At 60.3% G+C, this 57,671-nt stretch carries 43 protein-coding genes, 1 tRNA gene and 1 pseudogene (2 of these 45 running past the window's edge); 25 read left to right on the top strand and 20 right to left on the bottom strand.

The genetic code is table 11. The features are described 5' to 3' along the window. Positions 1-1,137 carry the 3' portion of a hypothetical protein gene (locus IPM54_38975; GenBank protein ID MBK9265759.1) on the top strand. The gene continues 1,077 nt to the left of window position 1, outside the view, so 1,137 of the gene's 2,214 nt are visible here — the last part of the coding sequence; its start codon lies beyond the left edge, outside the window; the stop codon is at positions 1,135-1,137. 164 nt (positions 1,138-1,301) lie between these two features. Further along, positions 1,302-4,046: a hypothetical protein gene (locus IPM54_38970; protein ID MBK9265758.1), complete on the top strand. Its 2,745-nt coding sequence runs from the start codon at positions 1,302-1,304 to the stop codon at positions 4,044-4,046. Between the two features lie 42 nt (positions 4,047-4,088). On the opposite strand, the gene IPM54_38965 is transcribed toward IPM54_38970, so the two are convergent. Further along, positions 4,089-5,462 (bottom strand): sigma-54-dependent Fis family transcriptional regulator, encoded by a 1,374-nt coding sequence (locus IPM54_38965; protein MBK9265757.1) that lies wholly within the window; start codon positions 5,460-5,462, stop codon positions 4,089-4,091. Beyond that, complete coding sequence (locus tag IPM54_38960) at positions 5,449-7,014, bottom strand: hypothetical protein (GenBank protein ID MBK9265756.1); 1,566 nt, start codon at positions 7,012-7,014, stop codon at positions 5,449-5,451. Before IPM54_38960 ends, IPM54_38965 begins: the two co-directional genes overlap by 14 nt. Positions 7,015-7,326: 312 nt before the next feature. On the opposite strand from IPM54_38960, the gene IPM54_38955 reads away from it, so the two are divergent. The 3 genes from IPM54_38955 to IPM54_38945 are packed head-to-tail and all read left to right on the top strand — an operon-like array spanning position 7,327 to position 12,898. Beyond that, a complete protein-coding gene (locus IPM54_38955) occupies positions 7,327-8,634 on the top strand; it encodes a TolC family protein (GenBank protein ID MBK9265755.1) in 1,308 nt (435 codons plus the stop codon). Beyond that, the gene (locus IPM54_38950) at positions 8,631-9,791 is read left to right on the top strand and encodes an efflux RND transporter periplasmic adaptor subunit (protein MBK9265754.1); all 1,161 of its coding nucleotides are present in this window, start codon (positions 8,631-8,633) and stop codon (positions 9,789-9,791) included. Before IPM54_38955 ends, IPM54_38950 begins: the two co-directional genes overlap by 4 nt. Further along, positions 9,788-12,898: an efflux RND transporter permease subunit gene (locus tag IPM54_38945; GenBank protein ID MBK9265753.1), complete on the top strand. Its 3,111-nt coding sequence runs from the start codon at positions 9,788-9,790 to the stop codon at positions 12,896-12,898. Before IPM54_38950 ends, IPM54_38945 begins: the two co-directional genes overlap by 4 nt. Before the next feature lie 61 nt (positions 12,899-12,959). On the opposite strand, the gene IPM54_38940 is transcribed toward IPM54_38945, so the two are convergent. After that, positions 12,960-13,949: a hypothetical protein gene (locus IPM54_38940; GenBank protein MBK9265752.1), complete on the bottom strand. Its 990-nt coding sequence runs from the start codon at positions 13,947-13,949 to the stop codon at positions 12,960-12,962. A gap of 3 nt (positions 13,950-13,952) precedes the next feature. Next, positions 13,953-15,605 carry a DNA mismatch repair protein gene (locus tag IPM54_38935; protein MBK9265751.1) on the bottom strand — a complete coding sequence of 551 codons (1,653 nt, stop codon included), beginning with the start codon at positions 15,603-15,605 and terminating at the stop codon, positions 13,953-13,955. Between the two features lie 293 nt (positions 15,606-15,898). Here IPM54_38935 and IPM54_38930 point away from each other — a divergent pair, with 293 nt between their 5' ends. Together IPM54_38930 and IPM54_38925 are read left to right on the top strand one after the other, a co-directional pair. Continuing rightward, on the top strand, positions 15,899-16,819 hold the full coding sequence (locus tag IPM54_38930; GenBank protein MBK9265750.1) for a DUF4351 domain-containing protein: 921 nt from the start codon (positions 15,899-15,901) through the stop codon (positions 16,817-16,819). A gap of 108 nt (positions 16,820-16,927) precedes the next feature. Beyond that, on the top strand, positions 16,928-18,925 hold the full coding sequence (locus IPM54_38925; GenBank protein MBK9265749.1) for a hypothetical protein: 1,998 nt from the start codon (positions 16,928-16,930) through the stop codon (positions 18,923-18,925). A 12-nt stretch (positions 18,926-18,937) separates the two neighbouring features. Here IPM54_38925 and IPM54_38920 read toward each other — a convergent pair whose 3' ends face one another. The 6 genes from IPM54_38920 to IPM54_38895 form a co-directional block, all read right to left on the bottom strand. Next, positions 18,938-20,686 (bottom strand): cation:proton antiporter, encoded by a 1,749-nt coding sequence (locus IPM54_38920; protein MBK9265748.1) that lies wholly within the window; start codon positions 20,684-20,686, stop codon positions 18,938-18,940. 74 nt (positions 20,687-20,760) lie between these two features. Then, a complete protein-coding gene (locus tag IPM54_38915; protein MBK9265747.1) occupies positions 20,761-21,138 on the bottom strand; it encodes a hypothetical protein in 378 nt (125 codons plus the stop codon). Then, positions 21,122-21,490, bottom strand: coding sequence for a hypothetical protein (locus IPM54_38910; GenBank protein MBK9265746.1), 369 nt, complete (start codon positions 21,488-21,490; stop codon positions 21,122-21,124). The genes IPM54_38915 and IPM54_38910 overlap by 17 nt, the downstream gene beginning before the upstream one ends. Before the next feature lie 467 nt (positions 21,491-21,957). After that, positions 21,958-22,194, bottom strand: coding sequence for a hypothetical protein (locus IPM54_38905; protein ID MBK9265745.1), 237 nt, complete (start codon positions 22,192-22,194; stop codon positions 21,958-21,960). Positions 22,195-22,295: 101 nt separating this feature from the next. Continuing rightward, the gene (gene ettA / locus IPM54_38900; protein MBK9265744.1) at positions 22,296-23,966 is read right to left on the bottom strand and encodes an energy-dependent translational throttle protein EttA; all 1,671 of its coding nucleotides are present in this window, start codon (positions 23,964-23,966) and stop codon (positions 22,296-22,298) included. Between the two features lie 111 nt (positions 23,967-24,077). Continuing rightward, a complete protein-coding gene (locus IPM54_38895) occupies positions 24,078-25,655 on the bottom strand; it encodes an oligosaccharide flippase family protein (GenBank protein MBK9265743.1) in 1,578 nt (525 codons plus the stop codon). Positions 25,656-25,749: 94 nt separating this feature from the next. Between IPM54_38895 and IPM54_38890 the strand changes: the two genes are divergently transcribed. From IPM54_38890 to IPM54_38880, 3 genes are all read left to right on the top strand, one after another. Next, positions 25,750-25,825: transfer RNA gene (locus IPM54_38890), tRNA-Asn, on the top strand. Between the two features lie 345 nt (positions 25,826-26,170). Then, the gene (locus tag IPM54_38885) at positions 26,171-26,404 is read left to right on the top strand and encodes a helix-turn-helix transcriptional regulator (protein MBK9265742.1); all 234 of its coding nucleotides are present in this window, start codon (positions 26,171-26,173) and stop codon (positions 26,402-26,404) included. Between the two features lie 5 nt (positions 26,405-26,409). Next, entirely contained in the window at positions 26,410-27,321 is a 912-nt protein-coding gene (locus IPM54_38880; protein MBK9265741.1) for a hypothetical protein, read from the top strand. Positions 27,322-27,378: 57 nt separating this feature from the next. Here IPM54_38880 and lexA read toward each other — a convergent pair whose 3' ends face one another. Then, positions 27,379-29,175 carry a repressor LexA gene (gene lexA / locus IPM54_38875; GenBank protein MBK9265740.1) on the bottom strand — a complete coding sequence of 599 codons (1,797 nt, stop codon included), beginning with the start codon at positions 29,173-29,175 and terminating at the stop codon, positions 27,379-27,381. Positions 29,176-29,594: 419 nt separating this feature from the next. After that, positions 29,595-30,668 (bottom strand): virulence RhuM family protein, encoded by a 1,074-nt coding sequence (locus IPM54_38870; protein MBK9265739.1) that lies wholly within the window; start codon positions 30,666-30,668, stop codon positions 29,595-29,597. Positions 30,669-30,991: 323 nt separating this feature from the next. On the opposite strand from IPM54_38870, the gene IPM54_38865 reads away from it, so the two are divergent. From IPM54_38865 to IPM54_38845, 5 genes and pseudogenes are all read left to right on the top strand, one after another. After that, complete coding sequence (locus IPM54_38865) at positions 30,992-31,321, top strand: winged helix-turn-helix transcriptional regulator (GenBank protein MBK9265738.1); 330 nt, start codon at positions 30,992-30,994, stop codon at positions 31,319-31,321. Further along, on the top strand, positions 31,318-31,758 hold the full coding sequence (locus IPM54_38860; GenBank protein ID MBK9265737.1) for an SRPBCC domain-containing protein: 441 nt from the start codon (positions 31,318-31,320) through the stop codon (positions 31,756-31,758). Before IPM54_38865 ends, IPM54_38860 begins: the two co-directional genes overlap by 4 nt. Next, positions 31,755-34,161, top strand: a pseudogene (locus IPM54_38855) (excinuclease ABC subunit UvrA). Before IPM54_38860 ends, IPM54_38855 begins: the two are co-directional and overlap by 4 nt. Before the next feature lie 94 nt (positions 34,162-34,255). After that, positions 34,256-34,768 carry a hemerythrin domain-containing protein gene (locus IPM54_38850; GenBank protein MBK9265736.1) on the top strand — a complete coding sequence of 171 codons (513 nt, stop codon included), beginning with the start codon at positions 34,256-34,258 and terminating at the stop codon, positions 34,766-34,768. A 134-nt stretch (positions 34,769-34,902) separates the two neighbouring features. Next, a complete protein-coding gene (locus IPM54_38845) occupies positions 34,903-36,324 on the top strand; it encodes a HAMP domain-containing histidine kinase (protein ID MBK9265735.1) in 1,422 nt (473 codons plus the stop codon). 27 nt (positions 36,325-36,351) lie between these two features. Here the strand turns inward: IPM54_38845 and IPM54_38840 are convergent, their stop codons facing one another. After that, complete coding sequence (locus IPM54_38840; protein ID MBK9265734.1) at positions 36,352-37,125, bottom strand: YdcF family protein; 774 nt, start codon at positions 37,123-37,125, stop codon at positions 36,352-36,354. 123 nt (positions 37,126-37,248) lie between these two features. On the opposite strand from IPM54_38840, the gene IPM54_38835 reads away from it, so the two are divergent. From IPM54_38835 to IPM54_38810, 6 genes are all read left to right on the top strand, one after another. Further along, a complete protein-coding gene (locus IPM54_38835) occupies positions 37,249-39,201 on the top strand; it encodes a serine/threonine protein kinase (GenBank protein ID MBK9265733.1) in 1,953 nt (650 codons plus the stop codon). A 28-nt stretch (positions 39,202-39,229) separates the two neighbouring features. Beyond that, a complete protein-coding gene (locus tag IPM54_38830) occupies positions 39,230-40,456 on the top strand; it encodes a hypothetical protein (GenBank protein MBK9265732.1) in 1,227 nt (408 codons plus the stop codon). Between the two features lie 69 nt (positions 40,457-40,525). Continuing rightward, positions 40,526-42,187, top strand: coding sequence for a WGR domain-containing protein (locus tag IPM54_38825; GenBank protein ID MBK9265731.1), 1,662 nt, complete (start codon positions 40,526-40,528; stop codon positions 42,185-42,187). Between the two features lie 14 nt (positions 42,188-42,201). Next, entirely contained in the window at positions 42,202-43,563 is a 1,362-nt protein-coding gene (locus IPM54_38820) for a cytochrome P450 (GenBank protein ID MBK9265730.1), read from the top strand. Positions 43,564-43,777: 214 nt separating this feature from the next. Further along, positions 43,778-46,009, top strand: coding sequence for a DUF3160 domain-containing protein (locus tag IPM54_38815; protein MBK9265729.1), 2,232 nt, complete (start codon positions 43,778-43,780; stop codon positions 46,007-46,009). 105 nt (positions 46,010-46,114) lie between these two features. Then, positions 46,115-47,110: a nitronate monooxygenase gene (locus IPM54_38810; protein ID MBK9265728.1), complete on the top strand. Its 996-nt coding sequence runs from the start codon at positions 46,115-46,117 to the stop codon at positions 47,108-47,110. Between the two features lie 599 nt (positions 47,111-47,709). On the opposite strand, the gene IPM54_38805 is transcribed toward IPM54_38810, so the two are convergent. After that, positions 47,710-49,212: a hypothetical protein gene (locus IPM54_38805; GenBank protein ID MBK9265727.1), complete on the bottom strand. Its 1,503-nt coding sequence runs from the start codon at positions 49,210-49,212 to the stop codon at positions 47,710-47,712. 131 nt (positions 49,213-49,343) lie between these two features. Between IPM54_38805 and msrB the strand changes: the two genes are divergently transcribed. After that, entirely contained in the window at positions 49,344-49,748 is a 405-nt protein-coding gene (msrB, locus tag IPM54_38800; protein MBK9265726.1) for a peptide-methionine (R)-S-oxide reductase MsrB, read from the top strand. 12 nt (positions 49,749-49,760) lie between these two features. Here msrB and IPM54_38795 read toward each other — a convergent pair whose 3' ends face one another. From IPM54_38795 to IPM54_38775, 5 genes are all read right to left on the bottom strand, one after another. Beyond that, positions 49,761-50,123 (bottom strand): cupin domain-containing protein, encoded by a 363-nt coding sequence (locus IPM54_38795; GenBank protein ID MBK9265725.1) that lies wholly within the window; start codon positions 50,121-50,123, stop codon positions 49,761-49,763. Positions 50,124-50,173: 50 nt separating this feature from the next. Further along, entirely contained in the window at positions 50,174-52,369 is a 2,196-nt protein-coding gene (locus IPM54_38790; GenBank protein MBK9265724.1) for a hypothetical protein, read from the bottom strand. A 17-nt stretch (positions 52,370-52,386) separates the two neighbouring features. Continuing rightward, the gene (locus IPM54_38785; protein MBK9265723.1) at positions 52,387-53,190 is read right to left on the bottom strand and encodes a restriction endonuclease; all 804 of its coding nucleotides are present in this window, start codon (positions 53,188-53,190) and stop codon (positions 52,387-52,389) included. Between the two features lie 119 nt (positions 53,191-53,309). Then, a complete protein-coding gene (locus IPM54_38780) occupies positions 53,310-53,510 on the bottom strand; it encodes a YgiT-type zinc finger protein (protein ID MBK9265722.1) in 201 nt (66 codons plus the stop codon). 2 nt (positions 53,511-53,512) lie between these two features. Continuing rightward, a complete protein-coding gene (locus tag IPM54_38775; GenBank protein MBK9265721.1) occupies positions 53,513-53,830 on the bottom strand; it encodes a DUF4258 domain-containing protein in 318 nt (105 codons plus the stop codon). 169 nt (positions 53,831-53,999) lie between these two features. Between IPM54_38775 and IPM54_38770 the strand changes: the two genes are divergently transcribed. Further along, on the top strand, positions 54,000-54,458 hold the full coding sequence (locus tag IPM54_38770; GenBank protein MBK9265720.1) for a hypothetical protein: 459 nt from the start codon (positions 54,000-54,002) through the stop codon (positions 54,456-54,458). Here the strand turns inward: IPM54_38770 and IPM54_38765 are convergent. After that, positions 54,438-55,538, bottom strand: coding sequence for a hypothetical protein (locus tag IPM54_38765; protein MBK9265719.1), 1,101 nt, complete (start codon positions 55,536-55,538; stop codon positions 54,438-54,440). The genes IPM54_38770 and IPM54_38765 overlap by 21 nt on opposite strands. Positions 55,539-55,781: 243 nt before the next feature. Here IPM54_38765 and IPM54_38760 point away from each other — a divergent pair, with 243 nt between their 5' ends. After that, positions 55,782-57,041, top strand: a complete 1,260-nt coding sequence (locus IPM54_38760; GenBank protein MBK9265718.1) for a ferredoxin--NADP reductase — start codon at positions 55,782-55,784, stop codon at positions 57,039-57,041. Beyond that, positions 56,996-57,671, top strand: partial view of a MerR family transcriptional regulator gene (locus IPM54_38755; protein MBK9265717.1) — the 5' portion only. Its footprint extends 131 nt past the window's final position; only the first 676 of its 807 coding nucleotides appear in the window; its start codon is at positions 56,996-56,998; its stop codon lies beyond the right edge, outside the window. The genes IPM54_38760 and IPM54_38755 overlap by 46 nt, the downstream gene beginning before the upstream one ends.

Here is a 57,671-nt window from a genome sequence, read left to right as displayed (position 1 = left end):
CTGAACTGTTCGGCAGGAGCCTTGCAGTGCGTGCCGAGCGCGATGCCGCTGCCGGAGGTGTGCGACGGGCAAGACAACGATTGCGACGGCATGGCCGACGATGGCAATCCCGGCGGCGGTCAGGCGTGCATGACGGGGCAACCCGGCGTGTGCGCGTTTGGCACGTCGACGTGCATGAATGGCATGATTTCGTGCGTGCAGACGACGATGCCTTCGACCGAAGTATGCGACGGCGTCGATAACAATTGCAACGGCGCGACGGACGAAGGGACGAGCGGAGCGGCTTGCATGGTGCCCAATAAGGTCGGAGCGTGTGCGCAGAGCACGGCTCAATGCACGAATGGGTCACTCCTTTGTCCTCAAACGGTTTTTCCGGCGACGGAAATCTGCAACAACGTCGACGACAACTGCAATGGTCAAACGGACGAGGGCAATCCGGGAGGCGGCGCGGCGTGTACGGTACAAGGGCAGCAGGGCCCTTGTGCCGCGGGCACACTTACTTGCACCAATGGAGCGCTGAGCTGCGCGCAGACGGTCTTCGCCACGTCTGAAAATTGCAGCGACAACGTGGACAACGATTGCGACGGCGCGGTCAACGACGGTTGTTGCCCGCATAGCGTGTGTGAATCGGGGGCGGCGTTGCCGAGTGGTTGTGGCGGGAATACGTGTACCACGTCCGTCTGCAACTACTCTGGCGGAGTCTTGTCGTACTGCTGCACCAGCACTTGGGACAATCTTTGCACCGCTGCGGCTGATTTGGCGTGCGGGAACAACACCTGCTGCGCACACGGAGTTTGTAATCAAGGCGTAGCGCTGTCGCCAACGTGCAGTTCTTGCGTTGCGGCCATTTGCAACGAAAAACCGTCTTGCTGCACGACAGGCTGGAATGAGGTGTGTCTCGATAGGGTTCCGACGCACTGCAGCGGAATGGGCGTTACCCTCTCATGCGGCAGCGGCGGCGGTTGTCCGCACAGCGTCTGCGTGACGGGCGCGGCACTCGGAAGCACCTGCAACACCTGCACCACCGCGATCTGCAATGCAATGCCCTCGTGCTGCGGATCCGGCGGCGGAACGTGGACGCAGGCGTGTGTGAACCTGGTTGCAACGCAGTGTAGCAGCGGCTTCTCGTGCAACTGAGCGGCTGACTCACCCATCCCTCGTTCGAAGCCCGCTCCATCCATTGAATCGCTTCATCAGGTCCACGAAGCGATGGCCTCTTCTTTACAACGTCTGGCAAACCGTGAGATGCTCGGGGTGCAAACCACTTTCTTGCGGTTTGTCCTTACCAGGAAGGCCCGGCCATGCGCAAGAGCTTTACTCGTGCATCGTTTTTCGCCAGCACTCTGTCGCTTTTCTTGAGTGCCGCCATTGGAGGTTGTGGAGGCGACGCGTCCACGACCACCGGTTCGGGCGGCAATGCAACAGGAGCATCCGGTGGCATGGGAGGAGCCGGCGGGGAAGGCGGGATCGCCGGGCAAGGTGGAACGGCGGGCCAGGGGGGCAGCACTGGGTGCACGGATGGCGCGACCCAGTCGTGTTATTCGGGGCCAGCAGGTACCGAAAATACGGGTCAATGCAAATCCGGTACGTCAACGTGCGCTGGAGGTGTATGGGGCGCGTGCGCTGGTGAAGTGCTCCCCGGTATCGAAGCCTGCAATGGCATCGATGACGATTGCAACGGACAAACCGACGATGGTTTTCCAAGCATCACGTGTGGCGAAGGCGCTTGTCAGGTCATGATCGAGGGGTGCATCGACGGAATGGTTCCAACGTGCGAACCCGGCGAGCCCATGCCAGAAACGTGCGACGGCACCGACGAGAATTGCGACGGCGTGATTGATGACGGCATCAATTGCCCGTGCACCGTCGAAGGAGAAATGCGGTCGTGTTATTCCGGCAGCATGTCCACGAAGGACGTGGGCCAATGCAAGGCAGGCGTGCAAACGTGCATCAGCGGCGCGTGGGGTACATGCGATAACGAAGTGCTACCAAAGCCGGAGGCTTGCGACAGCCTCGACAATGATTGCGACGGCGAATCCGACGAGAACCTCGGGCAAATCACGTGCGGTGCTGGGGCTTGTCTGGTCAGCGTCACGGCATGCGTCAATGGTGTGCCGCAGACGTGTACGCCGCTTCAGCCACAAACCGAAACGTGCAACGGCATCGACGACGATTGCAACCTCTTCATCGACGACAATCTCGGATCGGTCACGTGCGGCGTGGGCGCTTGTCAAGCAACGGTACCTGCTTGTTCAGGCGGGCAGATGCAAACGTGCACGCCCGGCATGCCGTCACCTGAAATCTGCGACGGCATTGACAACAATTGTAATGGTGCGGCCGACGAGAACAATCCTGGGGGAGGCGGCAATTGCATTACCGGTCAGCCCGGCATCTGTTCGGCCGGGACGCAGGTTTGTTCCGGTGGAGCACTGCAATGCGTCGCCAACATGATGCCGTCGCCCGAAATATGCGATAGCAAAGACAACAACTGTAACGGACAGACGGATGAAGGTAATCCCGGTGGCGGGATGGCCTGCATGACAGGACAACTCGGCGTTTGCGCCGCCGGCACGACGAATTGCAGCGGCGGCAATATCGTTTGCACGCAAAATACGCAATCGTCCCCCGAGGTTTGCGACGGTCTCGACAACAATTGCAACGGCGCATCGGACGAAGGCAATCCTGGGGGCGGCAGCACGTGCACGGTGGCGGGCAAGGTCGGACCTTGCGCTCAGGGGACGCTCAACTGCCAGAATGGTTCGCCCACGTGCGTGCAAACGGTTTTTCCGACGACCGAAAGCTGCAACAACATCGATGACAATTGCAACGGAATGGTCGACGAAGGCAATCCGCAAAGCGGCGGTACATGCACGACGGCGCTGCCTGGAGTCTGCTCTGCTGGAACGTTCCAATGTCAAAGCGGCGCGCTCGTTTGTGTTCAAAGCATGCAGCCGTCGAACGAGATTTGCGACAACAAGGACAACGATTGCGACGGCTCGATCGACGAAGGCAATCCGGGCAGCGGCCAATCATGCAATACCGGCGGACTCGGAATTTGTGCTCTCGGCACGACGGCGTGCTCGGCGGGTATGATCGTTTGTAATCAAACGAGTCTCCCTACGAACGAAGCCTGCGACGGCCTCGACAACGATTGCGACGGCTCTACGGACGAAGGCAATCCCGGCGGCGGCGGCGCATGCACCACGGGCCAACCGGGCATTTGCAGCGCAGGTACCCTGGCTTGCTCGAACGGGGCCCTCGTATGCAATCAGAATCAACAGCCGCAAACCGAAGTCTGCGACGGCCTCGATAACAACTGCAATGGACAAGTCAACGAGGGCAATCCGGGCGGCGGGCAAAGCTGCTCGGTACCGGGTCAATCTGGTCCCTGCGCTGCAGGAACGACGGCATGTACGAGCGGCGCGATCGTTTGTAATCAAACGACATTCCCCACGGGAGAAGCGTGCGACAACGTCGATAACGATTGCGATGGCACCGTCGACGAGGGCAATCCGGGCGGCGGCGCGTCGTGCACGGTCAGCGGACAGGTAGGACCATGTGCCAATGGCACGATCACGTGCTCGAGCGGTGCGCTCGGTTGCGCGCAGACGGTTTTTCCGGTCACCGAAGTATGCGGTGATGGCAATGATAACGATTGCAATGGTACCGTCGACAACGGCTGCGGGTGCGCGCACGACAAGTGCACCACTGGCGTGGCGATGCAGAGCGGTTGCGACCCGTGCGTGACGCAAATCTGCGCTGCCGATCCCTACTGCTGCAACAACAGTTGGGACAGCGCGTGCGTGCAAGAAGTCCGGACGATTTGCAACTCGCTCGTTTGTCTCGAGGCTGCTGGAACGTGCGCCCACTCGCCATGTACCGTCGGACCCAATACGACGACGCCTCTCACGAATGGCTGCGATTCCGCGCAGGCCAATTGTGTCGCGCTCGTTTGTGCGCAAGATTCGTATTGCTGCACGACGGATTGGGATAGCTACTGCGTCAGCGAAGTCGAGACCTATTGTCCGCCCTACACCTGCAATTGATGTCATTCGTCGGAGTCGAGCGTGACCATTTCTTGGCCGCGCTCATTCCGACAAGTCGCTCGAAAGATACTTGGCGAGCGTCTTGACGTCGATCTCCAAGCGCTCCGCCGTGCGTGATTTGTTCCCCCCACATTCGGAAAGCGCCCATCGAGCATAACGTTGCTGTACTTCACGCATCGGTTGCACAGGGCCTGCAAAGTTGAAAACGCTCGAGCCGCCACCAGCCAACCGAGGTAATGCAGCGTCGGCGAATTGAGCTTCCGGCGAGCGCCCGAGCAAGACGAGACGCTCGACCGCATGCCGGAGCTCACGAACATTGCCTGGCCATGGGTATTCGAGCATTTCGAGCATGCATTCACGCGAAACGCGCGCGACGCAGGAGGAAGGGTGGCGAGTTCTCGCTTCCAACAAGAATTTGTCGACGAGCTCGGGAATGTCGTCCCGACGCTCGCGCAAGGCTGGAACGGCGACCGGTACGACATCCAGACGATACAAGAGATCCTCGCGAAAGAGTCCCTCCGCGACGCGGCGGCGGAGATCTCGATGCGTGGCCGATATGATACGCACGTCGACGGGCAATTCTTTCGTAACGCCCACGGGGCGCACGACGCGGCGCTCGATGACGTCGAGCAATTTCACTTGCAATGCGGGCGCCATTTCGCCAATTTCATCCAAAAACAAAGTGCCTCCGGAAGCTTCCGTGAAAAGTCCCGGATGGCTCGTGCTCGCACCCGTAAAGGCACCCCGGGCATGCCCGAAAAGCTCGCTTTCGAGAAGCGGTTCGGGTAGCGCTGCGCAGTTGACCGTGACAAACGGTCCATTGGCTCGGCTGCTTTCGGCGTGCAGATGTCGCGCCAATAGCCCCTTGCCGCAGCCCGTGGGCCCCGTGAGCAATACGGGAACGTCACTCGCTGCAACGCGGCCCAGCACGTCGAGCACGGAGCGCATTGACGGACTGCCAGCGACGATTCCCGCGCGGAGCGCTTTGTCGCTCAAGGAGCGTCGTAACGTGCGCGCTTCGCGGCGCACGGAGGCTTCGTCGAACGCTCGGTCGAGATAAATGACGAGCTCGTCGATTTTGAAGGGTTTGGTGACGTAATGGTAAGCGCCGCGGCGGATGGATTCGATGGCCGTTTCTACGGCGCCATATGCCGTCATGACGATCACGGGCAAGTCCGGCACGATGCGATGTGCCGCCATGAGCAGCTCGATGCCGTCCATGTCCGGCATGCGAAGGTCCGTCACCAAAGCGTCGACCGCTTCGTTCTCGATATGGGAAATGGCAAGCTTGCCCCCGGGGACGGCGATTGTGGAGAAACCAGCATCGGAGAGACCGTCCGCAATGGTTTCCGCCATTTCGAGTTTGTCGTCGGCGACGACGACATTGTAAATGCGCGAGCGTTTATTGAACGGCATCCTTGTCCTCGCAGGCAGGTAGGCGAATGCGAACGCGGCTACCGCCGCCTTCGCGCGGTTCGATCACGAGCGTACCGCGGTGGATGTTGACGATTTCGTTGGCGATTGCCAATCCGAGCCCCGAACCTTCGGGCTTGGTCGTGAAAAATGGTTCGGTTGCACGCGTGATGTTTTCGTGACCAATACCGACGCCTCGGTCTTCCACGATGAAGTCGACATTGGAATTTTCGGCGCGCACCCACACGTCCACGGTGGTATCGGGGGAGCTCGCTTCGCAAGCATTTAGTAATAAATTGATGATCGCATGCTCGAGGAGGAGATTGACACCGGCAAGCGCAGGCAATGGTTCGTCCAAACGTACCTCGAGCTTGACTTGGGCCGCGAGAAATCGATGTTCGACGAGGCGAACGGCGCTACGAATGACATTGGCAGGCTCGATGGGAAGCAACGCGGGGAAATTGCCACGTGCCAGATCGAGAAACCCACGGACGACTTGGCTGATTTCCGCTGCTTGCTCGGCAATCGCTCGCACTGCCCGCGCGGCTTTCGGATCGCTGCCAACGCGCGCTTCGAGCTGCTCGGCGCGCCCAATGATGATCCCGAGCGGCGTCGAAATCTCGTGGGCGATGCCCATTGCCAAAGTTCCCGTCGTCGCGGCGCGACTCGCCCTTGCAAGGCGCGTATCGCTCTCTCGCACCAGGTCTGCAACGGCGAGCTGCTTTTCGAGCGCCAATTCGCGCCGCTGTCGCCTGAGCGCGGCCCACCCGAATGCAATGATGAGCGCACATGGGACGAGCACGCCGAGAAAGATTCGACTCCGCGCTCGGTCCCAACGGTCCCGCTCGTGCGATGCACTCGCAACGACCGCCGTCGCCCACGACCCGAACGATGCAACATCGGCCGTGGCAATGGCAACAACCGCGCGACGAGCCGGTAGACCGAGGTTGACGGCCTCGTCGCGTTCGAGCAGCACCGTATCGTCGCCGCTCGCCACGGAGCGCGTGAGCGCCTCGCCGGCCACCTGCCGTCCATCCACCGTTTGCCATGACGAATCACCCGCAGGTTTTACCAGAACAACCAGATCATCCGGGCTTTCAATGCGGCTCGATGGGCTCACGAGCCACGCTACCGGAACCGTCAGCTCAATCGTTCGGCCTTCGGTCGACGCGGATCGCACCGTCAACATACGTGGTTCTGTGCGGCTCGCCGCTGCCTGCGATTCCGTCAGCACCTCGATGCGGGGATATGCATTTCGCATTCCTTCCGAGGGGCCACGCCCTTCCGAGACGTCTGCCGCGACGAGCAACGCATCACGATGCACCGCGGAAAGCCGCGCCGACAGTTCGTCCGATAAAACGAGCGCGAGCATCCGCTGCTGCCGCGCCAGCGTTTCGAGTGCTCCTTCGAACTCCCGCTGCTCTTCGTGCAAGGCCACGCCAATGACTGCAAAAACGCCGAGCAGCACGGCCCATACCAGCCAGTCGCGTATCATCGAATGAGCGATACGCACGGCAAATGCCGGCCAGCGAATCGACGTCTTGCCCGAGGTCATACGAGCCTTTCAATGTGACGACAACGCAGCAGAGTACGTGCCAACCGCAAATCCTCCGCATCTTGCACCGACGTCGCTCCTCGAGCAGGGATTTTTTCCCTAGCGGCAGGGAATTTTTCCCTGGTAGATTTCGTTCCTAGCACAATCGTCCGCATTTCTAGGCGCTCTTTCGCTTGGCATCGTTGGTGCTAATACGATGTTTCGATGTCGAGCTTGTGTTGCGTCGCACGACGGATCTGCGCCGCTCTGGTTGTTGTCAGTGCTCTTTCCGTTTCGGGCGTTTCGTTTGCGGACGAACCAAATGATGCGCAATTGCAAGCTTTTACGCTCGAGCAGGCCATTGCTCATGCGAAAAGTCACAGTCCCGACATAGCTGTCGCAAATGCACGAATTCAGGCCGCGCGTGCATTCGCTGCGGTGCCTCGCGCACAGTGGCGCCCGACGTTTGGAGCTGTTGCAGAAATCGTCGGCTCGAGTGTCAATAACTCGACGGCGACCATTCTGTCGAATCCACGTGTGGATTTGCCTCGCATTGGAGCGACTCGTTTGTCCACGCAGCCGGATTTCACCCCGTATGCGACGACCCTCGTCGCAGCAGGAATGCGGCAGGAGCTATTCGATTTCGGGCGCATTGCGGCCGAGGCGGCAGCGCTCGATGCGCAAGTGGACCTCGAGCGAAAGCGGGCCGAAGGTGCGACATTCGATGTCGTTCTGCACGTCGTGGAAGCGTTTTACGCGGTACGAGCGGCCAAAGCGGTTGCCAAAGCTGCCGAGGATGCATCGAATCGAGCGACGGTGTATCGGGATGCGACGCGCGCGGCCGTGGGGGCAGGCATGCGTACGCCGGTCGATCTCGCGCGGGCCGAAGCAGAGGTCGCGAAATTCGACGTGGGGAAAGTCCGAGCAAAAGGCGCTCTCGATGCGGCGCGCGCCGTATTCGCGGCCGTCGTGGGGCTCGACCAGGCAGGGCTGGATGCGATCGATGCCTCGACGAATGACGAATTGGGTGAATTGCCATCGATGGAGCAGCTCATCGAGCAGGCGCGGCGCGACAGCATAGAGGTGCGCCAAGCGGAGGCCAGGGTCGGTCTTGCACAGGCCGAGACGAATGCGGCTGCGGCGCAACTTCGGCCGAACCTCTTTCTCACGGCATCGGTATCGGGGCGTGCGGGCGGCGCGCCGACGCAAGCTGGCGACGTTGCACTGGGTCATGGCTTCTTGCCGCTCGTGCCGAATTGGAACGTAGGCGCAGTGCTCAGCGTGCCGCTCTACGACCCGACGCTCACGGCGCGAAGGAACGCATTGCACGAGGTCGAGCGAGCGCGCTCGGCGGAGCTCGAAGTCGCGCGCGTTGCGCAGGTTGCGGCCGTGCGACGAGCGTATGTGGATGCCATTGCGGTACGAAACGAACTCGTCGCGCTTGAACGAGCAGAAGCTGCTGCAAAGGCAAGTCACGCGCAGGCCGAAGCGAGGTTCAAGGCAGGGCTTGGCACCATACTCGACTTGGTCGACGCCGAGTCATTGCGTGTGGAAGCCGAGGTTGGGCGTGCCGTGGGGGCATTTCATGTTGCAAGAGCGCGCGCGATTCTCGAGCGCGTCGTGGCAGGAGCACATCGATGAGCAATCGAACCAAGACGCGCGTTTTTGCGATAATCGGGGGTGTCGTTTGTCTTGGTCTACTCGGTGGAGTAGCCCTGGTCGCGCAGGCCACGTCGACGGAGCCGACGCCGCTGTCTGCGCAGCCCAAAGGCGTGACCGTCATTCCCGCGCGTGAGGCAAAGTATCGCCCCACGCGCCGATTTCTCGGAACGTTGCGTCCGTGGCAAGAAGCCAAAATCGGTCCGCAGCTCGTTTCGGCCTATGTCGAAACGGTGCTCGTGAGACCTGGTGACATTGCAGAGCAAGGGCAAGTGCTCGCAACGCTCGATTGCCGGAACACGGCGGCCGTGAAAAGCAGCGTTGCAGCAAAGGCGCGTGCGCTCGACGAGCAGCAGCGAGCGATCGCGAGCGAAGCGGCGAGGACGCAGGTGCTCGTCGAGGATGGGTTTGTCTCGCAAAACGAAGCGGAACAAAAGGCTGCGCGAAGCGCGGCGGCAGAGGCGCAGCTTCAAGCGATGCGCGCCGAGCTCGCAAGCAAAGCGCTTCAAGTCAACGATTGCGTTCTCAAGGCGCCCTTTCGTGGCGAAATCGCGCACCGCTTCATCGATCCTGGTACATTCGTCAAACCGGGCGCGACGCTCGTGTCCATCATTGATCGGGCCATCGTTCGAGTCACTTTCGACGTTCCAGAAGTCGATTATCAAGCCGTCTCGCCCGGGACCGAGGCGAAAGTAAAAATGCTCGCCACGGGACGCGAAATCCTTGCCAAAATCGCGCGGCGTTCTCCCAGCGCGAATCCCGCGACGCGTACGGTGCGCGTGGACATCGACGTGCAAGATACGGAGCGCGCGCTTCCCGTGGGGACGACCGCCGAAGTTTTCATTGATGTCGGAGCTCCACAAGACGCAATCGAGTTGCCATTGCGGGCTGCAACCATTCGCGGCAAAAAAGCGACGCTCTTCGTCATCGATGGCGATGTGGCGAAATCGATGAGTGCTCGTGTGCTCGGCGAATCGGTCAAGAGTGTATTTCTCGAGCGATTCATCAGTGCGGGGACCCCGGTGGTGCTCGAAGGCAGATCGCAGCTCCGAAATGGGGATGTCGTACGCACGCGTGTCGAAGGCGCGGCGGCGCCCGTACCTACAAGCTCGATGATGCCTGCGGGAGTCAAGCCATGACGCGATTGGCACTGCGCAATCCGCTTGCCGTGCTGATGGTCAGTATCGCGCTGATGGTATTTTCCGCGGTCGTTACGCCGCGCATGGCGGTTGATACGTTTCCCGAGCTATCGCCGCCGGTGCTCATCGTCGGCACGCTCGCTTCAGGGCTTGGACCGAAAGACGTCGAAAAGACGATTACCTGGCGGCTCGAAAAGGTCATTGCCGCAACGCCCGGCGTCGATCACATTCGCAGCAAATCGCGCACCAGTTTGAGCATCGTTTATGTTTGGCTCAAATGGGGAACCGACTTGAATGCCGCGCAAGCGCTCGTGCAGCAGCAGGTCGCATTTGCGATGTCCTCGGTTCCCAAAACGCTCGGTGTCTTGCCGCCGTTTGTCTTGCAATACGATCCATCGGATGCGCCGGTTTTGCAAGTCGCGGTCCATGGGGGAGGGCTCAGCGGCCCGCAACTGTATGATTTTGCTGTCAATTCGGTCGAGCCCATCATCGAGGGGATTTCTGGTGTCGCGAGTGCATCGCCGAATGGGGGACGCGAACGGAGAATCAATATCGTCGTCGATCCCGTTCGAGCGCTCGCGCGCGGGGTGACGTCTCGCGAAATCTCGGCCGCGGTGGACAAGGCCAATGCGCTCATGCCTTCCGGGCGCCTCATGACGACGGGGTCCGAATCGAACGTGTACACGAATGCGGTTGCGGCGCGCGTATCGGACATTGGTGACGCCGTCGTAAAAGAGGTGGATGGTCAGGCCGTGCTGATCCGGGATGTCGCACTCGTGGAAGATGGCGGTTCGGCGCCGTCGCAGTTTGTCGCTGTCGATGGCAATCCGGCGGTTTACCTCAACGTGTTGCGAATTCCGGGAGCCAATACGGTACAGGTGGTGGAATCGATTCGGGAGGCGCTTGCCAATCTGAAGGGGCTGCCTCCGGGGATCGTCGTGCAGCCCATTTTCGATCAAGCCACGTTCGTCCGTGGCGCGATCCACGGACTCCAGCGAGAGATCGTACAAGCGCTCTTCTTGGTGGCCGCCGTGATTTTGCTGTTCCTCCAAAGCGCGCGTTCGGTGCTCATCGCAGCCATTTCCGTGCCGCTCAGCTTCGCCACCATTCTGCTCGTCCTTTATGCGACCGACCAGTCGCTCAATGCATTCACCCTTGGCGGCTTGACGCTCGCCATGGGACCGCTCGTCGATATTTCCGTCGTCGTTTTGGAATCGATTCACCAGCGGCGAATGGCTGGTGACGATGCAGTGACCGCTGCTTTGCGGGGAGCAAAGCTCGTGGCGGCACCCGCGCTTGCGGCATCGCTCTGCACGATTGCCGTTCTTTTGCCTGTCGTGCTTCTCACGGGACTTGCGCAAAAGCTTTTTTCTCCGCTTGCGCTCACCGTGGCGACGGCAATGCTTGCGGGCTATTTCGTCAGCATGCTGATCACGCCCGTGGCGTGTCGGTATCTCTTGGGCCAGCACCACGAGCCCGGAAAGCTTGCGTCGGCGGTATCTGGCTTCATCGATCGCGTCGTGAATGCATACACGAATGCTCTTCGCGCAGCACTCGACCGCCGAATTGCGTTGACAATGGCAATTTTTGCGCTGGTGGGGGCAAGTGTTTATGCGGCATCGTGGCTGCCGGCTGCATTTTTCCCGGAAGTCGACGAATCGATGGAGCGAGTCTACGTGCGTCTTGCGCCCGGCACGTCGCTCGACGACTCGACGCGTATCTTCCAAGAAATTGGACAAACCTTACGGCAAGAATTGCCGAAAAACGAGGTCGAGCTCGTCCTCATGAACATTGGCGCGCCCAGCAAAGCGCGCTCGAAAATGAACAGCCCCAATGCCGGGCCGCACATGGGCTTCATTCGCGTCGCGCTCGCGCCACCCGAAAAGCGAAAGCGATCGCAGCGTGAGATTGCCGATGCCATGCGTGCCATTCTCACGAAACGTTTTCCTGGCATCGATTTCCTCCAGAAGCCCGGGGGGCTCGTCGCCAGCGTTTTTTCCAATGGCTACAGGGCACCCCTCACGGTCGAGGTGCATGGCAACGATCTCGACCAGTTGGATGCTCGTGTCAAAGCCGTCTCGGATGTGGCGCGAGACGTTCCCGGCGTGCGGGACATTTACACGACACTGGATCTCGAATACCCCGAGCTACGCATTACGACGGACCGGCAGGAAGCGGGTCTCGTCGGCGTGACAGCGCGAGACACGGCGCAAACGACGCTCGATGCGACCGTTGGCAACATCAACGCGCCTGCCGTGTGGATCGATGGAAACAATGGTCAATCGTATTATGTCGTCACGGCGTACGACCCTCGGATCATCGAGGATGCCGAACGTTTGCGCGAAGTTCCGATTCGAGCCACGCAATCGGGCGCGGTTACGCTTGGTAGCTATGCGACGATCGAACGCTCGACCGGACCCATTGAAATCGAGCGCAATCACTTGCAGCGCGTCGCGATCGTTTACATGCAGACCGAGGGTCGGGATCTCGGCAGCGCTGCCACGGAGCTCGAAAAGCGCCTGCACGGCGATCCGCGCACGCGCGACGTGCACTTCAACCTCGTGGGCCAAGTCGACCTGATGCGCTCGACGTTCTCCGGGCTAGGCGTCGCGCTCGGTCTTGCCATCATGGTCGTTTTCGTCGTCATGACCATTCAATTCAAATCGATGCGCCTGCCGCTCATCATGCTGTTCACGATTCCTGCGTGCGTCGTAGGCATCGTGGCCGCGCTTTTTGCGGCCGGTGAAGGGTTTTCGGTTCCCACGATGATGGGCATCCTCATGGTCGTCGGCATTGCGGTGTCGAACGGTATTCTCCTCGTCGACCATGCGAACAAAGAATTTACCGCAGGAAAAGAAGCGCTCGATGCCGTGATCGAAGCGGGACGCGCGCGTTTTCGTCCCATCGCCATGACGAGCCTCGCGACGATCATCAGCCTTCTCCCAACGGCCCTGGGGCTCGAGCACGGCACGGAGTCGAACCGCCCGCTCGCGCTCGCGGTTACGGGCGGACTTGCGTCGTCCACCCTGCTGGCGCTGTTCCTCGTCCCGATGATGTTTGTTTTTCTTGCCAAACGGCCCAAGGAAAATTTCGTGCCGGAAGCATGAAAGGCGCTTCGCAGACGCCATCGCCAAGGTCGACGACGCACAGAATCGAATTCGCGCTCCTCTACTGCCGTGCTGGTACGACCGATCCAGTCATTGCGGCGCGAACCTCCATGCCAAGCTCGCACGAATTGATTCCGTTCGCATGCTCGCTGCGTCGATTGGTCGGAATCCAGGCAGGATCCACCAGCTTACGCTGGCGCAAAAGGACCTCGTTCGTTTCGAGATCGAGCAGCACGACGCGGACGTAATGCCGATTCGCGCCGTCGATTTCCGTCGGACCATTGCCGTCTTTCGGCTCGTCCATCACCACGAGAAAGAGCCGCGCTTTCAGCGCTCGCACGGTGTCCTCGAGGTTTACGCGTTTAAGCCGATTCCGCAGCTCCGCAAGCGCGCGGCTGTCATCGACCGTCCGCACGCGCTCTTCCCATTGAGGCATCAAAAATGGCAGGCCCGCGCGTGCCGTATGAAAACGCTCCACGTGCGCGGCGACTTTGATACGCTCGCCGTCCGACAGAACCGCGCGCGCTGCTTCGCGGAGCGTTTTCTCCGTTGCCTTCGCGGGCGGATCGAAGAGGCACAGCACGAATGCATCGCGGAAGGTCGTCTGACCCATGTCCGCAAGCCCTTGCAAGCTTTTGAAGCCGCCAATCGGCCCACGCAAATATAGAATCGGCCGAGCCAGCGTAGCCGTCATACCCTCGCCACGAAGCGACTCATCGACGATATCGCCCTCGTAATCTCCCGAATGCTCGCCTACCCATGCTTCGATACGCGGCAGGAGCGCCTTGTCGGCGGCCGTGACATGCGCTGTGGATTCGTGAAGCTGCGAAAGCAATGCATTGCGATCAGCCTCCAGCGCATCCACGGCGCGGCGCCGCTCCACGACGAGCAAGGCAACGATACCGACGACCGCTGCGATACCTACAAAGCGTAGGACCGCGACGACCGTCGGGGACATTTTGGCCCGACCTGCGGGTCGGCCGGCGACCGACGCCTCGACGCGCTCGGTGAGCTCCGGGGACATTTTCGGGGTCGTCAAGAACGTCGGCACGAGTCAATCTCCCGGCGGCAAGAGAGCCCTGTGTTTCCGCAGGTTTTGCTCGACCAACTGCAAGAGCTGATCCCCGGTGACCCCGAGTCGCTCCGCGGTTGCCTCGGCCAGCGAGCTTTGCGCCACGCCAATTTTGAATTGGTATGTCGCGCGTCGATCGGGCCCTAGCTCGACCTGCAGAAAACGGAGCCCCGGCACCTTGTTTTCCCGTTCGAGGCGCTGCGCGAACGCAAGAAAGTGCGTCGTGACGAACGCCTGCGGCCGGAGCTTGTGGAACATGCCCAGTACGAGCTCGACGATACGCTCGCCTTCCGATGGATTGGTCCCCGAGCACAGTTCGTCCAGAAGCACCATTGAATGTGGTGGGAGCCGTTCGAATAGGCTACGAATGCGCATCATCTCCATGCCCAGCCGCCCTTCGGCCTGATCGACCTTCGTCCCCTCGATGAGCGACGTGACGAGCCCCGTTGCCAGCACGAGCCGCGCGCTCTTCGCGGGAACGAACAGCCCATTTTGGGCGAGGAGCTGCGCAATACCCAGCGATTGGAGCAGTCGCGTTTTGCCTCCCGAATTCGGGCCTGTGATCAGAATGGAGGTGGTCGTGGGGTCGATCTCCAGATTGCAGGGAACGGGCGTGATACCATTGAGAAAGAGGAGCACGTTGAAAAGACCATGGAGTTCGCGGGGCTTTTCGGGTTCGACCAGTTCCGCAAGGCAAACCGAGAGCCCGGCTGCCAGCGCCTTGTCGCGGAATCCCAACGCTCCGAGGTAAAACTCGACGTCACCGATGAGCTGGACGAGCAAGACGAGCTGGCTGTCGATGCCCGTGAAAACCGCGTCGATGAGGCGCGAGAGCACTTCGCTTCGGCTGAATTTGTAGCCGCGGACGAATAACTCGATGACCGCGAGCCAGCGACGCCAAAACGGATTGACGAACGGATTTTGCGCGGCTTCCTCGATGGACAGGACATTGAATGAACGAATTTCCCCGTCGGCGCCCACGCTGATTTTGAGATTCAAGGTTGCGAGCTGCTGGTCGTAGCTCAAAAGATCGCGAAGGGACCCATAGGGCTCACTGGCCAGAATGGCCGCGCCAAACTCTCCCAGCCGCCGCAAACCCGATTGCGCCGTCGAGAAGTCCGCTGCAAGATGATCGAAGAGCCGTTTTACGGTGGTGAGCGTATCGAGCTTGTGCCGGTTCAGGTCCATGCGACGAGCCGCTCCGCCCGCCCCCGTGCTCTCGAGCTGTCCGCGTAGCCGAACCAGGTCGCGGTACACGTTTTCGAGCGCCTTACGCAGCTCTGGCTGATTCGACAGTTCATGGAGGATATCCCGGCGAAATGCGATTTCTGCAGGATCCGACGGGGGGTTGGCCATGAGTCGGAGCAAGAACGTTGCGGATGTCAGCGTGGCTTCGGCGTTACCCGCGCGAATGGAGAAATACTTCGCGACGATTTGCTGCAGAAACAGATCCGCCGCGAAACCGTTCGGATCCCAGGTCGAAGCAGGGGTTGCGGTACGCTCGAGCGCCTCGGCGAACATGCCCCCAGACGTGCTTCCCGCAAAGGCGAGCGTGACGGCGAACTTCGTTGCATCGACGTCAATCCGAACAGCAGCCTTCGACTGGAGAAGATCGGGGATGGGTATTTCGTTCACGCGTGTAGCCTCCCGCGTCGCGTTCCCAGTGGACCGTATCAGAAAACTCGGAAGGAAGAAATTTCTTTGAATGCGTATCGCGAAGCCGACTTGTCACGGCGCTGTGCGCCATGCCATGGGGCCCAGCCTCGACCCAGATGGTGCTTGGCCTCGAGCTGGCAATGGTTCGGCACGTGCGCACCGCCCCTTGACAAACCGTTTGTCCCGGATTAAGCAGGCGGCCTCGACGTAGGGGCCCGCGATGTGCTTTTTGGCTAGCCCGCTTTTCCATTCTTCTGCTATCATGGATGCTCATGGATCCCAAGAGCAGCGCAGGGCCCATCTATCTCGCGCCAGCCGCTCATGGCGGCGTGGAATCTCGGTCGACTGTTCGCGCCGAACGCCGCCCAACTTCGCCATTGCGTCCAGCAGTCGACGAACACGTCGTGCAGCCCGAAGCGGAGGGGCGTTACGAGATGATTCGAGGCCGTAAGGTTTCGGCGATGGTCGCGCTGCTTCCTCATGCCAAAGCGCAGTGTCGCCTTGCGTTTCTGATCGCCCCGCACGTAAGGCTCGGATGGTCCACGTCGACCGAGCTGCTCACGCGTGCATCGGAGGCATCCGACTTCGGAACGGACGTGTGCGTGTGCCAAGACGGCACGGATCCAGCGACGGGTTCACGTTACCTGGAAGAGATATCGTTCGAGGTGGTGAACGAGCAGCGGCTGCGTGACGTGACGGACAAGGCCGAAGATCTGATTCAGCGCGGAGTTCGTCGGGTGTTCGCCATTTTCGTGAAAACGAACATCGTGAGCGAGTGGTCAAGGGACGAAGGAAAGTTCGTCCGGCTGAACGAAGACGGCGTGATCGAGGATAAACTCTTCATTCGTCCCATTGCCGTGCGCGCATTGATCGACTTTGCCGAGGGGGAAAACGAAGTCGCACGGGCGCTCATTACGAAGGGCAATGCGGAGATCGTCAAGCTGAAAGAAAATGCCCACAAGAAGGGGCTGGACGAAGGGCACAAGAAGGGGCTGGACGAAGGGCACAAGAAGGGGCTGGACGAAGGCCACAAGAAGGGCGTGCAAGACACGTTTTGCCGCCTGTTGCGTATGCGCTTCGGAGATGTGCCGGACGCGGTGCAGCAACGCATCAGCGTTGCGAGTATCGAACAGCTCGAGCAATGGACCGAGCGCTTGTTCGTGGCGACGTCACTCGACGACGTATTCCTCTAGTCGGCTCACCCGTCCCACAATCCCAACCCACCAACTCGTGTCATCGCGAAACGGTGCGCATGCGCATGACCACACGTGGTATCGTCTCCGATTCCGGAGGACAGATTCATGCGCACACGTTCCCTCGTAGCTTCATTCTTCCTTACGTCCCTCGCAGGACTCGCGTCGATCGGGTGCAGCGGCGAAAGTGGCTCGTCGACCCTCGCACCGCTTGCAATTCCCGAGGGTTGCAACCCAATCGCTTTCGAACACGATTGCATGTTGCCTTACCCGTCGGACTTTTACCTGGTCGACGACGCTTCGATGCCCACGGGCAAGCGTGTCGAGCTGACGGAAGCGGCGAAGCCCAAAACAGCGGCGGAAGCCTCTTTCGACCTGATGGCCAACGATCCTGTGGATGGTTTTTCCACGCATCAACCCATCATGGCGTATTTCTCCACCGGCGTGACCGCCGAGGGCGTCCTCTTTCATACCGACGAGCCTGAAAAGAGCTTGTCGGCCGATAGCAAAGTGCTCCTCATCGATGCCGAAACGGGCAAAACGGTCCCCGCGTGGGGCGAAATCGACATGAATCCGCCCACGCCTGCCGAACGGGCCATCATCGTGCGGCCTTTCTCGCAGCTTCAATACCAAAAGCGTTACATCGTTGCGCTTCAGGGCCTTCTCGAAGCGAAAGAAGACGGTTCGTCCGGGCCGCTTGCGAAGGCTCCGCAAGGCTTTGCGCGTATCCGAGACAAACAAGCCGATTCGGATCCCGCGCTGAAACCGATTGCAGATCGATACGAAAAGGAAATCTTCCCGCAGCTCGAAACGCTCGGCGTGAGCCGCGACAAACTGCAGCTCGTCTGGGACTTCACGACGGGCAGCGAAGAACACATCACCCGCGATTTGCTCTTCATGCGCGACGACGTGATCGCCAAGATGGAAGCCGCGCCGCCCGTCGTGACCGTGACGAAAGCCGTCGAAAATACGGTAATGGAAAACGAAAACATTTGGCTGCGTATCGAAGGGACCATCCGCGTGCCGCTGTATCTCGAAAGCGCCGAGCTTGGTGCGAGGATCCATCGCGATGCCAGCGGCAAAGTGGCGCAAAATGGCGAAACCGAAGTCCCATTCTTGCTTCAAGTGCCCCATAGCGCCAACCCGGCCGATGCCAACTTCGAGCCGATGCGCATTCTGGAATATGGGCACGGTGCATTCGGCCTCCGCGAAGAAATCAACTATAGCTTCATGCGCGGATACACCAATCAGGACAAATACATCGCCGCTTCGGTGGATTGGTGGGGCATGACCGAGCCGGATCGCAATACGGTCATCGAACGAGCGCTCATGGATCAAGGGACCATGTTCGATTTCGTCGACAGGCTCCACCAAGGCATCGTCAACTTCATTGCGCTTTCGTACGCATTGAAGGGCCCCATTGCAGACCTGCCCGAGCTTCAGCGATTCGGCAAAACGCTCTACGACGCGAACAAGCTGTATTATTATGGCATCAGTCAAGGAGCGATTTTTGGCGTGACAATGCTCGCGCTGAACCCGCTACTCGACCGAGGCGTCTTGGGCGTGGGTGGTGGCCCGTATTCGTTCATGATGGCTCGTTCGGGCAGCTTCGTGCCATTCGTCGCATTGCTCCAAGGCCCGCTCCAGAGCGCTCTCACGATATCGAAGCTCATCATGCTCAGCCAAAACAGATGGGACCGCGTGGATCCGATGACCTACGCGCCGCATTTGCTGAAGGACACGTTCCCCAAGAGCCCCCCCAATCGGCATATTCTGATGCAAAACGCGATCGGTGACCATTTGGTGAATCACCTATCGACGCATCTAGTGGCAAGAGCCGCAGGAATTCCCCTGCTGGAAGGAGCATCCGACCCCGTGTGGGGGCTCGATTCGGTCGCGGGGCCCGCGGACGACGCGATTCTCTTCGTGGACTACAAGCTATCCGAATTGCCGGGCGTTTATTGCAAACTGCCCCCGGATACCCAAGAACCGGAAGTGCACGAAGAGGTCCGGCGAAATCCCAAAATCAAAGCTCAACTCGATACGTTCTTCCAACCAGACGGCATGATCACGAATACCTGCGAGGGAAAGTGCGATCCGGAATGAGCCCAGCGCTCTTCACGCTTTCGCACTCGCAAGCTCAGCGCGGATTCGCCGCGACTCCAATGCAATTTTCGTGACGGGCACGCCAATCTCGCCAAGCGTCATTTCCGCCAAGCGCACCGCAACCTCCTCTTCCTCGTAACATGCCGCCGTCGCGTGATGCACCTCGAGCGTACCATGCTCGGCGATGTAATGCGCGCGCACCAGTATTTTTGCATTGGGGTTGAGTGATCGCGCCACTTCGACGATGGCCGCTCGCGTTTGCGGATCGGGCGTCGTCACGATGACGTAATCAGATTGCGCGAGACCAGCCGCAAGAAGCACCTCCGAACGTTTCCCGTCACCATAAAGAGCCCTGCGCCCAGCCTGCCGAAGCTCGCTGATGGTATCGATGTTCAAATCGATGATCACCGAGCATACGTCGAATCGGTCCATCAGCTTCACGATGGTTCGTCCCACGGGGCCATAACCCACGACGATGGCGCGAGCCCCGCACGGCCTTTCCTCGCCCGTTTGCGTCGCTTCGAGCGTTCGCCCGTGCGCTTCGGCACGCCGGTCGAACCATCGCAATAGTTTCGGGCGGGCGCGTATTGCGTCTTCGATGGGATCGATCAATCGAAAGAGCAGCGGATTGAGGCCAATGGATAGGATGGCGCTGGCCACGAGCACGCTTCGCCCCGCGGGAGGAAACAGGTCGAGCTGGCCGGCCATATCGGCGAGGATGAACGAGAATTCGCCAATCTGCGCGAGCCCAATGGCGACCGTGAGCGCCGTTCGAATCGAATAACCAAGCAATACGACCACGACGAGGGCCGCGATGGGTTTACCAATGAGGATGATGCCGAGCGTCGAAAGCACGAGCCCCGGCGCATCGATGAGCGCGCGGTAATCGAATTGCATGCCCACGGCCACGAAAAAAAGCACCGCGAATGCGTCTCTCATGGGCAATGCGTCGGCCGCCGCCTGGTGGCTCAACCTGGATTGACCCACGACCATTCCCGCAAGAAATGCCCCAAGGGCCAAGGAGGCGCCAAAAACGACCGCCGAACCCGTCGCGACGGCAAGCGCGATGGCCAGCACCGTGAGCGTGAAAAGCTCGCTGCTGCGCATGCGCGCCACTTTCATCAAAAACCACGGAACGACACGCGGACCAATGGCGAGCACGAGCGCGATGAGCAAAGCGAGCTTGAAAATGCCGAACGCGACGATAGCAAATGCTTCAAAACCCGCCACACCCGCCTCGCGCACCGATACGGTCACGGGGATGAGCAAGAGAATCAGCACGGTAAAAATGTCTTCGACGATCAGCCATCCGACGGCCACGTGCCCATGCGGCGTGTCGAACGCGTCGTGCGCAGCGAGCATTCGAATGAGCACGACCGTGCTTGCCACGGCGATGCACATGCCGAGCACGAGCCCCGCGGTGAGCGACCAACCGAAGCCCAGCGCGACGACCGTTCCGAGGCCCGTTGCCACGGCGCTCTGAACGATGGCTCCAGGTACCGCAATGCGCCGGACTCGCAGGAGATCCGGGAGCTTGAAATGCAAGCCGACGCCGAACATGAGCAGGATGATCCCAATTTCGGCAAGTTGCGTAGCGAACCGGGCATTGGCGACGAACCCGGGCGTGTACGGACCGACGACGACTCCTGCGAGCAAGTAGCCGAGAATGGGCGATGCGCCGAGACGCTGCGTCACGATGCCGAGTAGCAATGCGGCGCTCAGCGCGCTCGCCAGCGTGAGGATGAGGTCGTCGACATGCATTCGGCCCTCGGCTCGAAAGGCAAGCGGCGGGCCATGCGCTGAAAATGTGAATTCAGTATTCGATGGGGGAACCGTCAATCCGCCGGGCGAACGAAGACGGTCGCAGCCATCTCGCGCTCGCCCTTCACGGATACCCGCGCGATCAGCGCCTCACGAACGCGTCGCGCTCCTTTGGCCAGTTTTTCCGGTTCGCATTGCGCGTATTCATGCCAGTTGAAAGCAACTTGCGCCGCAATCTCGTCGACCAAGTCTTCCCGCGTATGCGCATGTGCGCAAATGCCCAGCTCGGCGTCTTCAACGATATAGAGCTGCCCCGATTCTTCGTCCATCGTGACGTCGAGGCGCAACTCCGGCGAAAACTCGAGTATGCTATTTTTGTGCCGAATTCTTTCGAATACCACCTGGGACAAATCGACCGGTACGACTCGATATACGTCAGAGGGCGTCTTCACGGCCGTGACCAATCGATGCAATGAGCTCGTAGACTGCGTCGCGCACGTTCATCCGTTTTCCGCCACCAAAGTCGAGCAGCAGCGGCTCGCTCGCCAGCCGCATGGGGAGCGCATAACTGCCCGCAGTAGGCACTTCGCACAGGAGCGTTGCGCGCTGACGAAGCTTTTCAGATGGACGAAACCGCTTCTTGACAACCTGTTTCTCTTCGACCGCTGCAAGCAGAAGCACCGTCTGCTGCATTCCAGCGATCGCGCGCACGAGCACGTCCGCTGGCGCGACGTGTGCTTGTGCGGCCGGACCGTGCACGCGTAAGATAACCTCGCCCGAACTTCGTGGCTCGCGCCTGTCCATGCGATCGTTGTTAGCACAGATGAACGAACGGCAAGGTGCAGAAACGGCACCAAAACCGGTTGAACACCCTCTCTGGTTGCTCGCATGGCCGTCATCGGCACGTCATGCCGGCCACCATCTACGCGATCTCGATGGCCTCCGACGCGGTCTCGATGGCACCAAACGTGATCTCGGTTGCACTCGACGGGATCTCGACAGGCGGGGTGAACGGTCTCGACGGGATGGATCGGTGGCCACGGTGAATGGTGCGAAACGTCGCGGACCATGGTGGATGAAGTGGCGACGGTTGCTTACGCGAACATGGCGGAATGGTCGGATCGGTTCGCCAATACAACTCTACTCGGGCGTCCCTTCCGGCTCCGGCATCGCCGATTCGCGCTTTCGGCTCGATACGAACATCCTGCGCGCTGCAATCGGAGTGAGGCGCGGAATCGATGGATCCCGCTCGTGCGCTCGATTGAATACTTTCATGCATCGAATGCGCGCAATACATCTTCGGGCAGAGGTGCATCGAAGTCGTCGGGTATGTCGACCAGTCCGCGAAGTGTGCCAAGCTGCGGCTTACGCAACGTGGTGCTTTGCGCACTGGCAGGCTCCTCGTCAACGATGATGACCTCGATTTCATGCCCCATGAGCGGGAGCAGCTCTGGGATTTTCAGAGTGTCCGAATCGACGCGCGTGCGGATGCGAATCGCGTGGAGCATATTCGTACAAAAGCCTAGTCGGTCGGCCTGAGGATTGCAACCATCCTGTTAAAACCCTCACGCTGGAAATGGTTCGGGGGCAATCGCCCTCGAACCACGCTTCAAGCAATGCGCCGATACTTGATCCGATGCGGCTCGTTCGCGTCCGCGCCCTTGCGCCGCTTCAAGTCAGCCTCGTAGTCCTGATAGTTCCCCTCGAACCACACGACCTTGCTGTCCCCCTCGAACGCGAGCATGTGCGTCGCGATGCGATCGAGAAACCACCTGTCGTGGCTGATGATCACCGCACACCCGGCAAACTCGAGCAGCGCTTCCTCGAGCGACCTGAGCGTGTCGACATCCAAATCGTTCGTGGGTTCGTCCAAGAGCAGCACGTTGCCACCGCGTCGCAAGAGCTTCGCCAAGTGCACGCGATTTCGTTCACCGCCGGACAAATCGCCGACCTTCTTCTGCTGATCAGCTCCGGCAAAGTTGAAGCTCGACACGTACGCGCGCGAATTGACCTCGCGCTTGCCCACCATGAGCGTCGGCTCGCCTCCCGAGATCTCTTGCCAGACGCTTTTGTTTGGATCCAAAGCATCTCGGCTCTGGTCGACATACGCAAGCTCGACGGATTCACCGATGCGCATCGCGCCCTTGTCGGGTTTTTCGAGGCCCATGATCATCTTGAAGAGCGTCGTCTTGCCAGCGCCGTTCGGGCCGATCACACCGACGATGCCACCGCGCGGAAGCGAGAACGACAAGTCGTCGATGAGGAGTTTGTCCCCGAACGCCTTCGACAAATGATCGGCTTCGACGACGATGTTTCCAAGACGCGCGCCCGCCGGGATGTGAATGCGGCTCGGTTCGTACTCTTTGGCTTTTTGATCTTCGGCGAGCAGCGTTTCGTAGGCTGCAAGGCGCGCTTTGCTCTTCGCTTGTCGCGCACGCGGATTCATCTGCACCCACTCGAGCTCCCGTTCGAGCGTCTTTTTGCGCGACGAATCTTCCTTCTTCTCGAGCTCGAGGCGCTTCTTCTTTTGCTCGAGCCAGCCCGTGTAGTTGCCTTCGTACGGGTAGCCGTTCCCTCGATCGAGCTCGAGGATCCAGCCGGCGACGTTGTCGAGGAAGTACCTGTCGTGCGTGACGGCGACGACGGTGCCGGTGTATTCCGCGAGGAACCTTTCGAGCCACGCGACGCTTTCGGCATCGAGGTGGTTGGTGGGTTCGTCGAGGAGCAGGAGATCGGGTTTTTCCAGGAGCAAACGGCATAGTGCGACGCGACGTCGTTCACCGCCGGAGAGTTTGTCCACTTCGGCATCGGCCGGGGGCAAACGCAGCGCGTCCATGGCGCGTTCGAGCATGCGGTCGAGCTCCCAGCCGCCGGATGCTTCGATCTTGTCCTGAATGACCGCGTATTCTTCGAGCAGCTCCTCCATGTTGTCCGGGGATTCGCCGAGCAGGACGCCGATTTCTTCGAAGCGTTGCAAGAGCTTGCGCGTGTCCATCACGGCGGCTTCGACGTTTTCGAGCACGGTTTTTCCGGCATCGAGTCGCGGTTCTTGCTGCAAGAAGCCCACGCGTGTGCCGTCGGCGGGTTTGGCTTCGCCGAGGAATTCGTTGTCGATGCCGGCCATGATGCGCAAAAGCGTGCTTTTGCCGGATCCGTTGTGTCCGAGTACGCCGATCTTCGCGCCTGGGAAAAACGAGAGCCACAGGCCCTTGAGCACCTCCTTGTTCGGGGGGTGCACTTTACGAACATCCTGCATCGTGAAAATGAACTGATGCGCCACGGTCTTCTATCGCTTCCGTATGAGGTTCAAAGGTGGGTGTGATTGTGGAGGCGGCGCGAGATATGCCACGGCGTTCGGCAAGCGCAGCCTCGCGGTGCCATTTACCTTGTTTTACGCCTTGCCGAGGACCTTTTTCACATTGGCCAGATCTTGCTTGCCAAGCTCGCCCGTCACGATGAGCACGGCGACGTACAAGGTGGCCATGACGATGCCTTGCGCAAGCACGGCGAGCTTGCCGAGCCACGGGAGTTGCGCGCCGAGGGCGACGGTGACGGCAACGGCGCCGGCGACGCGCACGAGCGACATGGGTGCGACGAACGCTCGAGCTTCACGACGAAGCTCGAAGGCTGCGACGACGGCACAGATGGAAAGCGCGACGGACGTGGAAATGGCTGTGTGCAAAAGCATTTCCGGACCAAACGCGGCGCGCGGAGCAACGAGCGAACAACCTGTCGCGATGAGAACGACGGCAACGGCGGAGAGGGCTGCGGCCGTGCGTTCGCGGCCGAGGCTGGTGAGCGCGGCGGACGTGATGCCGAGCATGGCGAAGGTGCCCATGCCGATGGCGAGCACGCGAAGGACGGGGCCGCCTTGTTGCCAGATGGCTTCGGATTTGTAGGCGAAACGAAGGACGTGGGGCGCGAGCGACGAGATGGTTCCCGACACGAGGCCGGTGAGGACGAGCGCGATGCGCACGCCTGATCGCGTGTACGCAGCGACGTCGGCTTCGCTGCGTTCGGCGCGTGCACGAGCGAGCATCGGGAAGAGGACGAAGCTGACGGACATGAGGAGTTGGTAGGGCAAAAACGAGAAGAGCTGCACGCCGCGGTACGTGCCGGTGAGCTCGTCGGCACGCGTGGGATCGAGGCCGAGACGCGTTGCTGCTTCGCCGGCGAACCTACTGATCAAAAAGAAATCCGTTTGAAGCAAAAGGTTCAGCGAGATTTGTCCGAGCGCGAGAGGTGCGAGAAATCCGAGGTATTCGCGTGCGGTTGGTCCGGACGATCCGACGCGTCCGATGCCGGATCGCGTGAGGGCGATGGGGACGATGAGCAGTGCGGCCGAGACGAACCCGAGGGCTGCGCCGAAGGTTCCGCTGCCTCCGAGGCGCAAGAGGACGACGGCGCCGATGCCCATGCTCGCGGTGCGCAGAAAGCCGTAACCGATGTCGAGGCCGGCTTGATCGAGGAATTTGCGGCGGCCGTTGAGGGATCCGACGAGCGGCGCGTAGATGCCGTAGAGGAGCACGACGGCTGCGACGACGCGGAGGGGCGTGGCGATGTGAGGCGCGCCGACGGCGGAAGCGATGGCGCCTGCGCCGAGGGCAAACGCGAGCGAGAGGACGACGGCGATGACGACGTGGATGCGGAGCGTGCGGGCAAAGGCGGACGCGGTTTGGTCTTCGGGGACGGTGGAGACGGCGCGGGATACGCCTTGGAGTGCGGCGCCGACGACGACGTTGTTGAGCACGCCGACGATGGCCAAGACGCGGGAGATTTGCCCGTAGCCGGCTTGTCCGAGGAGTCGTTCGAGGATGAGCTGCTGAGCGAAGCCGAAGATGATGAACGAGACTTTGGCGACGGCGATGGCCAAGCCTCCGCGGCCGGCGGACTTGGCGGTCGAGTCGCCAGCTTTTTCCTCGATGGCGGGGGGCTCGTAGGGATTGCTCGGGCGTGCGACGTCTTGCACGGGCGGTTCTTTGCAGAATGATCGGCTTGGGGCAAAAAAACTTCTTGACCGCCGAATGGCCGTAGCTATTCTCGCCGTCCGTTTCCGACAGCATTCCAGCTTAGCTCAGTCGGTAGAGCAGGCGGCTGTTAACCGCCGGGTCGCTGGTTCGAGTCCAGCAGCTGGAGCCAAGTTTTTCCCCCTTAGCGGCCCTGGAGAGCAATCTCCGGGGCCGTTTTGCATTTCTCCCCTGATGCCCGGAGGGTTTGCGCGTTCGCGAGCGTCGCGCGCGCCGGGACGACGCGTTCTCTTCTCGCGCCGGCGGAAGAGAGCGTCGAACGGGTGCCTAGGTTCCTGTGTGGGGCGCCGATCGCGCTGCTTCGGAGCGACGACGCAGGTCGTGGAATGCAGACGTGACGCCCGGAGAGCAGGTTCGCCGCGGCCGCCTTGGGGTGGCAGCCCGGACGTGGCTTTGCTGTTGCTGATACTCATAGGCTGTGGACGGATAGGCATCATCAGCGCGAGAAGGATCCGCTGTGGGCCAGGACGACCTCGAACGCTTCGGAGCACGCGTCCGCGCAGAGCGCGAGCGGGTCGGCGTGTCGCAGGAGGAACTCGCGGACCGCGCTGGCCTCCATCGGACGTACTTGGGGGGCGTGGAACGCGGAGAGCGGAACGTCGGCCTGCTCAACGTGCTGCGGATCGCGCGTGCTCTCGGTGTTGCGCCCTCGGTTCTCTTCAAGGACTTCCACGGGAGCCGTTCGGGATGACGAACTTGGACACGCAGACCGCCATCAAGATCGCTAGCAAGCACCTTGGCGGTCTCAGAGGTCATGTCTTGGACCTACTGACCGTGAGCCCGCCAGTTTCGCCGGCCGCCGCGCTCAACCTCGCCAAGGTCATCTCGAAGTTGTCGCCAATACTCGGCAACCTGATCGAGTTCAACACCGTCGAGTTCCTCAATCGCCAAAAGGAGTTCTCATCGCTGGGCAAGTGGAAACGCCAGGACCCAGGCTTTCCCGATGCAATTTTCGAAGGAGCGATCACTCCCGCACCGGGATTCGAAATTAAGGCGTGGTTCCCTCTCGCAACGGAGATCACAGCGCGCTTCAAGGATAGCCAGAAGCACTTCCTGCATGACCAGACTTACGTGGTGCTGCTCGCTTGGCTTCCCGAGCACCTGATTTATGGGAAACCCGCTGTGCGTGATCTATGCATCGTATCAGGCGCTTCCGTTGCCGCGGCGCGAGACGCGCACTACCACAATCCGCCTGACTATCTTGTCGTCGAGCCCAACGACACGTCTACCCGAACCAGCAACCTCCAGCAGACGAACACCAACGGCTATAAATTTCAGGGAAAGCCGCAGCAGTTCGCCGCCGCCGAGAAGCTGGTTGCGTCGTGGGGGCCGGCTTTCAAGACCTATTCGCACGAACCAGAGTACCAGCTTCGGGTACAGAAACTGATGTCCAAGTTTCCGTATCGCCTGGACACAAACTTCGCGAAGACCGACCGCATCGTCCATGCCGAGATCGAGGCATTCAAGAAGCGCGTGCTGTCGAGCAAGGTGCACGGGATGAGCGTGCAGGAATGGGCTCGGATTCTCTGCAGTGACGATGAGGCAAGAATCGAGAAGGCCCTTCGCGAGCATGTCATGATCGCATGGGACAAACCTCTGGTCGAATGACAGTGACTCACGCAGGAACGAACACGCCGGTGAGCCACGCCGACGTAAGCCATGTGGTCAGCCGCTGAGGGACGCGAGCAGCAACATCTGTCGGGTGGCTTCGGTGAACCGGCGCACGCCGTATTGATAATACGTGGGATCGATTTCCGCACTGAAGGCACGGCGCCGGAGGCGCTGAGACGCCAGCGACGCGGTGAACAAACCTCCGAAGGGTTCCCACACGACGTCACCCTCGTCAGTCGTTGCCTCGATAATCCGAGTCATCAGATCGAGCGGCTTCTGATTGAGGTGCACGGCTCGCCCTTCCTCCGTCTTCACTCGCTCCTCGCCACGAACGGCATTGCGGTCCCAGACGTTCGTGACGCCGTGAGGGCACGAGAACTTTGAACGCATGTTTTCCCACTCGGCGCCAGTAATCGGTTTTTTTCCCTCAACGGAGAAGTAGGGACGCCCTTCGGGACGGCCATGCTCGTTCGCATAATCAGCGAGTTTCTGCATCATTTCGGCCGGCGGGAAGTACCAGAGATGTCCTTGATCCAAGTACTTCCGCACTGCAGCGTCTTTGACGCCACAAGCGTCATTAGCGCGCCGCAGCGTCAGGCCGGACCTCTTCCACTCAGCAAGGAGCCACTGCTTCAGCGGCATTCCACCGATCCGCGCCTCGAATACGTACTGAACGCACACCTCAGTCACGACGGGGAACCGACGGATCTTCTGCGTGTTCACGTTTCCGGCGATGTGACCGACGCCCTTGTTCCAGATGTTGCAGTTCACGTAACGCCAACCGTACTTCTCGAGGATCGGATGAGCGGCTGCCCATCCGATCTCCGAGTTCCAGAACCAGAGCGTGGTGTTCGGTCGAGCCGCTTCCGCCCACGCCTTGACGTGTGGTTCGTACCACGCTGGCACATCTAGATGATCCGATGTGTCCCCTTCGAAGCCGAGGACGCCGTACGCGCCATCGGAGACAATCGTCATAGGGCGGTCCCAGGACGAGTAGAATTCGAGCGAGTCTCCAAAATGCAGCGAGACGCCTTCCGCTTGGTACAGGTTCGCCTTGGGCGCCGTCTCGAGCACCACGGCCTTTCCGCGTCCGACCGTGCTGGTTGGGGCAGTGCGCAGGGCGCGCTTCGTTGACTGCATGTCGCTCGTCATCTCATCCATGTTGGGTCCTTTGCGGCTGTCACTGATCGCGTGGTGGGCGTGGTTCCGCCCGCCCGTATCTGGTTGCGTTGCGAGCGAGCGCATCACAGCGATCACGACGCCGTGAATCGTTGCGTCTCCACTCACATCAATCGGTATGTAGCGAGGGTTCTCGGCTACGAGGCGGATACCGTTGGCGCTGATCCTGAGCCGCTTGACCGTCGTCTCGCCTTCCACTGTGGCGACGACAATCTCGCCGTCTTTGGCAGTGGACTGTTCGCGAACGACAACTGTGTCGCCGTCCATGATCGCAGCGTCGCGCATGCTGTCGCCGTCAACCGTGAGCGCGAAGTGACGCCCACGGCCCAGCCACGCAGCCGGTACGGCGATCTCCCCCTCGTCGATCTCGACGGCTGCCGTGGGAAGTCCGGCGACGACGCGCCCGAGCATTCTCACACGCGCAACCGGTACGGGCGCATCTACCAACCGAACCTGCCGTGCTCGGCCGCCGCCGAGCGTGATGTACCCCTTGCGGGCCAAGGCTTGGAGGTGGTCACGTGCTGTCCCCGTGGAAGCCCAGCCGAACTCCTCGCAAAGGTCCCGGTAAGATGGCGCTGGCTCACCACGGCTGGCGCGGTCGCGAATCGTCGCGAGCAGCTCTGCCTGCGCTGGAGTGAGGGGTTCGTGCTCCACGTGAACGAGCGCTACCACTCACATGAGTGGTAGCGCAAGCGCCAAATGCCAGTGTGCGAAAATTTCCTCGTCGGCATTGCCACCCACGCCACCCGCTGCTCGGCCCATGTCTCAGCATAGGCCACTAAGTTTGAGCAAACGCGCCAACCACCCACCCCGGCGGACCGATCGCTGCGCGCCTTGATCGCGCCGCGCATGTCGGCGATCCGCTCGCGGATGATCTCATGTCGGCTCCGCTGGAAACGCCCGCTTGACTAGGTCCGCGAGTTGGGAACACCGGCGTTACTAGTGTAGACCACTAGGAACGAATCCTTTACTAATGCGTGCTGCTAGTCAAGCTGGTGTTACTAGCAGTCGCGAGCAGCGGCGCACGCGGGCGCGTTGTGTGCGGCGGGCGCGGGATTGTTGAACGCCGGGACTGCGTCCCGCGTGGGGGCTCACGGCTTCTTCCCCTTGCGCGGCGGGTCCTTCGTTGCGCCCTCGCTGAGGCGCTTGGTCTCGGCTACCACGCGGTCGAAGTCGCTCTCGAAGAGGTGGTCCTGCACGATGCGGTACTTCTCGAACTCGGCTTCGGCGTGCGCCTTGGCAATCTCAGCGGTCACCTTCCCGGCGTCCGAGAGCACCGCGTGATCGGTCGCGTCGAGGAAGCGGGTCAACCGCGTCTCCCAGTCCTGCATCGTCATGGGGATCTTGCGAAGAGCCATGCTCTCGGCGACGTCGAGGTAGGCGTTCACCAGCCGCGACAGCTGCGCCAGCTCGTCCTCGGTCAGGTAGTTCTTCGCGACGACCACGTCGAACTTCTGGATCTTGCCGTGGGGCGCGTCGGTCCACGTGTGGAGACCCATGTGCTCCTTCCTTGCGTCGGCGCGGTCGACGATGACCTCGGCGGCGGTCTGCCCGTGGATGGCCCAGTGCAGCTTGTTCTGCACAGTGGCGAAGAAACGCTTGGTGGCCTGCGCCGTCACGTCGTAGTCGACGGCCGTCGCATAGAGGTCGGTGATCTTCTGGTAGAACTTGCGCTCCGACAGCCGGATCTCGCGGACGCGCTGGAGCTGCTCTTCGAAGTACTTGTCGCTCAGGACGGAGCCGCCGCGCTTGAGGCGCTCGTCGTCCATCGCGAAGCCCTTGATGGTGAACTCCTCCACGACGCGCGTGGCCCACTTGCGGAACTGCACCGCACGCTCGGAGTTTACCTTGTACCCGACGGCGATGATGGCCGAGAGGTTGTAGTGCTTGGTGTCGTAGGTCTTGCCGTCGGCGGCAGTTATTCGAAAATTTCGAATAACTGAGTCCTCTTCCAGCTCGCTGTCTTCGAACACCTTTTTCAGGTGGTAGTTGATGGTCGGGACCTCGACGTCGTAGAGCTGCGCCATCATCTTCTGGCTCAGCCACACGTTCTCGTCGGCGTAGATCGCCTCGACGCCGCCCGTGCCGCTGGCGGCCACGAAGGTCAGGTACTCGGCTGCGGATGAGCGCACGAGGGAGGCGGTGGGCTTTTTCTTGCGGGTCATGAGGCGTCTTTCAAAGGCTTTTTGATGTGCTGCGCCGTCTGCTCTACCGAGAGCCACGCCGTGTCACCATCGAAGCGGACCTCAATGAGTGAATCAACGCTCGGCTCTCGTCCCCCTTCCTTCTTCTCGAGCAACGCGAACAGCTCTTGTGCCCGCGCGACGTGGTTGACGACGACGCGCGTGAGCGCACCCAGCCAGAATATCGCCCGGTATCTGACGCTGCATCATCGGGCGCCGGTTGCCAATGCTGCCAACCTCTCTTCGCCAAACCAGGCGACCCCTTCCGTGTTGACAACCCATAAGTATCGACTTATGAGTTTGGCATGCAAAGCGCGGCAGCGGCCGAAGACAAGATCTTTCACGCGCTCGCGGACCCGAGCCGCCGGGCGATTTTCGAATCGCTCACGCGTGGCGAAGCGGCGGTGAAGGATCTGACGGCGCGCTTCGACATCTCGCAGCCGGCGGTCTCGCAGCATCTCGCCGCGTTGAAGGATGCCGGCCTGGTGAACGCTCGGCGCGAGGGGCGCTGTGTGTATTACCGGGTGGAGCCGCGTGGGTTGCAGCCGCTCGTCGACTGGATCGCGCACTACCGCGCTTTCTGGACGGAGCGCATCGATCGCCTCGAAAAACTGCTGGAGAAAATGGACGAATGACTTCCATCGACAAGACCGCAGCATCGCAAACCGAATCCATTTCGTTCGAATTCGATTTGCATCACCCGCCGGAAAAGGTTTGGCGCGCGCTGACCGATCCTGCATTGCTCGCGGAGTGGCTCTTGCCCGTGATTGATTTCAAGCTGGAACCGGGGGCGGCGTTCACATTCAAGACGCAGGCGTATCCGGGCTGGGACGGCACAGTGAATTGCCGAATGGTCGAAATCGAAGCAAATCGGAAGCTCAGCTACGCGTGGACCGTGCCCTTCCTGGACACCGTCGTGACATTCACGCTCACGCCCACGGCGTCGGGCACTCGCCTGTCGCTCGTGCAATCGGGCTTCAAGCCGGACCAGAAGCGCGAATCCGGCGGCGCTCGCTACGGCTGGAAGATGATGGGCGACAAGCTCGTCGACTTGCTCGCGAGGATCCCATGAGCAACCAACATCCCGCAGATAGCCACGACCTGATCCGCGTTCAAGGCGCGCGCGAAAACAACCTGAAGGACGTGAGCGTCGACATCCCCAAGCGGCGGCTGACGGTGTTCACCGGCGTGTCGGGATCAGGCAAGTCATCGCTGGTGTTCGGCACCATTGCGGCGGAATCGCAGCGGCTCATCAACGAGACGTACAGCGCGTTCGTGCAGGGATTCATGCCGACGCTGGCTCGGCCCGACGTCGACGTGCTGGAAGGGCTGACGACCGCAATCCTCGTCGAGCAAGAGCGCCTGGGCGCCAATGCCCGCTCCACCGTCGGCACCGTCACCGATGCCAACGCGATGCTGCGCATCCTGTTCAGTCGCCTCGGCAAGCCGCACATCGGGCCTCCGCCTGCGTATTCGTTCAACATCCCGACGCGGAAAGCGAGCGGCGCGATGACCGTCGACAAGGGCAAGGGCGAGCGCGTCGTGGTGCGCGAATTCGTTTACCAAGGCGGCATGTGCCCGCGATGCGAGGGCATGGGCTCGGCGTCCGACATCGACGTGACGCAGCTCTTCGACGAAACGAAGTCGCTCAACGAGGGGGCAATCACGGTCCCGGGCTACACGGCCGATGGTTGGTACGTGCGTATGTTCGCCGCCGCTGGCCTCGACCCGGACAAACCAATTCGCAAATACTCCAAAAAAGAACGCCACGACTTTCTCTATCAAGAGCCGACCAAGGTGAAGGTTGCGGGCGCGAACCTCACGCACGAGGGCCTCGTCTCGCGGATCCAAAAGTCGATGCTGTCCAAGGACGTCGATGCGCTGCAGCCGCACGTCCGAGCGTTCGTGGAGCGCGCGGTCACGTTCACGACGTGTCCCGACTGCAACGGCACGCGGCTCAACGAGGCTGCTCGGTCGTCCAAGATCAAGGGGATCAACATCGCCGATGCGTGCGCGATGCAGATAAGCGACCTGGCCGAATGGCTTCGCAGCTTGGACGAGCCGTCGGTCGCGCCGCTCTTGGCGAAGCTGCGACATACATTCGACTCGTTCGTGGAGATCGGGTTGGGTTACCTCAGTCTGGACCGGCCGTCTGGCACGCTGTCGGGCGGCGAAGCGCAACGCACGAAGATGATCAGCCACCTCGGGTCGTCGCTGACCGACGTGACCTATGTGTTCGACGAGCCGACGATCGGGCTGCATCCGCACGACATCCAGCGCATGAACACGCTGCTGTTGCGGCTGCGCGACAAGGGCAACACCGTCCTCGTGGTCGAGCACAAACCGGAGGTGATTGCGATCGCCGATCACGTCGTCGACCTGGGCCCTCGCGCAGGCACTGCAGGCGGCGAGGTGGTCTTTCAGGGGACGGTCGATGGGCTTCGGAAGAGCGATACGCTGACGGGGCGACACCTGGACAAACGGGCCACGTTGAAGTCGTCGGTGCGCAAAGCATCCGGTGTGATGAAGGTGCGCGGGGCTCGCACGCACAACTTGAAGAACGTCGACGTGGACATTCCGCTCGGCGTGCTGGTGGTGGTGACGGGCGTGGCTGGGTCGGGCAAAAGCTCGCTGATCCACGGCTCGGTGAGCAACCAAGACGGCGTGGTGACGGTCGACCAGGCGGCGATCCACGGCTCGCGGCGGAGCAATCCGGCGACGTACACGGGACTCCTCGAGCCAATTCGCAAGGCGTTCGCGAAGGCCAACGGCGTCAAGCCGGCGCTGTTCAGCGCCAACTCCGAGGGCGCGTGCCCGACCTGCAATGGTGCCGGGGTCATCTACACCGACCTCGGGATGATGGCTGGCGTCACGACGATCTGCGAGGAATGCGAAGGCCGGCGATTCCAGGCATCGGTGCTGGATTACCGGCTCGGCAAGCTCAACATCGCCGAGGTGCTCGACCTGCCGGTTGCTGACGCGGTCGGCTTTTTCGGCACAGGCGAGGCGCGTACGCCGGCCGCACATGCGATTCTGCTGCGCATGGCCGACGTGGGGCTCGGCTACCTGCGGCTCGGCCAACCGCTTACGACGCTGTCAGGCGGCGAGCGGCAGCGGCTCAAGCTCGCGACGCACATGGGCGAAAGCCGGTGGCGTATACGTGCTCGATGAGCCGACCACGGGGCTGCACTTGGCCGACCTCGAGCAGTTGCTCGGCCTCTTGGATCGACTGGTCGATTCGGGCAAGTCGGTCATCGTGATCGAGCATCACCAGGCGGTGATGGCGCATGCCGATTGGATCATCGACCTCGGGCCGGGAGCGGGTCACGACGGCGGGCGGATCGTGTTCGAAGGCACGCCGGCAGACTTGGTCGCTTCGAGGTCCACGCTGACGGGCGAGCACTTGGCGGCATTCGTCGGCAGCCGTCCGAAGGCGCGCGGCAAGGAAAGCCGCGGCGTCGTGTCCCCATCCTAACGGCCAGGCCCGGGAAGACCGCGTGTGAGTTCAGCGTCGCAATGCGGGCAGGGCCTTGGAGAAGTTGGTCCTGTCGATCATGATGGGCGCCATCATGGAGCTGACGCAACGAGGACCCATCAACACGTTTCTTGCAGACGATCACGCTCGCTTGGACGCGCTGCTTCATCGCTCGGTAGCGGATCCCGAAGCGATTGATGCGGCGGCGTACGCGGAGTTTCGCGCGGGCCTTTTGCGCCACATTGCGATTGAGGAGAAGGTGCTCATGCCCGATGCGCGAAAGCGCCTCGGCGGTGAGCATTTGCCTGTCGCGAAGCAGCTTCGTGCCGATCATTCGGCGCTGGCAGCATTGCTCGTTCCAACACCGACCCATGCCATCGTCGAAGCGATTCGCGGCATTCTCGAAGTTCATAACCAGCTCGAAGAAGGCGAAGACGGTCTTTACGCGACCTGTGAACGACTTGCGGGGCCAGACATCGACGATCTTGTCGCGCGGCTCCGAGCGGTTCCCGAGGTACCCGTGGCCGCGCATTTCGATGGGCCCCGAGTGCACGAGCACATCGCGAATTTGCTGCGGGCCCGAGCGTCGTCCGTAAGCAAAACCTGAGGCGGCGCGATCGGGCGGGCGCCGCTGTAATTCATTCTTCGGAATGACTCTTGCTTGGCGTTTGCGCAAATCATGACCGTTCGGTCGTGCGACAAACCTCGGCGCAGCTCGCCAGTTGCCCTACTATGCATCCCATGAGTCTGCGCCGAGCGTTCATGGTCTCCGCCGCGGCTTTCGCGAGCATCGCGCTTACCGCGGGGGTGGCACTCATTTTCTTCACGTCCGTTCTTCACCGCACGGCGAGCGGCATCGGTAATACCGTCGAAAGCATCCGAATTGTCGAGGAGCTGGAAATCGAGCTGCTCGCGTATCGTGCGATGACCGAACCGCTGGCGCGGGTGAGGAACGAAGGCAGACTCGACCGGTTGATCCGAAATGCCGGTGACCACGTCAGCAGCCCGGAGGAAGGCGAGCTTCTCGCCAACCTGGAGCGTCAAACCGACGAATACACCGCTGCAGTTCGTCGCGCTGCTGCGAGCGATCGCGCATCCATTTCAGACATTCAGGAAAGCACCCAAACGGAATTCGATGCGACGTTCCGGCTGACGCGAGAGTTGATCAACGTGAACGTGGATCAAGGGCGCGCATTGACGAATTCCGCCGCGCGTGCCGACCAGTGGGCGGATTGGATCGGTATCGGCGTGCTGGTCTTCGTCGTGGGAGGCATGGGTGCGCTCGCCATTTGGCTGCGCGCTGCGGTGTATGCGCCTGCCGTCGAGCTTGCCAGAACGATCGAACGTTATGCGCGCGGCGAACGAACGATACGCGCATCGGACCAAGGCTTGGCCGAATTTCGCCTCATTGCGCGACAATTCAATGACATGGCGTCCACCATCGAGGGACAGCGCGAAAAGCAACTCGCATTTCTTGCAGGTGTCGTCCACGATCTTCGTAACCCGCTGTCGGCATTGAAACTGGCGAGCTCTTTCATTTCCCCCGACAAACCATTGCCGACCGAAGAGCGCGTCAGGCAGTCGTACTCGCGTGTACAGCGCCAAGTTGACCGATTGGAGCGCATGACGAGCGATCTTCTCGATGCCGCGCGCATCGAGGCAGGTATCCTCGAGCTCCAATTCGACGAATGCGACGCACGGTCGATCGCAAAAGCGACCATCGATCTATTCGAGCCAACGGCTCCAGCTCATCGGTTCGTCCTGCACGTTCCAAGTGAGCATATTGCCTTGCAGTGCGATCCCGCCCGAATCGAACAAGTCCTCAACAACCTCGTCAGCAACGCGATCAAATACTCACCTCGAGGCGGTGAGGTACGCTTGATCGTGGAACAGCGAGACGATTCGGTCGTATTCTCGGTGTCGGATGAAGGTGTCGGAATGTCGAAGGAGGACCAAGCGCACTTGTTCGAACCATTTCGACGCGTGGGCACGTCGAAGGAAACCATTCCCGGTGTGGGCCTGGGGCTCTTCGTGGTGCGGAGAATCGTGGAGGCCCATGGCGGACGCATTACGGTGGAGAGCGAATTCGGACGAGGCTCCACGTTCAGGGTGATGCTGCCGGCAAAGCCACATGCGGAGCTTCCTCTTGTGGGCGAACCCTAGCGCGATGGCTCGCTGAATACGCGCTTTTCAAAGCTCGAAGGTTTCTTTGCAAGCTCGACGCTGTGCGAGGTTCGTGCACATGAATTTCGTCGGCGTTTCGATGTGCGTACATTCCGCAGCGCTGATGGGGTTTGCCCAGGGATGTCGCACGTAATGGCCCGCGGTCACGCGACCATTCGCGATGGGAAAGTCGAAGACGCTCAATCGCCCGAGGTCCACGCAGCAATTGCTGTCGCATAGGCCCGTGAGCAGCAAGTGGCCAGGCTGATCCGATACGACGACAGCGCTTGCTTGGCCCTCCATTTCCATGATCTGCGTCGAATGATAAATATTTTCGTCGGTGTGTTCGGCAAGAGGTTCGGTCTTGATGCGATCGGCCGAAATGCCCCGCTGAATGAGCAAATCCCGCAGCGTATCCGCCTCGACCCATTCATTGTGCACGGCCCCGCCCGTCGTGATGAACCGATCCCCATAACCGGCCGAAGAAAGAGCGACCGCAATGTCGGCACGCGCGATTTGACAGGCTGAAGCAGCGCCCGTGTCCTCATTGGGACAACCAAGGACGATGATCGCGTCGTGCGCGCGCGCGATGCAATCGGGCGCGAGAGGCTGCGGATCGTTTGGTTGGTTCGGATATTCGCCCGGATACGCGTCGATCATCGTTGCCACCGGGCAAAGCGCCACATGGGAAGCACCTTCGGGCAGCGGCGGAGGAGATGGATGCGAAGCCGGCGCAGGATCCGAAACGCAGGCGCAGATGAGAGGTGTGACGAGCAAGGATGAGCGAAAAGGAAAACGCATACAGGGACACTCTTCGAAACGCAGAGCCGCTTCAAGATGGGTGTCGACGTATTCGCCTCTGAAAACCGCACGCGCATCACCGTCTGCTTGACCCTTTTTCCACTTTGGGGCTTGCTTCCATCCATGATGCGCCCGCCGCGGCCCCCAGAGCCCGACCTCTTCGACGAATCGATCACCGAAGCGGGTTATGGCGCAAAAAAAGCTCCTTCGGCTCCCCCCGCTCCGCGCGCTTTTTCCATCCCGCCTCCCGTGGATCCAGCCGCGGAAACCCTCGGTCTGGAACCCGTTCACGACCGCTACGTCGTGCAGCGACAGCTCGGTCGCGGCGCGATGGGTGAAGTGTACCTCTGCAAAGACACGCGCATCGGACGCGACGTCGCGCGCAAGGCCATCTTGCCCATGTTCCAATCCGAGCCGCAGGTGCGCGCACGCTTTCTGCGAGAAGCCCGCGTTCAAGGGCAGCTCGAACATCCGTCGATCGTGCCGGTGTACGACCTAGCGACCGATGCCGATGGATCGACCTACTTCACGATGAAGTGTCTTCGCGGTTTGACCTTGTCGCAGATCATCAAAGGTTTGCGCCAGAAGGATCCCGCGATCGTCGAAAATCACTCGCGGGCGAAGCTCCTTCGCGCATTCTCGGCGGTTTGTCTCGCCATCGACTTCGCTCATGCACGCGGCGTTTTGCACCGCGATCTCAAGCCGTCCAACGTCATGCTCGGGGACTTCGGCGAGGTCTACGTGCTCGACTGGGGCCTGGCGAAACTGCGCAAAGATGCGCCCGAAGAACGGCTCGATTTCGAAGACGCGGCCGATGAGGTCAAGACCGCAGCAGGCAAAATCCTCGGCACGTTCGGATATATGTCGCCCGAGCAAGCCATGGGGAAAGTCGCGGCGCTCGATGCGCGTTCCGACATCTATGCCCTCGGCGCCATCTTGTTCGAGATCCTCGCGCTCGAAACGCTGCACGTGAAGGACAACTGGAACGCGATGATGATGGCCACGCTCAACGGCGTCGATGCGCGGCCCTCGATTCGAGCGCCGCACCTGGACATCCCACCGGCGCTCGATGCGATTTGCGTCAAAGCCACGGCCCTCGAACCTCGCGACCGGTTTGTCTCGGCCCGCGAGATGCAACAGGCCATCGAGCACTTCATGAGTGGCGACACGGACAGCACCGTGCGCAAGAGCATGTCGATGACGCATGCGCGAGCGGCTGCCGATGCAGCGTACCGTGCGGAAAATGGCGGCCCCGATGTCGCCGAAGCGCGCCGTGAAGCCATGCGCGAAGTCGGCCAAGCGCTCGCGTTCGATCCGACAAACCCCGAAGCGCTGCGCGTCCTCACACAGATCGTGACGGCCCGGACGAAGGAAATTCCCCCCGAAGCGAAGGCCGAAGTGCGCGCTCAAGGTCTCGCACGGTTGCGACTCGCGCTTCGAGACGGCGTGCGTTTCGACCTCGCGTCTCTCGTGCTCATGGTTCCGCTCGCGCTCTGGATGGGCGTTTCGAGCATCCAATATTTGCTTGCATTCGTGGGCCTCACGGCGATTGGCTCGGCCATGAAATTGCTTGCAGTTCAAAGCAATGAAGTGCGGGGTCTTTACGCATTCGGCTATGGAGCGTTCTTCTTCAACGTCATGGCTCTATCGCTCATTGGTCGCATATTCGGCCCGCTTTTCTTCACTCCCTTGCTCATCTCCATCTTCACGTTCTCGTTTTCCATGACGCACTCGGCGCGTTTCCGAGCGCTCGTCATCGGCACGGGATGTCTCGCCATCGCGGCACCGCTTGCCCTCGAGCTGCTTGGCGTCATTCCGCGTTCGTACGTTTTTGAAAATGGCAACATGGTGATCTTGCCGCAGGGATTGGCCTTACCGGAAATCCCGACGCTTTGTGCGCTCACCCTCTGCACGCTCTTTCTCATCGTCGCTCCCAGCCTGATCATGGGGCGCGTACAACTCGCGCTCCGGGATGCCGAAACACGCTCTGCCGTGCAAGCTTGGCACCTGCGTCATCTCTTGCCGGACGAAGCTCGACCCAACACGGCTCCACCGCCTCCGATGAGTCGCTTGTAAACGCAGCACCTGCTAGCACTGAACACGCATGGACACGCTGCCCGATGATCCTGTCCCCGACAAACCGCGACGTCGAGGCTGGTTCATCGCGCTCGCCGTCGTCGTCCTCGTGTGCGCCGGCGCGTTCGTTGCGCATCGACCGTTCATCGAGTGGTGGATTCATCGCGAAGCGCTCGCGCGTGGTTTCCAGCTCGATTTTGCCCAGGTCTCCGTCACGCCCGACCGCATCGTACTCCGACAAACCCGAGCACGCATGGTTGGAGTTCCTTGGGTCGATGCTCGTTTCGTCGAGCTCGTCGTCGATCTGCAAGGCCTCGATCCGCTCCGAGTTCAAGGCAAAGAGGCGTTCGTCGACGTCACGGGCGCACCGGAAGACGTCCGTCAAGCGCTCGTGACATTCGAAAGCCGGTATGGCGCGACGATTCGTCTTCCGGCGACTGTCGACGGAGACGTTCGGTACGGTGGCCAAGACAATCCATCGATCGTGCTGTCGGGAAATACGCGCAGCGCCGGCGACGGTGATCTTCAGTTCGACGGGACGTTGCAGGTTTTGAAGACGAAACTCGGCAAAGTCGCCTTGCACCACAAGAAAGACGGTCACGTCGATGCCGGGTTTGGCCTGACGCTTTCGGAAAAACCTCTCGTCAATGTTTCACTCGATACGGCTGCAGCACCGCTCAAAGGAAAGGTCACATTTGCGTCGATGAAGCTCGACGAGGTCAGTCGAGCATTCAACGTTGCGCTGCCCAAGGGTCTTGGAGCGCCGACCGTCGAAGGGTCCGTGTCGTTCGTGCTCGATGGGGCGTTGCCTTCGAATCCGCATCATGGTTCGGCGGCGTTTGTCCTGACCGGTTGGGTGCCGCCGCATCCCAGAGAGCTCGATGGAATCGTTTATGGTCGCACGACGAAGCTCGGGGCGACGATGGAGCTCATGCCGGACTTGGGCGAGTTGAAATTGACGAAAGTCACGGTGGATGCGGGCGCGCTGCATCTCGAGGGCAAGGGCAATGTGGTGCGCGAAGGCATTTCTGCGCGGACGCGGATGGATTTGGCGGGAAGCATTCCGTGCTCCGAGCTTGGCGCGTCGGCGATTGGGTCCCATGTGCAAGGTTTGGTGGGCGATCTTTTGCAGGGCATAGCGCGCATTGGCGTCGGTGGAACGGTGAAGATTCGCGTTACGGCCGACATCGATACAAAAGCATTGTCGGCTGCAAAGCTCGATCAGGTCGTGGATATGGGTTGTCGCCTCCGGTGAATGCGCGATTCGCATTTGATGACAACGCCCAGGGATTTGTGTTCTCTTGTCTCGTTCGAGGAAAATCCCATGGCCACCAAACGCTCTGCAAGCTCAACGACTTCGTCCCGCACCACATCCAAACGCGCCGCTAGCTCCACGAGCGCGTCGCGTGCAACGTCTTCATCGGCGACGGCTTCTCCGCGCAAGCGTGCCGCTGCACCTGCGCCGAAACGCACGCGCGCTGCCACGCCTGCACCTGCGGCAGCGCCCGCTGAAGTGGCAGCTCCGGCTGCACCTGCGCCTGCGGCTGCATCTGAAGCAACTGCGGCACCCGCTGGAAATAGGACGTACCTCGAATTGTCCGAGGATGGCGGCGGCTCGCACAAGTTTTACGAAGTGATCATCGACGGCAAAAAAGTATCGATTCGTTATGGTCGCATCGGGGATTCGGGGCAAAAGCAAGAGCAGAAGTTTGGTACGGCTGCCGAGGCCGAGGCATTTGCGAAGAAGAAGATCGGCGAGAAGGCGCGCAAGGGGTATGCGGCTGCGGTCATGGGCGAAAGGCAAAAGCGACCCGTCACGCGCCGCGTGATCAAAAGCACGCCTTCGACCGAGAAACAGGCTCCCGTATTGTGGACATTCTCCTCGGGATCGCCGGCATTTGGTATTTTCATCGACAAGAAGCTTTGCTGGGTGGGCAATCAAGCGGGCGCTGTGTATGCCGTGACGTCTGCGGGCACCGTCGAACAGCAATACAAGCTTCCGGATGGCGTCAAGTGTCTCATTGCGGACGACGATTGGCGTTACGCGGGATGCGACGATGGGAATGTTTACGATCTCGGTGGTCATGTGCCTCGATTGGCGTATGAAATCGAAGAAGGTGTCGACATTTTTTGGCTCGACATCCACCGCGGCAAACTTTGCGTTTCGGATGGTAATGGTGGCATTGCCGTCTTCGACCACGAAAACGAGACGAATTGGCGCAAGCAAAGCAAGGGATCGAGCGGCTGGATGGTGCGCGCCGACGACGATGGCGTGTATCATGGCCATTCCGGTGGCGTCACGAAGTACGCTTGGAAAGACGGCAAAGCTGAATGGACGGCGTCGACGCGCGGCTCCGTTCTTTTTGGCTGGCAAGAAGCCACCGACGTGTACGCGGGCACGAGCGACAACAAGGTGTACGTGTTCAGCAAATCGGGCAAACCCGGACCGGTTTGTAACTGCGACGATTCCGCTTATTCTTGCGCGGCATCACCCGGCGGGAAATACATTTTTGCGGGTGATAGCAGCTCGTCCGTGTATTGCTTCGACGCGACGGGGAAGCGTTTGTGGAAGCTCGCGACCGGGTGGGGTTCGGCATATTCGATGCAATACCTCGACGAACGGCTGTACATCGTTACGACGAGTGGCGCGCTCGTGTGCATCGATGCCAGCGAAGAGGCCATTCAGAAGGCGCAAGCCGGCGAATTGCCGAAGGCCAAGGACATCGCGGCTCCTCCGGTCAAGGAGGTCCCCACGACGCAGCTCGAAACGACCAGCGACACGTCCAAGGGTGTCATCGTCGAATGCGTCAAGGATGGGTCGAAGGTTCGCGCGCGCGTGGTTTCGCCCGGCTTCAAGAAGAGCTACAATTGCCAATTCCCGCGCAACATTCGCGAGGCGGGAGCTCGGTTCATCGTCGACGAAGTGCGTGAAGTATCCGGAGGCGGGTTTTACCGCGTGCTCGGCAACATCAAGCGTCTCGTGTAAAGGAGAGTTTTTCCGTGGCATTGCCTCCTGGCCCGACGTTTTTGCCGCCGCTCGTCACCGTCATTCCGTGGCTTTACCGGCCATTTGCAATGCTCGACGCCTTGGCGCGTCATTATCCCGATGCGTTTACGTGGAACTTGCCGCGGCTCGAGAATGCGGTCGTGTTTTACCATCCGGACGCGATCAAAGAGATCTTTTCGCTCGGGCCGGACGATGCGCATGCGGGCAAGATCAACGCCGTTCTCGGCCCTCTTCTCGGGCAGCATTCGCTGCTGCTCTTGGACGGGGCCGAGCACATTCGGCAGCGGAAGCTCCTCTTGCCGCCGCTTCATGGCGAACGAATGGCTTCTTATGGCGAACGGATCGTGCGCCTGACCGAGAGTGCAATTCAATCGTGGCCGGACGGCGGAAAGTTTCCCATTCACCCGGAGCTGCAGCGGATTGCGCTCGATATCATTCTGCGCGTCATATTTGGCGTCGAGGATGGCGAGAACATGGCGCAAATGCATGCGCACGTATCCGAGCTGCTCGACGTCGGTGCCAATCCGCTTTTGCTTTTCCCCGGATTTCAGCGCGATATCGGCCCGTTCAGTCCGTGGGGCAAATTCGTACGTATGCGGGATAAAGCCGACGAGTTGATTTACGACCTCATGCGGCGCCGGCGCGAGTCGAAAGAAAAGAGGGACGACATCTTGTCGCTTTTGCTCGAGGCGCGGGATGAAGAGGGTCGTCCGATGCCCGACGTCGAATTGCGCGACGAGCTCGTGACGCTCCTCGTGGCGGGCCATGAAACGACTGCAACCGCGCTCTCTTGGGCTTTGCGTTGGCTCCTCGATTCACCGATGCTCACGAGTCGCCTGCTTGCCGATCTCGAGAATGAAGGTGCCTTGACAAACCTCGCGCCCGATCGCATTGCGCGCGCACCACTCCTGGATGCCGTGATACGCGAGACATTGCGGCTCCAGCCGGTCGTTCCCATGGTGGGCCGGGTCCTGCAGCGACCCATGCGCATTGGAGGGTACGACCTCGAAGCTGGCAGGGCCGTCATCGCGTCGGTGTATCTCGTGCAGCGGCGTCCCGATCTGTATCCCGACCCGGCTCGATTCGATCCCGACCGTTTTTTGCGTCGCAAGTTCGGTCCGAACGAATGGCTTCCTTTTGGTGGAGGCATAAGGCGCTGCATTGGAATGGCGTTTGCCTTGTACGAAATGAAAATGGTACTCGCGACCATTCTTGCGCGGACCGTCTTGCGTTTGCCAAGGTTTGGCAAGGTACGCGAGGTTCGTCGGAGCATTACCATTTCGACGTCGGATGGAATGCCTGTCGTGCTCGAGCGGAAGGTCGATTTGCATACTATGCAAGCGGGTCTGAGCTAGAGCAGCGATCGGATTGATGAGGGGTAAAAATCGGGGGGTATGGGGAGGCGAGCCTCGGCCCCCCCATCGTAAACTAGCCTCGCGAAGCGCGCGTCCCACGCGCGCGGAGCGAGCGTCCGGACCTGGCCCGGATTCAAGCAGTTTATTGCTCTAGGAGGAGAGCGGCATCAAATTTGCTTACCCACGCGCGTCCTCCCACGAAAGGGAAACCACGATGCGCACGCTGCTTTCCTTGTGCTCCATTCCGTTCCTTGTTGTTGCTCTCACCGGCTGTTCGAGCTCCGTCGAAAACCCGCCGCCCGACAATCAAGGCACGCCCATTCCTCCCGCCCAATTGCCGCCCGATAAACAGGCCGAGCTCGATTCGCTCATGAAAGAGGCGCAATCAGCGGCGAGCATGACCTCCGCTGATTTCAGCGGCAAATACGCCGTCTCATTCGCCTCGGGCCTCAGTTACGATCCCACGACCGCCGACGGTATGCCGCTCATTCAGGCGTCCGCATTGGCACTCGACCAGGACGAGCTTGCGAAGCTTGCGCAAAATGGATTCGTCATCTCCGAAAAGAAACGCTTTCCGACCTTCGTGTACGGCTATCAAAGCGTATATGCACAGGATCTTCCGCTGTACGTCTCCGCGGATTCGATCATGTTCGCCGTCCACAAGTCCTACGATGCCATCCTGAAGGCCGTCGAGCTTGCATCTCTTGCGCCCGACCTGCAAGACTTGCTCTCGACAATGCACGCCGAGCTCGGCAAAGGTGGCGGCAAGGCCCTCGGCCCGCAAGCTCGCGCAGATGCTGACCTTTTCATTGCCGTGGCACTATCGCTCTTGACCGATCAACCGGTTGCACCCGTTGCCGGCGGCGATGCCGCGAAAATCAATCAGCTCGTCGCGGGCGCCAAAGCCCACGAAGGCATGGGCGAAGTCAAGCTATTCGGCAGCAATCGCCTCATGGACTTCTCGCAATTCGAGCCCCGTGGGCACTACACGGATTCCCCCGAGCTCGAGCGATATTTCCGTTCGATGATGTGGCTTGGTCGAGTCGATTTCCGCATCATCGAAACCCAAGAGGACGGATCGCAAGTATTCCAGCGCAGGCAGCTCGAAGGCGCATACGTGCTTCAAGCGATTGCGCAGGGCGACGCATTGAAGCGCCACACCCGCATCGATAGCGCCGTACGCGCATTCGTCGGGGAGAGCGATTACATGACGCTCCCGCAGCTCGGTCTGCTCTTGCAAGACCTCGGGATTTCCGATGCATCGGGGCTTGCTGCGCTTTCCGATGCGCAAATCGCCGACGTGATGGCGCAAAAGGGTTATGGCGCCCAGCGCATTTCGAGCCACATCATGATCAACGGCCTCGGTCAAGGCACGCTCCCGCTTTCATCGAGCTTTGCGCTGTTCGGTCAGCGTTACGTCGTCGATTCCCACGTTTTCTCGAACGTCGTCTACGACCGCGTGAAGCAGGGAAGCGTCAAGCGCATGATGCCCAATCCGCTCGATGTCGCGTTTGCTGCCATCGGCAACGATCAAGCCGGCACGCTCCTCAAGCCCGAAATGCAGCAGTACGACTATGCGGGCGACCTTCACATGATGCGCGTCCTCGTCGATGCGCATCCCGCTGAATTCTGGCAGGATAATTTGTACAATCGTTGGCTCGTCTCGCTGCGCGAATTGTCGCCCACCAAGACGCTCGCCGATACGACCGGCCTGCCGCAAATTGCACAAACCGAGGCTTGGGGACGCAGGCTGCTCAATACACAGCTCGCTTCGTGGGCCGAATTGCGGCACGACACGCTGCTTTACGCCAAGCAATCGTATACGGGAGGCGCATCGTGCCAGTTCCCGACGGCATACGTCGATCCATATCCGCAATTCTATGCTCGCATCGTCGAATTTGCCGAGCATGGGGCAGCGATGGCCGCCGAGCTCGATTTCTCGAAGAATCCGGGGCTCGCGACGCAGGTGCCGATGTATTTCCAGACGTTGCGCGACGTCGCCAAGATCCTCGGCGAAATGGCACAAAACGAACGTGACGGAATCCCGCTTACGCAAGCGCACCTCGACTTCATCAATCAGGCTGTTGTCGTACAGCTTGGTTGTGGTGATCCGGAAGGCTCGACCGGATGGTATTCCAAGCTCTTCTTTGACAATTGGGAGAGTGTTCAGGAGGATCCGACGATTGCGGACGTGCACACGCAGCCGACGGACGAGGCTGGGAATTTCGTGGGACGCGTGCTGCATGTGGGCACGGGGCTGCCGCGGTTGATGGTCGTGACGGCGGATCCGTGTGGAACTCCGCGGGCTTACGTGGGCGTTGCGTCGTCGTACTTCGAGACGATCACGGAGAATTTCCAGCGCAAGACGGACGAGGAGTGGCAGAAGGACATCCAGGCTGTAACGCCGGCGGATGTGCCTTGGATGAGCGATCTCGTGTCGCGGTAAAGCATGATCGGTGTGCCACGGTGGGCGTCGATATTGGCGCACCGTGGCACACGCTCATCAAGTTGATTGCTTTCGATTCGCGCGTCGTGGTATCCCTTCCTCGAAATGCGCTCTACGCCCCTCACGACCAAACTCGGCATCGAAATCCCCCTCATTTGCGGCGCCATGTATCCCTGCTCGAATCCCGAGCTCGTGGCCGCGGTGTCTGCCGCTGGCGGCATTGGAATCGTGCAGCCCATCTCCATGTCTTATGTGCATGGGCACGATTTGCGCGACGGATTGCGATTGATTCGCACCATCACCGACAAACCCATTGGCTTCAATGCCATCGTCGAAAAGTCATCCAAGGTGTACGAAGACCGTATGCGACGCTGGGTCGACATTGCGCTCGAGGAAGGCGTTCGATTTTTCATCACGGCGCTCGGTAATCCGCGGTGGGTCGTGCAAAAAGTCCACGCCGTTGGCGGCACCGTCTACCATGATGTCACCGAACGAAAATGGGCTGAGCGAGCGCTTTCCGAAGGCGTCGATGGTCTCATTTGCGTCAACAATCGCGCGGGCGGACACGCGGGAAATCAATCTCCGCAAAAACTCTTCGACGAATTGTCTCTGCTCGGCGTGCCGCTCGTGTGTGCCGGCGGCGTCGGTGATGAAGCAGGGTTTGTCCAAGCCATTTCCATGGGTTATGCCGGCGTCCAAATGGGAACGCGGTTCATTGCCACGACCGAATGCCGAGCCCATGACGATTACAAGCAAGCCATCGTTCGAGCTCACGAATCCGATATCGTGCTCACCGATAAAATCAGCGGGGTTCCCGTCAGTGTCATTCGCACATCGTATGTCGATCGTATGGGTACGAAAGCAGGACCCATCGCGCGCGCGCTCTTGCGTCATCCGAAGGCAAAACATTGGATGCGCATGGCGTATTCGCTGAAAAGCGTTTGGGAGCTGAAACGTTCGTCGCTCCGAGGTACCGGCTACAAGGAATACTTTCAGGCAGGAAAAAGCGTCGACGGAATCCACAAAGTGGAGTCTGCGGGGGATATCGTGCGGCGCTTTGGGGAAAGTTTGGCGAAGGAATCAAACGCAGCCGCTGTGTGAATACGGCAAATTCGGGGGATATGGGGGGCACAAGCGAGCGCGGGGTTGAAACCCCGCGCTACACATTCAAAAGTCCCCTCACTGCCGTTCGGGGACTGACCGCATTCCTTTGCGCTACATGATCGTGATCTGCTTCCGATTCCGCAGCAGAATGCATTTTCTCTCGTGAACGCATGACGTCAGTCCGAGCGCGGTAGCGCGAGGACTTCTTGTCGTGTAGCGCGGGATTTCAGAGGCTGTCTCAAAACTCGAGCCGTAGTGTGTCACCGAACGCCCGCGCGGGATTGAAATCCCGCGCTACACATTCAAAAGTCCCTCACTACCGTTCGGGACTGGCCTTGTGGAATTTCGCATCGTCATCGAGAATCATCAATGATTTCGCATAGATTGCAGGCCTCGCCATGCAGCCATGACGTCAGTCCGAGCGCGGTAGCGCGAGGACTTCTTGTCGTGTAGCGCGGGGTTTCAACCCCGCGCGGGGCTGGGGCGAGGATACGCGTTCCGAGTTTTGAGACAGCCTCTTCAATCCCGCGCGGGCGTGCGGTGTTGCAACCGCGTTCCGAGTTCTGCGACAGCCTCTTTAACCTGGGGCGGCGTGTTTACAGCGAACAAGTGTGCGTCCCGACGCACCGGATTTCAGCGAGCCCTTCGTGCTGCTGATGCATTTCGCCGGCGCGATCGAAGCTCGGCTTCGGCGGGCTCGTCATGTAGAAGTCGACGATCTTGTTGTACGCTTCTTCGAGCTTCTTGTTGACGTCCGCCTCGATCTTGCGACACGTGCGGTTTTCTTCTTCGTCGTATTGGTGGTTGAGCGCATCGAGCCGCTTTTGCGCATTGATTTCCCCGAGCAGCGAACCCGCCGTCGCTTTTGCCCGTTCGGCGGCATCGAACAGCGGATCGTACCGCTTGTTCAGCGCCGTGTAGCATTGCGCCACCTTGATACCTTCGGCGCTATGCGCGTATTTCATCTCGTGCGGGCATTTGCGGAACCTGGGTTTGTCGTCGAACTTGAACTGCTTCGGCGGCGTCGATACCACGTCGCCGCGCTTCAGGCGTGCCTCGCCAAACGCAACCGACCATGCCGTCATCCACATTTCGTCCGCCGTTCCGGCGTCGTACGTGAGAAATGGCTGCGTTTTCCCATAAACGACGGCGGCCGGCAACGGGTTCGTCCACATGTTCGTGTAGTTCTCGACGTCGCACGAATCGTTCATCGTCGGTTGAAGGTCGATTGCGAGGTACTTGGGGAATTTGTCGCGCGCATGTTCCACCACGACGTACCGCAATCCATTGGCGGTGCCCGCATACTTCATTTTCAGCGATACCGTCACTTCCGTCGATTCGAGCGCGCATGCGCCATACGTGTACGCTTTCGCGAGCCTGCGCCTGAGCCCCGAGCCTCGCGAGGTTCGTGTTGGAACGTTGAACCGCTGCAACTTCGACCCTTTGGCGCCGCCGTCGAGGAAAAACTCGCTCGCTCCGTCGTCGTCGCCACCGGCCATTTTCATGTGCGACATGACCGTGTAGCACTTGCCAGCTTCCGCTTGAAATTTGAAACTGACGGGTTTGTCTTTGCCACTCAATTCGCCTTGCGTCGTGACGGCGCCTTTCAATTGTTTGGCCAAAGTCTCGCCCGTCTTCGCCGGATCGGCGCGCCAAGCGTTTTCCAGCTTGTAATACGTGAGCACGTGGGCCAAATAACGCGCTTCGTTTTCGAGCCCCGCGTCTTCGAAAGCCGATTGCTTTTCCGACATCGCGCCGATCTTGTCTCCGGGGATCGGATCGGGCCCCTCGAGCAGCATTTTATCCATTTCGACGAGCAGCGTGCGCGTTTCCTTGCGCAACTTGTCATGCTCTTCTTTGGCCGCCTTGTCGGGGTTCTTGGGCTTGCTCGAACCGCTCGAACCGCTGCTCGAGCTGCCGCTCGACGAGCTCTTTCCCGACGAGCTCGAGCTGGCTTGCTTTTGTTCTTCTTGCTCTTCGGGGTCTGGTTCACCAAGCGTGTGAACCTTGCCGTTGACGTTGACCTTGAGAAGGCCGCACGCGCCGAGCACGAACGGCGCCAGGAGCAGCCCCCAGTGACTTTTTGGTGATTTCAGCATCGCGATGTGCCGCTATCGCTGTTGTCGCTCGCCGTCAAGCACCGAGCTCGACCGCAGCATGCAAAAATTTGCCTGTGCTATTTCTCGAACTTTGCTCGATTACGCGCTAGCATTCGCCGCGGAGGAACGTCATGACCACCCGCTCTAGCTCCGACGACAGCTACCGCGAGCGTCTTTCGCCAGAACAATACAAGGTCGCCCGCTGTGGCGGCACCGAGCGTGCTTTCACGGGCAAGTTTTGGAACCACAAGGCAGATGGACGTTACGTTTGCGTATGTTGTGGTGCTGTCCTCTTCGATTCATCGACGAAATTCGATTCGGGCAGTGGATGGCCCAGCTACTTTGCGCCCGTATCAAAGGATGCGGTAAAAGAAATCGAAGACAACAGTCACTTCATGCATCGAATCGAAGTGCGCTGCTCGAAATGCGATGGTCATCTCGGACATGTTTTTCCGGACGGACCACCTCCAACGGGAATGCGTTATTGCATCAATTCCGCATCGCTCGATTTCGTTCCCCGCGAAAAGTCGGGTTGAGCCGTTTGCCGCTCACACGTCCCGATGTACGGTTGTCGGTGAAAATGCGGGCAGGCACACGGCGATGTATTCCGCTCCATCGTCGTCCGGTGTCGAATAACGAACCCATTCACCCGCGTGCGTGATGATCGCTTGACCTGCGGCGACTTCGATCGCGCCACCTTCGTGCTCGACGCGTAGCCTTCCGCGAAGCACGACCGTGTATTCGTCGAATTCCGGCCGCTGCCCCGGTTCGAGCCATCCGCCAGGGCTTCGCATATGCGCAACGCTCACGTCTTCCGTTCGCGAATTGACGCGCCCCACGTATTCGTCGATGATCTTTGGCTTGTTTCCCGCTGCTTCGATGCGGGTCGGCTTTTCGATGAAGGTCGGCATGACGCACGCTTGACCCATTCTCGCGCCGGCGTCAATCCACCCGCGCTCGCTCACGCAACCTTCGCCTCCGATTCCTCCGCCCACCCCGCGCCGCCATGCTCTTTCCAAAATGCTTCGAGCTCGCCAGCTTTTGCCTGCACCGCTCGCTCTGCAGCTCGTCGCAGTTTGCCTTTTTCCATTTCCGTGAGTGACCAGCTCAATGAAACATTCCCGCGGAAGCAAAACGTAACCGTCGAGAAAAAACCGGGCCCGAATTCGGCATTGCAACGACGCGCCACCAGCTCGACCAGTTCGTCATTGCGAAACAGCATCGCGGATTCACGCGCGGAAAGCGCACCCAGCGCCGGCGACGTGAGCCCCTCGAAACCTCGCTCCATCTCCGACGGCGGCCTTCGTTGCTCCAAGCGAAAATCCGTTCCCTCGGCGCTTCGATTTTCCACCGCGCCGCGAATTTGTACGAGCAATACGCCCGATACATGCTCACGCATCCATCGCTTCAAATCCCCCGCGCGAATGTCTCCAGCAACGCACGCTTCGAGCCACCCGCACGCAATGCTCGTGCCGTAATTGTCCCAATATCCCGCATCGAGCACCCGCCTTCGTGGTGACGTCGGTAAAACCGCAGCCGGCGACAAATACGGAAAGGAAGCGCTGAGTCGCGTGGCGACGCGGAGAGGGAAGCTTTGCAGCGTTCCCGGAAACAAGCGCCCAAGCTCGTAACCCGCGCGTGAATACATGATTTGTCCTCGATGCCCCACGCGAGGACCTTCTTGCACCAACAAGAAATCGAGATCCAAATTGGAAATCAAAAGGCGCCGCCCATCTTCGGCCAGCATTGGACAATACACGAGCGACGGGCGCCATCCCGCAGCTTCACCAGATGCCATTTCGCCAAACGTTTTTCCAAACGCTTCGGGCACGTTTTGCTGAAATGCTTCCTCGAGCGCTGCTCCGCGATCCGGCCAGCTCGGAACGGTAATCAACGTGGAAATGATGTCGCGAAAAACGAGTCGATGGGTTACGAACGACAAACAATCACTGGCAACGCCATCGAAAAGCGCCTTGTGCGAAATCGTATGCAAATCGTCGGTGGATTGAGGAACAGTCGCAGGCGGCGGCTTAAGCGTTGCCACATAAGCCCCCGCTCCATACATGCCTCCGGATGCTCCTGAAATAAGCCGGATGTGGTAAGGAAAACCCGGTAATCGACGTTCGAGCGCGCATAAAATGCCGGCCGTCCACGCTGCCGCTCGGAGCCCTCCGCCGCTGGCGCAAACGAGCACGAGCGGCCGTTTTCCCTGGGCAAACGGTAGCGACGAACGCCACGGAATGGCATCTTGCCGGACGAGCCCCGCGATGGTCGGACGATTCACCTCGTAATGCGACAAGTGCGCCAGACGTTCGGGCGCATAATACTCGTCGAAGTGCGTGATGCGCCGTCGATACATGCTTCGTCCGGCGAGACGGACGAGTAGAGCAATGAGGCCGATGAGCAATAGAACGTGCGTGCCGCCGAGCCAAAAAGAAAATGATCCGAGCGTCGCGGCAATCAATCCCAAAATGATGCAAATACCGGCCGCCGGGGGAATCACGACCCGCTCGAACAAAGCGGCCGAAAGATACACGGCAATGAGCACGACGGAAAACGACGTGGCGAGTACGTGCAGATGCACCACATCGACGCATCGCGCATCGACTTCCAGCGACACGACGGCTTGGTGGGGCAATGCAGCACAAATGCCGGGTGACAACGCTTGGGCCATCCAATCCCCGAGGCTCACGAGCGCGACCGTGAGAGCCACGGCGCCAAGTGCTCCGACGGCCATGGGCCAACGTTTTTTTGGACGAACCCCTGCAGCACCTTGGAGAAATAGATAGCCGGGAATGAGAAGCGCGACGGCGAAAGCGACGGCACAACGAAAAATGTATTCGCGCACGGACATCGCCGCGACGATGACGTCCGGTCTGCGACCAAACTCGGGGCGTTGTACCAAGAGCGAGCTCACGAAAAAAAGCCCGCTCGCCAGAAGCGTTGCGGCAAACCCAGCGATGCCCTGTTTGACGGGATGCTCGTGCCAAAACAGACGCGGCAAGCCGTACGAACGCCCGAGGCCCAGGAAGATGATGCCGACGACGAATGCAAGCTCGGCGAGCAGCAAAATGTGACCCGAAAAATCCGCAACGACGCGTAACGTGTGCAGTATCCAGACAAGAGGCATTGCAAGAAGCATACGTGCGCTACTCATGTCTGCAAGTCGGAATCTTATTGCGCGGATGCCGCGTCCAAGCCGGCGTCTGCGGAACCGGCAATTTCTTCAAACAGATCAAACGGCCCAATATGATGCAGCGCTGCAAGCCGAGTAATTTCATCCTTGCCTTCGAGGACGACCACCCCAGCCTCCTGGGCTTCGCGGCGCTGCTCTGAGGTCAGGCGACCAGTGGTCACGAAAAGCGCGACATCAATGCGTCGTGCGAAGCAGCCAGAGAGGAACTTTAGCCATTCGCGCTCGGTGGGTGCAATATTGGGCTTGTGAAATTTCACTTGTGCTGCCAGCGTCGCTGGCTCGCCCCGTGAGTCGCCGATTCGCTTACCCACGAAGTCCACCCCTCGCTCGTTTCGTTTGTCGCGGCCTTGATGATGCCACGCATAATAGGGATAGGCTGCCTTGAGAACGCGAAGGACATAGAGTTCGAAGGCTTCACCTCGGGCGGTATTCGAGGGGATCTCCTGTACGAGTCCAGAATCGACGTCGATGGCGGTCTCAGTGGTCGCGCCACGCAGTGCGACTTCTCGGCCGCGTTCAGTAATGCGCCATCCCGGGTTCGTTTTGTCGTGGGGATATACAAAACCGGCGGCAACCGCAACTTTGTTGATAAAAAATCGAAGGCTCGCTTTCCCTTGTTCCGAAAGTGTGAGTCCGCGAGGATTGAGAATCGCCTCAATCGCGGCGTAGATGCTTTGTGTTGACGCAGTTCCGCCGTTGCGCACAATTTCAGTCAATGCAAGTTGGATCTGCTCCTCGCCGGTGAGACCACCTTCCGTACCCGTAACAGGCTTCAATTTCATCCACGTCTCTCCGTTGCAGCCTCGTCCGTGGTCAGTTCGCGTGCACTTCCACCGTCCCAACTAGGTGCTACGACCCGTTGGCATTGCATTCCAAACCCCGCAGGGCCTGTTGCGGTTATTCATGCGGCTTCGACGTCTCCATCGAGCGCTGCAAGCGAGCGTTGAATGCGTTCGACTTCGGCCGACTCGAAATACGGCTCGCCACACTGCTCGCACACCCATGCGGGCACGGCATCCCAACGCACATGATAGCCATTGCGGTCCACGCTGAACGGAGCGTGCGAACGCTTCATATCGCCTCGACAATGAATGCACTCCATGATTACCCTCTCCTTCTGAAATCGGCAGACCACTGATCGGGATTCGGAATGTACGCCGTTATGATGGCCAAATAGTCAGTCTTGGGTGCGCAGACAATATGGATGGGGCGCCGTTTCTCCCCAAATCCGAGCAAGAGGCAGCTATGGCCCCGTGCATCTTCCGGGTAATCCTCGATGAGCTCGCCCGTAGCAATGACGGCCTCCACCTCGCGGGGTGAGATCATTCGAGAAGGCCGACTCATCTGACGCACAGCATGCGGCAGAAACAGTAGCTTCTTCGCTGCTGCTGTGCGAACCTGGTCTAGAATACTTGCCTCCATCGAGTCGAACCCCTCTGCTGTGGTCATGCCAGAATTCTCCGTTCAGCGCCATTTTTTTGTTTGTTTTTCTGAGCGTGCGCCCAACACACTGCGTGCGCTCATTCTTGGCACATTGCTCCTCGCGCTTCCCGCATGTGGCGCTTCTTCAGCGCGCATTGGCGTCGGACCCGTGCTGGATTCCGACGACAACGTGGCCATCGAATCCACGTTTTCGCTCGGCTTCGGTATGCCCCTCGATTACAAGGGCAGATCGCAACATTATTTACAAGGCCTCGGATTCGTCGGTGGAGGGGTCGATGTCGATTCGGATGCCAGAGTCGTGACGACCGGATTGGGCGCCGATTACATTTATTGGGCGCATCCTCGCTTCGACCTGCGCGCAGGGCTCCAATTCGCTTATCGCAATCGCCAAGCGGAACCACACGAAAAAGATTTGATGGGATTGGGCGGTCACGTGGCATTCATGGCCGTCGCAGCTCACGATGACTCGAGCTGGATCGTGCCTCAGTTTTGTTTCGGCCCCGAAGTTCGCATCGATCAAATGTGGGACTCGAAAACGGGCAAAGAGCGAACACACTTCGCATTTCCGCTCGTCGTCGAAGTCAACTTACTTGCCGCCGGCGACTAACCATTGCCACCATTTTTTCTTTTCGCTCGTCGAGCTCGTCGCTGCTCCAAGACGCCGAAACGACTGTACGACCGCCGCCGCGTCGTCTTCGAGCTCGTCCATCGGAACGCATTGCGAAGCGCCCAGCGCCACCATCACGACTTCCTTGTTTTCTTCGGTGAACCAGCGAAACAGCGAATGCTGTTTGCTATTGCCCTCCACGTGCGCCCGGTACGTTTCCGCCTCGGCTCGCCCCGGCTTGCTCTTCAGCGCCCGAGCACTCACTTGCACCGACGATGCTCCCGCGGGCACCGTTTGTTTCGTTATCGCTTCCGCAATGCGCGAAAGCGATCGGCCGTTGGGTTCCGACAGCCGAGTTCCCGTGCGTGAAACCGTGAGCAGCTCGATCCCGTCGGTACCCGAGAATGACACGCGGCTCCACGATGCACGTTTGTTCGACGGTTTGTCCGCCTTCATGCGCAAAAATCGAGGCGGCGGTTCAATGGCGAAATCAGCCTCCACCACCTCGCTTTCTTCGACGTCGTCCTCCCGCGACGGCTCCGTCACCTCGATGCCTCCACGTTCGACCAATTCATCCAATTCGTTGCGCGCCAACGTCAGCGGGTGATCGGGAAATGCAGCGTCGAGCGATGGATCATCCGCTGCGCGCTGATCGATCTTCGTGGAGAGATCGTCGAGGTTTGTCCCAGCGGAATCGTGCAAGAGTCGCGTCAGAGCAGCCGCTTCACGTCGTCCCGTTTTCGCAAGCGGCGACGGATCGAAACGAAACTCGAACATGCCTTTTGCGACCGGCACCAAAAGCCGCCCCACGATGCTTTCGTGCCCAGGCTCGTACCACGTTCGATGAATCACGCGGAGCGCGCGAGCCTTGCCAAGACGAACGATCGACGTCTCGACGACCGGCGACCAGTCCGGATCGTCCGTTCGAGGACCAACTTGTTTGTCCGGGCGATCCACCGAACGAAAGCAACTATTGAAGAGATCCCGCGCATGTCGCTCGACGTCGCGGCGCAAGATAGCCTCGTGTTGCGACTGCAAATCGAGCCGATGCGGAAAGTGACCCACCATCAGCGACGTCATGTGCCCGCGTTCGAAAAAAAGTAGGCGCTCGCGGTCGTCTCGCGCCTCGTCTCGAACCGCGCTCCCGGTGAGAAGCGCAACCCGAACTTGCCCTGCCGCACTTCGTCGACGAAGCCCATCGCTGGAAGTGTACGCCGCGATCCGCCAATTTCCTCGTGTTTTTGCACGCTTACCCAGCCTGAATGTGTAAAGTGTAAAGTGCTACTTGACACTTTACGAGCGAGCCCATACAACGGTTCACTGATGAGCTCCGAACAAGGTTTGTCTTTCTCTTCTTCTTCTCGCGAATCGTTCCTGACGGCGCGTTTGCCCAAGGCGATCGCGGATCGCCTCGAAACGATCCAGCACGATCTGCGCATGGTCGTCGCGGGATTGTCCGGACGTACCCCACCGTCGTTCGTGCAGCGAAAGCCGCTCGCGCGTCATCTGCTCGCGACGCCCGCTGTATCCACGCGCAACCTGCTCGCGACGCGTACGTTGCGCGTGGCGCGTGTCACGCGCGAAACGCCCGATGCGGTGTCGCTTCATCTGATCGACCCAACCGGACGACGTATTTCCTTCACGCCCGGACAATTCTTCACGGTGCTCGTGACCTTGCCGAATGGCGAAGTGCTGCGCCGCGCGTACTCGATATCGAACGCGCCCGATGACGATGGCGCGACGAGCGAAGCGCGAATCACGATCAAGCGTATCGTCGGGGGCGTTGCATCGAATCACTTGAACGACACGGCAGCGGAAGGCGCATCGTTCGAAGTACTCGGGCCTTCGGGCAACTTCACGACGACGTTCGATCCTGCGCAGCGCAGGCATCTCGTGCTGTTTGCCGGCGGAAGTGGAATCACGCCGCTCATGAGCATCCTGCGCACGGTGCTCGTGCGCGAGCCTGAAAGCCGCGTGTCGCTCGTGTATGGGAATCGCGGAAGCGACGACATCATCTATCGGGACGAGCTCGCGGAGCTGTCGAAAGCGTACGGCGAAAGGCTCGCCGTGCGGCACGTACTGACAAACCCGCCCGAAGGTTTCTCCGGACGCACCGGGCTTCTGGATCGGACAAACGCGGCCGCGGAGCTCGAAGCGCTGCCCCAAGGGGACGAATATTTCGTGTGTGGTCCCGAGCCGATGATGCAAGCTGTGCGTGATGCGCTGCTCGCTCAGGGCGCGGCGGCTTCTGCGATACGCGAGGAGCGGTATTCGTCGCCTGCGAGGCGGGTTCGTCCTGACGCACCGTCCTCGCCGCAGCAGGTGGTCGTACGTTTGGGCGGGGTCGAGCGAAAGGTCGTAGCCAAGCCCGGACAAACCTTGCTCGAAGCGGGCCTCGAAGCGTCGATCCCCATGCCGTTTTCATGCAGCATGGGCGGCTGCGGCGCGTGCCGCGTGAAGCTCGAGAGCGGCGACGTCGTGAGCGAAGAGCCGAATTGTTTGTCCGAGGAAGAGCGGCGAGACGGGTTTGTCTTGGCGTGCGTATCGCGTCCGTCGTCTGCGTGTACCGTGGAGATCGCATGATGGCCGTGGGGCAGTTGCATTCGGCGGCGAAGGTCGATCGCGGGGCCTATCCGTATCGCATGAAGGATTTGTGCGAAAAGACGGGGCTGCCCCGGCAGGTGGTGCATTTCTACATCCAGCAGGGGCTCGTCCCGGAAGGCCGCAAGACCGGCCGGAACATGGCCTATTACGGTGACGAGCACCTCGAGCGAATTCTGCTCGTGCGAAGGCTTCAGCACGAGCGGTTTTTGCCGCTTCGGGCCATCAAAGCGATGCTCGACGAGCAAGACGAGGCATTCAGTCCGGCGCAGCGCGCATTCGTCAATGAATTGAAATCGCGTTTGAGTCGAACGCTGGGAGCTCGTACGGCCCGTCCTGCAACGATTTCGACGGTCGAGCTCGTGGAAAAGTTCGGCGTACACGCGCGAGACCTGGATGAAATGATCGAAATGGGGCTCGTGGGCGCGACCGAGGAAAAAGGGGCGGACGGACGCGTACGGCGAGTGATCGCACGAGACGACGTTTGGATTTTGGAAACGTTCGCGCAGTTTCGTGCGCTTGGTTTTTCCGAAGATATCGGGTTTGGGCCGAAAGACATTGGTATCTATGCGGAAGCGATGAGCAATCTACTTGGCCAGGAAACCAAACTGC

This window comes from Polyangiaceae bacterium (genome assembly GCA_016715885.1).
In the GTDB taxonomy this organism is placed as follows: domain Bacteria; phylum Myxococcota_A; class Polyangia; order Polyangiales; family Polyangiaceae; genus Polyangium.
This window is presented reverse-complemented; position numbering and strand designations above follow the sequence as displayed.

Excerpts from the sequence above, each read along its gene's own strand:
- IPM54_38860 (MBK9265737.1), top strand. The coding sequence starts at position 31,318 with ATGACTTCCATCGACAAGACCGCAGCATCGCAAACCGAATCCATTTCG.
- IPM54_38795 (MBK9265725.1), bottom strand. The coding sequence starts at position 50,123 with ATGCCGACCTTCATCGAAAAGCCGACCCGCATCGAAGCAGCGGGAAAC.
- IPM54_38790 (MBK9265724.1), bottom strand. The coding sequence starts at position 52,369 with ATGAGTAGCGCACGTATGCTTCTTGCAATGCCTCTTGTCTGGATACTG.
- IPM54_38835 (MBK9265733.1), top strand. The coding sequence starts at position 37,249 with ATGATGCGCCCGCCGCGGCCCCCAGAGCCCGACCTCTTCGACGAATCG.
- IPM54_38765 (MBK9265719.1), bottom strand. The coding sequence starts at position 55,538 with ATGACGTCGCTGATGGTGGGTCACTTTCCGCATCGGCTCGATTTGCAG.
- IPM54_38825 (MBK9265731.1), top strand. The coding sequence starts at position 40,526 with ATGGCCACCAAACGCTCTGCAAGCTCAACGACTTCGTCCCGCACCACA.
- IPM54_38970 (MBK9265758.1), top strand. The coding sequence starts at position 1,302 with ATGCGCAAGAGCTTTACTCGTGCATCGTTTTTCGCCAGCACTCTGTCG.
- IPM54_38810 (MBK9265728.1), top strand. The coding sequence starts at position 46,115 with ATGCGCTCTACGCCCCTCACGACCAAACTCGGCATCGAAATCCCCCTC.
- IPM54_38870 (MBK9265739.1), bottom strand. The coding sequence starts at position 30,668 with ATGACCCGCAAGAAAAAGCCCACCGCCTCCCTCGTGCGCTCATCCGCA.
- IPM54_38815 (MBK9265729.1), top strand. The coding sequence starts at position 43,778 with ATGCGCACGCTGCTTTCCTTGTGCTCCATTCCGTTCCTTGTTGTTGCT.
- IPM54_38780 (MBK9265722.1), bottom strand. The coding sequence starts at position 53,510 with ATGGAGTGCATTCATTGTCGAGGCGATATGAAGCGTTCGCACGCTCCG.
- IPM54_38865 (MBK9265738.1), top strand. The coding sequence starts at position 30,992 with ATGCAAAGCGCGGCAGCGGCCGAAGACAAGATCTTTCACGCGCTCGCG.
- IPM54_38930 (MBK9265750.1), top strand. The coding sequence starts at position 15,899 with ATGGATCCCAAGAGCAGCGCAGGGCCCATCTATCTCGCGCCAGCCGCT.
- IPM54_38945 (MBK9265753.1), top strand. The coding sequence starts at position 9,788 with ATGACGCGATTGGCACTGCGCAATCCGCTTGCCGTGCTGATGGTCAGT.
- IPM54_38845 (MBK9265735.1), top strand. The coding sequence starts at position 34,903 with ATGAGTCTGCGCCGAGCGTTCATGGTCTCCGCCGCGGCTTTCGCGAGC.
- IPM54_38805 (MBK9265727.1), bottom strand. The coding sequence starts at position 49,212 with ATGCTGAAATCACCAAAAAGTCACTGGGGGCTGCTCCTGGCGCCGTTC.
- IPM54_38905 (MBK9265745.1), bottom strand. The coding sequence starts at position 22,194 with ATGCTCCACGCGATTCGCATCCGCACGCGCGTCGATTCGGACACTCTG.
- IPM54_38775 (MBK9265721.1), bottom strand. The coding sequence starts at position 53,830 with ATGGAGGCAAGTATTCTAGACCAGGTTCGCACAGCAGCAGCGAAGAAG.
- IPM54_38950 (MBK9265754.1), top strand. The coding sequence starts at position 8,631 with ATGAGCAATCGAACCAAGACGCGCGTTTTTGCGATAATCGGGGGTGTC.
- IPM54_38960 (MBK9265756.1), bottom strand. The coding sequence starts at position 7,014 with ATGACCTCGGGCAAGACGTCGATTCGCTGGCCGGCATTTGCCGTGCGT.
- IPM54_38920 (MBK9265748.1), bottom strand. The coding sequence starts at position 20,686 with ATGCATGTCGACGACCTCATCCTCACGCTGGCGAGCGCGCTGAGCGCC.
- IPM54_38830 (MBK9265732.1), top strand. The coding sequence starts at position 39,230 with ATGGACACGCTGCCCGATGATCCTGTCCCCGACAAACCGCGACGTCGA.
- IPM54_38965 (MBK9265757.1), bottom strand. The coding sequence starts at position 5,462 with ATGCCGTTCAATAAACGCTCGCGCATTTACAATGTCGTCGTCGCCGAC.
- IPM54_38760 (MBK9265718.1), top strand. The coding sequence starts at position 55,782 with ATGAGCTCCGAACAAGGTTTGTCTTTCTCTTCTTCTTCTCGCGAATCG.
- IPM54_38850 (MBK9265736.1), top strand. The coding sequence starts at position 34,256 with ATGGAGCTGACGCAACGAGGACCCATCAACACGTTTCTTGCAGACGAT.
- IPM54_38925 (MBK9265749.1), top strand. The coding sequence starts at position 16,928 with ATGCGCACACGTTCCCTCGTAGCTTCATTCTTCCTTACGTCCCTCGCA.
- msrB (MBK9265726.1), top strand. The coding sequence starts at position 49,344 with ATGACCACCCGCTCTAGCTCCGACGACAGCTACCGCGAGCGTCTTTCG.
- IPM54_38840 (MBK9265734.1), bottom strand. The coding sequence starts at position 37,125 with ATGCGTTTTCCTTTTCGCTCATCCTTGCTCGTCACACCTCTCATCTGC.
- IPM54_38785 (MBK9265723.1), bottom strand. The coding sequence starts at position 53,190 with ATGAAATTGAAGCCTGTTACGGGTACGGAAGGTGGTCTCACCGGCGAG.
- IPM54_38910 (MBK9265746.1), bottom strand. The coding sequence starts at position 21,490 with ATGGACAGGCGCGAGCCACGAAGTTCGGGCGAGGTTATCTTACGCGTG.